Annotated in this window: 42 protein-coding genes (1 of these 42 cut by a window edge); 7 read left to right on the forward strand and 35 right to left on the reverse strand. The window is 47.5% G+C overall.

Features of this window, described 5'->3' with window-relative positions:
- The 6 genes from U9M73_RS15030 to U9M73_RS15055 all read right to left on the reverse strand — a co-directional run.
- Window positions 1-1,212, reverse strand: the 5' portion of a protein-coding gene (locus tag U9M73_RS15030; RefSeq protein WP_323077872.1) for an ABC transporter substrate-binding protein. 249 nt of this gene lie to the left of the window's left edge; the window shows 1,212 of its 1,461 coding nt (coding positions 1-1,212); the start codon lies at window positions 1,210-1,212; its stop codon lies beyond the left edge, outside the window.
- A gap of 282 nt (window positions 1,213-1,494) precedes the next feature.
- The gene (locus tag U9M73_RS15035; protein WP_323077873.1) at window positions 1,495-2,862 is read right to left on the reverse strand and encodes a radical SAM/SPASM domain-containing protein; all 1,368 of its coding nucleotides are present in this window, start codon (window positions 2,860-2,862) and stop codon (window positions 1,495-1,497) included.
- A 211-nt stretch (window positions 2,863-3,073) separates the two neighbouring features.
- The gene (gene ligA, locus U9M73_RS15040) at window positions 3,074-5,092 is read right to left on the reverse strand and encodes an NAD-dependent DNA ligase LigA (protein WP_323077874.1); all 2,019 of its coding nucleotides are present in this window, start codon (window positions 5,090-5,092) and stop codon (window positions 3,074-3,076) included.
- Between the two features lie 386 nt (window positions 5,093-5,478).
- Window positions 5,479-7,857 carry a DNA helicase PcrA gene (gene pcrA, locus U9M73_RS15045; protein WP_323077875.1) on the reverse strand — a complete coding sequence of 793 codons (2,379 nt, stop codon included), beginning with the start codon at window positions 7,855-7,857 and terminating at the stop codon, window positions 5,479-5,481.
- Between the two features lie 49 nt (window positions 7,858-7,906).
- Window positions 7,907-8,608, reverse strand: coding sequence for a heptaprenylglyceryl phosphate synthase (gene pcrB / locus U9M73_RS15050; RefSeq protein ID WP_323077876.1), 702 nt, complete (start codon window positions 8,606-8,608; stop codon window positions 7,907-7,909).
- Window positions 8,609-9,023: 415 nt separating this feature from the next.
- On the reverse strand, window positions 9,024-9,914 hold the full coding sequence (locus tag U9M73_RS15055; protein ID WP_009225429.1) for a phosphatidylinositol-specific phospholipase C/glycerophosphodiester phosphodiesterase family protein: 891 nt from the start codon (window positions 9,912-9,914) through the stop codon (window positions 9,024-9,026).
- Between the two features lie 177 nt (window positions 9,915-10,091).
- Here U9M73_RS15055 and U9M73_RS15060 point away from each other — a divergent pair, with 177 nt between their 5' ends.
- Window positions 10,092-11,234: an acyltransferase gene (locus tag U9M73_RS15060; protein ID WP_323077878.1), complete on the forward strand. Its 1,143-nt coding sequence runs from the start codon at window positions 10,092-10,094 to the stop codon at window positions 11,232-11,234.
- 66 nt (window positions 11,235-11,300) lie between these two features.
- On the opposite strand, the gene U9M73_RS15065 is transcribed toward U9M73_RS15060, so the two are convergent.
- The 19 genes from U9M73_RS15065 to U9M73_RS15155 all read right to left on the reverse strand — a co-directional run bounded on the left by U9M73_RS15065 (window position 11,301) and on the right by U9M73_RS15155 (window position 32,040).
- Window positions 11,301-12,707 carry an undecaprenyl-phosphate glucose phosphotransferase gene (locus U9M73_RS15065; protein WP_323077879.1) on the reverse strand — a complete coding sequence of 469 codons (1,407 nt, stop codon included), beginning with the start codon at window positions 12,705-12,707 and terminating at the stop codon, window positions 11,301-11,303.
- Window positions 12,704-13,633 (reverse strand): glycosyltransferase family 2 protein, encoded by a 930-nt coding sequence (locus U9M73_RS15070; RefSeq protein ID WP_323077880.1) that lies wholly within the window; start codon window positions 13,631-13,633, stop codon window positions 12,704-12,706. The genes U9M73_RS15065 and U9M73_RS15070 overlap by 4 nt, the downstream gene beginning before the upstream one ends.
- 62 nt (window positions 13,634-13,695) lie before the next feature.
- A complete protein-coding gene (locus U9M73_RS15075) occupies window positions 13,696-14,631 on the reverse strand; it encodes a glycosyltransferase family 2 protein (protein WP_323077881.1) in 936 nt (311 codons plus the stop codon).
- A gap of 98 nt (window positions 14,632-14,729) precedes the next feature.
- Window positions 14,730-15,605 carry a dTDP-4-dehydrorhamnose reductase gene (gene rfbD, locus U9M73_RS15080; RefSeq protein WP_323077882.1) on the reverse strand — a complete coding sequence of 292 codons (876 nt, stop codon included), beginning with the start codon at window positions 15,603-15,605 and terminating at the stop codon, window positions 14,730-14,732.
- Window positions 15,602-16,624, reverse strand: coding sequence for a dTDP-glucose 4,6-dehydratase (gene rfbB, locus U9M73_RS15085; RefSeq protein WP_323077883.1), 1,023 nt, complete (start codon window positions 16,622-16,624; stop codon window positions 15,602-15,604). The genes rfbD and rfbB overlap by 4 nt, the downstream gene beginning before the upstream one ends.
- Window positions 16,625-16,638: 14 nt before the next feature.
- A complete protein-coding gene (gene rfbC, locus U9M73_RS15090; protein WP_323077884.1) occupies window positions 16,639-17,187 on the reverse strand; it encodes a dTDP-4-dehydrorhamnose 3,5-epimerase in 549 nt (182 codons plus the stop codon).
- 17 nt (window positions 17,188-17,204) lie between these two features.
- Window positions 17,205-17,948 carry a sugar phosphate nucleotidyltransferase gene (locus tag U9M73_RS15095; RefSeq protein WP_323077885.1) on the reverse strand — a complete coding sequence of 248 codons (744 nt, stop codon included), beginning with the start codon at window positions 17,946-17,948 and terminating at the stop codon, window positions 17,205-17,207.
- 105 nt (window positions 17,949-18,053) lie between these two features.
- Window positions 18,054-18,944: a glycosyltransferase family 2 protein gene (locus U9M73_RS15100; protein WP_323077886.1), complete on the reverse strand. Its 891-nt coding sequence runs from the start codon at window positions 18,942-18,944 to the stop codon at window positions 18,054-18,056.
- Window positions 18,911-20,170: a glycosyltransferase family 4 protein gene (locus tag U9M73_RS15105; protein WP_323077887.1), complete on the reverse strand. Its 1,260-nt coding sequence runs from the start codon at window positions 20,168-20,170 to the stop codon at window positions 18,911-18,913. The genes U9M73_RS15100 and U9M73_RS15105 overlap by 34 nt, the downstream gene beginning before the upstream one ends.
- Complete coding sequence (locus tag U9M73_RS15110) at window positions 20,160-20,522, reverse strand: hypothetical protein (RefSeq protein ID WP_323077888.1); 363 nt, start codon at window positions 20,520-20,522, stop codon at window positions 20,160-20,162. Before U9M73_RS15110 ends, U9M73_RS15105 begins: the two co-directional genes overlap by 11 nt.
- Window positions 20,506-21,825 (reverse strand): glycosyltransferase, encoded by a 1,320-nt coding sequence (locus U9M73_RS15115; protein ID WP_323077890.1) that lies wholly within the window; start codon window positions 21,823-21,825, stop codon window positions 20,506-20,508. Before U9M73_RS15115 ends, U9M73_RS15110 begins: the two co-directional genes overlap by 17 nt.
- Window positions 21,826-21,876: 51 nt before the next feature.
- Window positions 21,877-23,961, reverse strand: a complete 2,085-nt coding sequence (locus U9M73_RS15120) for a methyltransferase domain-containing protein (protein ID WP_323077891.1) — start codon at window positions 23,959-23,961, stop codon at window positions 21,877-21,879.
- 19 nt (window positions 23,962-23,980) lie between these two features.
- Window positions 23,981-25,846: a glycosyltransferase gene (locus tag U9M73_RS15125; RefSeq protein WP_323077892.1), complete on the reverse strand. Its 1,866-nt coding sequence runs from the start codon at window positions 25,844-25,846 to the stop codon at window positions 23,981-23,983.
- Between the two features lie 23 nt (window positions 25,847-25,869).
- Window positions 25,870-26,556: a phosphocholine cytidylyltransferase family protein gene (locus U9M73_RS15130; RefSeq protein WP_323077894.1), complete on the reverse strand. Its 687-nt coding sequence runs from the start codon at window positions 26,554-26,556 to the stop codon at window positions 25,870-25,872.
- Window positions 26,553-27,917, reverse strand: coding sequence for an ABC transporter ATP-binding protein (locus tag U9M73_RS15135; RefSeq protein WP_323077895.1), 1,365 nt, complete (start codon window positions 27,915-27,917; stop codon window positions 26,553-26,555). The genes U9M73_RS15130 and U9M73_RS15135 overlap by 4 nt, the downstream gene beginning before the upstream one ends.
- A 20-nt stretch (window positions 27,918-27,937) precedes the next feature.
- Window positions 27,938-28,735, reverse strand: a complete 798-nt coding sequence (locus U9M73_RS15140) for an ABC transporter permease (RefSeq protein ID WP_323077896.1) — start codon at window positions 28,733-28,735, stop codon at window positions 27,938-27,940.
- 128 nt (window positions 28,736-28,863) lie between these two features.
- Window positions 28,864-29,829, reverse strand: a complete 966-nt coding sequence (gene gmd, locus U9M73_RS15145; protein ID WP_323077897.1) for a GDP-mannose 4,6-dehydratase — start codon at window positions 29,827-29,829, stop codon at window positions 28,864-28,866.
- 35 nt (window positions 29,830-29,864) lie between these two features.
- A complete protein-coding gene (locus U9M73_RS15150) occupies window positions 29,865-30,941 on the reverse strand; it encodes a mannose-1-phosphate guanylyltransferase (protein WP_323077898.1) in 1,077 nt (358 codons plus the stop codon).
- Between the two features lies 1 nt (window position 30,942).
- Window positions 30,943-32,040 (reverse strand): glycosyltransferase family 4 protein, encoded by a 1,098-nt coding sequence (locus U9M73_RS15155; protein WP_323077899.1) that lies wholly within the window; start codon window positions 32,038-32,040, stop codon window positions 30,943-30,945.
- Window positions 32,041-32,332: 292 nt separating this feature from the next.
- On the opposite strand from U9M73_RS15155, the gene U9M73_RS15160 reads away from it, so the two are divergent.
- Entirely contained in the window at window positions 32,333-34,789 is a 2,457-nt protein-coding gene (locus U9M73_RS15160) for an O-antigen ligase family protein (protein WP_323077900.1), read from the forward strand.
- A gap of 48 nt (window positions 34,790-34,837) precedes the next feature.
- Here the strand turns inward: U9M73_RS15160 and galU are convergent, their stop codons facing one another.
- Together galU and U9M73_RS15170 are read right to left on the reverse strand one after the other, a co-directional pair.
- Window positions 34,838-35,713, reverse strand: a complete 876-nt coding sequence (galU, locus tag U9M73_RS15165) for a UTP--glucose-1-phosphate uridylyltransferase GalU (RefSeq protein ID WP_323077901.1) — start codon at window positions 35,711-35,713, stop codon at window positions 34,838-34,840.
- Between the two features lie 145 nt (window positions 35,714-35,858).
- The gene (locus U9M73_RS15170; protein ID WP_036645370.1) at window positions 35,859-36,056 is read right to left on the reverse strand and encodes a hypothetical protein; all 198 of its coding nucleotides are present in this window, start codon (window positions 36,054-36,056) and stop codon (window positions 35,859-35,861) included.
- Between the two features lie 666 nt (window positions 36,057-36,722).
- Between U9M73_RS15170 and U9M73_RS15175 the strand changes: the two genes are divergently transcribed.
- The gene (locus tag U9M73_RS15175) at window positions 36,723-37,022 is read left to right on the forward strand and encodes a DUF6809 family protein (RefSeq protein ID WP_323077902.1); all 300 of its coding nucleotides are present in this window, start codon (window positions 36,723-36,725) and stop codon (window positions 37,020-37,022) included.
- A gap of 368 nt (window positions 37,023-37,390) precedes the next feature.
- On the opposite strand, the gene U9M73_RS15180 is transcribed toward U9M73_RS15175, so the two are convergent.
- The 3 genes from U9M73_RS15180 to U9M73_RS15190 all read right to left on the reverse strand — a co-directional run bounded on the left by U9M73_RS15180 (window position 37,391) and on the right by U9M73_RS15190 (window position 41,721).
- Window positions 37,391-39,991 carry a U32 family peptidase gene (locus tag U9M73_RS15180; protein WP_323077903.1) on the reverse strand — a complete coding sequence of 867 codons (2,601 nt, stop codon included), beginning with the start codon at window positions 39,989-39,991 and terminating at the stop codon, window positions 37,391-37,393.
- A 449-nt stretch (window positions 39,992-40,440) separates the two neighbouring features.
- Complete coding sequence (locus tag U9M73_RS15185; protein ID WP_009225404.1) at window positions 40,441-41,094, reverse strand: deoxynucleoside kinase; 654 nt, start codon at window positions 41,092-41,094, stop codon at window positions 40,441-40,443.
- 3 nt (window positions 41,095-41,097) lie between these two features.
- Window positions 41,098-41,721 (reverse strand): deoxynucleoside kinase, encoded by a 624-nt coding sequence (locus tag U9M73_RS15190; protein WP_407673933.1) that lies wholly within the window; start codon window positions 41,719-41,721, stop codon window positions 41,098-41,100.
- A gap of 209 nt (window positions 41,722-41,930) precedes the next feature.
- Between U9M73_RS15190 and U9M73_RS15195 the strand changes: the two genes are divergently transcribed.
- On the forward strand, window positions 41,931-42,482 hold the full coding sequence (locus U9M73_RS15195; protein ID WP_050769765.1) for an AbrB/MazE/SpoVT family DNA-binding domain-containing protein: 552 nt from the start codon (window positions 41,931-41,933) through the stop codon (window positions 42,480-42,482).
- A gap of 44 nt (window positions 42,483-42,526) precedes the next feature.
- Here U9M73_RS15195 and U9M73_RS15200 read toward each other — a convergent pair whose 3' ends face one another.
- The 3 genes from U9M73_RS15200 to U9M73_RS15210 form a co-directional block, all read right to left on the reverse strand.
- Window positions 42,527-45,223, reverse strand: coding sequence for a DUF5704 domain-containing protein (locus tag U9M73_RS15200; protein ID WP_323077905.1), 2,697 nt, complete (start codon window positions 45,221-45,223; stop codon window positions 42,527-42,529).
- A gap of 640 nt (window positions 45,224-45,863) precedes the next feature.
- On the reverse strand, window positions 45,864-47,075 hold the full coding sequence (locus tag U9M73_RS15205) for an S-layer homology domain-containing protein (protein ID WP_232282302.1): 1,212 nt from the start codon (window positions 47,073-47,075) through the stop codon (window positions 45,864-45,866).
- Window positions 47,076-47,376: 301 nt separating this feature from the next.
- A complete protein-coding gene (locus U9M73_RS15210; RefSeq protein WP_016314089.1) occupies window positions 47,377-47,592 on the reverse strand; it encodes a DUF2759 family protein in 216 nt (71 codons plus the stop codon).
- A 354-nt stretch (window positions 47,593-47,946) separates the two neighbouring features.
- Here U9M73_RS15210 and U9M73_RS15215 point away from each other — a divergent pair, with 354 nt between their 5' ends.
- A complete protein-coding gene (locus U9M73_RS15215) occupies window positions 47,947-49,584 on the forward strand; it encodes a nitrite/sulfite reductase (RefSeq protein ID WP_323077906.1) in 1,638 nt (545 codons plus the stop codon).
- Window positions 49,585-49,896: 312 nt separating this feature from the next.
- Here U9M73_RS15215 and uvrA read toward each other — a convergent pair whose 3' ends face one another.
- Together uvrA and uvrB are read right to left on the reverse strand one after the other, a co-directional pair.
- The gene (gene uvrA / locus U9M73_RS15220) at window positions 49,897-52,776 is read right to left on the reverse strand and encodes an excinuclease ABC subunit UvrA (protein WP_323077907.1); all 2,880 of its coding nucleotides are present in this window, start codon (window positions 52,774-52,776) and stop codon (window positions 49,897-49,899) included.
- Window positions 52,777-53,371: 595 nt separating this feature from the next.
- The gene (gene uvrB, locus U9M73_RS15225) at window positions 53,372-55,366 is read right to left on the reverse strand and encodes an excinuclease ABC subunit UvrB (protein WP_009225396.1); all 1,995 of its coding nucleotides are present in this window, start codon (window positions 55,364-55,366) and stop codon (window positions 53,372-53,374) included.
- A gap of 261 nt (window positions 55,367-55,627) precedes the next feature.
- On the opposite strand from uvrB, the gene U9M73_RS15230 reads away from it, so the two are divergent.
- Together U9M73_RS15230 and U9M73_RS15235 are read left to right on the forward strand one after the other, a co-directional pair.
- Window positions 55,628-56,464: a flagellar motor protein gene (locus U9M73_RS15230; protein ID WP_323077909.1), complete on the forward strand. Its 837-nt coding sequence runs from the start codon at window positions 55,628-55,630 to the stop codon at window positions 56,462-56,464.
- A complete protein-coding gene (locus tag U9M73_RS15235; protein ID WP_323077910.1) occupies window positions 56,461-57,342 on the forward strand; it encodes a flagellar motor protein MotB in 882 nt (293 codons plus the stop codon). The genes U9M73_RS15230 and U9M73_RS15235 overlap by 4 nt, the downstream gene beginning before the upstream one ends.
- Window positions 57,343-57,671 lie beyond the last annotated feature (329 nt).

The raw sequence follows: 57,671 nt of genomic DNA on the forward strand, positions 1-57,671 counted from the left end.
GTCGCGGCTTGAATTCGAATCGAACTTCGGTTTCAGTTTATAGAAAGCCTCCAGGTTGACCCCGTTGTATTCGGTGGAAATCCCCATCCGGGACAGCAATCCGTTATTCAACGTTCTGGATTTGACCCTGGCGAATTCTTCACCATTAATAAACTTGATAAACTCCCATGCCGCATCCGCATTTGGCGAATTGGCCCGGATCGCGAAGATATCGCTAAAGTACAAAGACCGTGTCGTCTGAGGATCGGCAGGATCCACCGGCCCGGCAGCAACACCAAGCTGGAATGGCTTGTAATCTGTAATGACATCCTGAGCCTGCTTCATGTCTTGCAATAAGTAGGGGCTTTCCACAGACATAGCCACCCGTCCCATCAAGAAAGGCCGGCTCTTATAGTACTCTTCCATCGTCCCGCCTTGGAAGCCATTTTCGTCGGGAATATAAATCGCTTTGGAGTCAATCGCATCCATCGCCAGCTTATACGTTTGTTTCCAGGAATCCGTATTGATCGTTACCTTCATCGTGTCCGGATTCAAGAACTGCAACCCCTGGGCGGATGCAATGTACGAGGCCAGATTTTCCATCGACATCCCGTATTGCACTCCAAATCCATAGACGCGGGTATCCTTATCCCCTTCCGTTGGGAAGCGACGCGCCAAGTCGAGAATTTCCTGCCAGGTCATCCCGTCATGCGGAAGTTCGATACCATATTTCGCAAACAAATCGGCGTTATAAAAAATCGCGTTGCCGCTAAAGGTCGGAGCCAGCCCGTATAACTTGCCGCCGCCTTTCTCCTTCAGCAATTCGATGAGCGCCGGATAAATGCTCTCCGTATCATATTTATCCCGCGCGATGAACGTATCCAGTTCCATGAGCTTCCCATCATTCACGAATTTCTCGTAGTTGCTGGAGTCCAATAGGATGACGTCCGGCTGTTCTTTCTCGAGGAAATCAGAGAAGGCTTTCTCATAATCGATCTGCTCACCATTCGAGCTGTTGTAGATGCTGTTCATGTTGACCACTTCAATATTTACGTTCGGGTGCCCGATCGCGAATAAATCACCGTATTGCTGAAAAAAGTACTGTTCATCCCAAAACATGATTTTAAAGCTCGACGTTTGCTCCTTCTCCTGCGCAGGGCGGCTGGTACAACCTGCAAACAGCATGCAGGCCAGTACAATCAGCAGCCCCTTCATGAACTTGTCCCTCTTCATTACGACCTCCAAATGAATGTTTTTTAATGATGACTCTATGATAATAACGTATGTAAGTAGTGATAGTTTCATATTTTGGTAAAAAAAACCGATCCTCTTTGCAGCTACCTGCCTTGAGAATCGGTCTATAGATGAGCGAGATCAGATTAGCTCAGGTTACCCGGAACGGATTTGGATACCCGGCCGGTTTTGACGTGTGCGGGCTGTGCCGCGGAACGGATGACCTTCATGCCTATCACCTCCTTGCTAGGGTGTACAGGAACTAGGCGCCCCCCAACAACGTTAAGACAAAGCTTCGGAAGTAGGAGCCGTCGCTCCCCGCTGCGCTTGCAGCCAAATCGTGCGCAAGGTCTTTTTGATTTGACGTTTCTCATAAGAGCAAGGGCGATTCCCCGTCCGCATCCGGTACAGCGGGCAGTGGTTCCCTTGGCAGGCCGGCCGGAAGAAACAAGCCTGGCATTTCTCATCCGTCTCCTCGCCGGAAGTCGTCCACAGCGCCAGCTTGTCAACATCGAGATCCATCGTGCCGTCCTCATAAATCCGGCCTAAGCGGTTATTGTCCTGCTCCAGTGCAACCGAGCACTTATACAGCATACCGTCCGATCCAACAATCAAGGAGTTGGGCTTCGCCGCATAACAAACCGCTCCCGTTGGCAGCAAAATATCCGAGATAAACGAACTGACCGTAAGCCCTTCAGCGATCGCTTGCTCGTTGAAAGCCCAAATGCTGCGATCTTTCGTTCGCTCATCGCATACCGGCAGATTGAGATCGTTCTCCCCGCCCATACACCCAACGGGGCGAAAATAAACTTTAAACCGCGGATCATCCCCAAATAAATCGCGAAGCACCGGGATGAACCGGGAAACCTCCTCCAGATTGCTGTTATCGAAGTTCACGCGCAAATTGATTTCAAACGGCCGGTCTACCTCTTTTAATGACATTAAATTATTTACGATGGTTTGGTAGGTGTCCCCGCCTCCGTTCAGGCCGCGGCGGGCGTTGTGCGTTTCGCCTTCTCCATCCAGCGTCACCATAAATCGCTCCACGCGAAGATCCAGCATCTGCTTGAATCTGTCACGCGTCAAATAATATCCGTTTGTCGACATTTCCGCGCCGTATACCGCTCCGTTTGCCTCGCAGGCGGCCATGAACGAACGGGATAATCGTTCAATGACATGCGGGACCAACAGCGGTTCTCCGCCGTGCCAGCTGATCGTCAGCTGCTTCAGCGTGCGGGCGCGCTCAGCCATATAAGCCTCCAGCCCCCGGATCACCTCCTCGCGCATCGTCGCCCGAGGAAACGATTCATAACAATACGTGCAACGGAAATTGCACGCCTCCGTCACCAGTAATACCAGATGCATCGCATCCTGCGCATGCATGGATTGATGCAGGAACAAGGCACGCCGCAATTCGTCCGTATCGCCGGGGACAAGGAATCCCTGTTCAATCAGCGATTCGTACAGCGGAGGCGCAGGTTCAGGAACGGGCGCGGCCGGGGTCAGCCACTCCAGAACCTGATTCCGTTCGGCAGGCGAACAGGCGGCAATCGCCCCGGTGTAGCTGTTGTACAGCATCAGTCCGCCGTCATCGGTTTCGCTGTGCGCATTAAAGCGCGAAGGCTTCCACTGTAACGCATCGTGATTCATGTGTTCTCCATCCTTTTTATGATGATATTTAACTATCGAACCCTCCGGTCCACCGCCCTATGATGAAGAAAACGCCGCTGGTTTGCCATGATTCTCGTCACTTTTGTGATCGCTGGCCGCAAAAAAATCCCCGAACCCACCCGCGGATGTCCGCAGATGTGCTCAGGGATAGGAAAAGGAATTGGTGTAAGCTCTCTATGCGTTCTGATTTCTATTCGCTTTCGTTTAACAGCCGGATCAACTCGTTCTCGTCTTCGATGACCGGGATGCCCAGCTCCTGGGCTTTGGCCAGCTTGCTGCCGGCCTTCTCGCCGGCGATGACCAGATCGGTCTTCTTCGATACACTGCCGGTCACCTTGGCGCCCAGCGCCTCAAGCCGTTCGGTTGCTTCGTCCCGGCTCATCTGATGCAGCGTGCCCGTCAGCACGACCGTTTTGCCGGAGAAGAAGGAGCCCGTCACCGGTGCGGCCGACTTAACCGGAGCCTTCGGCGAAACGCCAAGGTCCAGCATTTTGCGGATGCCCGCCTGATAGAACGGATCGGCAAAGAAGTTCACAATGCTGTCGGCCACAATCCCGCCGATGTCCGGCAGAGCCGTCAGCTCTTCCGTAGTGGCGGACATTACCGCTTCCAGGCTGCCGAAATGATCGGCCAGCACCTTGGTCGTCGATTTACCGGTGTTCGGAATGCCCAACGCGAACAAGAAGGAAGCCAGATCGCGCCCTTTGCTCACCTCGATCGCCTGGAGGAGTTTGTTGGCTTTCTTTTCGCCAAAGCGCTCCAGCTTGATTAGGTCATCAAACGTCAACGTATACAGATCAGCCGGCTCCCGAAGGTTCAGCTCATCGTGCAGCTGCTCGGCGGTTTTCTCACTGAACGTCTCAATATCCATGGCGTCCCGGGAGGCAAAATGCGTAATCCGCGCCACAATTTGCGGTTTGCAGCCCAAGCGATTATTGCAGAACAAATGCGCGCCCCGCTGCTCCAGCGGCGTGCCGCAGGCCGGACAAACCTCAGGGTAGATGATCTCTCCGCCTTCCGGTTCGTCAGGCACTTTGCCGAGAATTTCCGGAATGACATCGTTGGACCGACGGATGAATACGCGGGTGCCCAAAGCGTACTTCAAGTTTTTGCGTTCGATATCGCCGATGTTGTTGAGCGTACAGTTTTGGACGGTGACGCCGGCCAGCTCCACCGGTTCGACTTTGGCCAGCGGCGTGATTTTCCCGGTTCGCCCGACGTTCCAAGAGACGGACTCCAATATCGTTGTCGTCTCTTCCGCTTCAAATTTGAAAGCCACCGCCCAGCGCGGGAACTTGTCCGTATATCCCAGCACTTCGCGTGTGCGCATATCGGTGATTTTGATGACGGCCCCGTCGATGAGGTAATCGAGGGTCGGACGCTTTTCCACGATTTCATGAAGCGCTCCGATCACCTTGTCAAAGCTGGCATGGTAGGTGACATAAGGGTTCACCTTGAAACGGTTGTCCTTGAGGAAGGCCATCATTTCCCGATGATCCTGAAATTTCAGGTTGTCCGAATACCCCACATTGTAGAAAAAAGCGTTGAGCTTGCGCTCCGCCGTTGTCCGCGGGTTCAAGTTGCGCAAAGCGCCGGCAGCGGCATTCCGGGCGTTCTTCAGCGGCTCAGCCGCCGTCTCGTTATATTTGGCCAGCACAGACAAATTCATGATGCCTTCGCCTTGCACCTCGATGGTGCCATCCCGGTAAGGAATGGTCAGCGGCACGGATTTGATCGTTTTGACCTGGGGTAAGATCCCCTCACCAACGACGCCGTTCCCCCGGGTGGCAGCCTGAACGAGCTGTCCATCGGTATAGGTGAGGTTGAGCGTCAACCCGTCAAATTTCAGCTCGACCACGTAGGTCGGATCTGGCAGCGGTGTAGTTGGGTTTTTGCTGTTGTAGTCGGCGATCAGCTTGAGAACCCGGTTGTTCCAGTTCAGCAACTGCTCTTCGTTTTGCGCTTTGTCCAAGCTCCACAGCGGAGCCAGATGGCGGTGTGGCTTGAAGCCCTCCAGCAGCTCGCCGCCCACGCGCCCCGTCGGCGAATCGGGCAGGGTGATCCCCGTCTCCGCCTCAAGCGCGGTCAGTTCATCATACAACTGGTCGTATTCCTTGTCGCTGATGATCGGCTCGTCCAAGGTGTAGTAATGATAGTTGTAGCGGTTCAGCTGCTCGACGAGCTGCTCCATCCTTTGCATCGCATCCATGCAGGGACAACCCTCCTTCATGCAGGTATGTTATGTATAGCAACGGAGGAACCCGATTGGGTTCACTCCGTAGGTTAAGCGATTGGGGCAAGTGCACTATGTGCCGCCCATGATCTTAAGGGTATTTTTTACCGCTATTTATCGGGAATACGCTAGTTTGCGGGGAATAAGGGGAAAATATGACGCTATCCCTAGCCAATCCAAGCAAATCTGGGCCATAGGAGCAAAATAAGAACATAAAATGGTCTTATTTCACGAGGAAGGCCCGATTCAATGATCATAAGGACATAAATTACCCTTATTTTCTACTGATGGAGCCCACCCCACCTCTATTCTCCTCAACCTTCCCCGGATTGAGGCAAATATACTCGGTTATCCGCCATCGGTCACTCGCCGTCGGTCACCTTCGTGATCGGAGCGAACCCGGCCAGCAGACGCTTAACCCCCACCGGTGCGGGGAAAGCGATCTGCAACTCCGTGTCGTTGCCGGTGCCTTTGATGGCAACGACCGTGCCCACGCCCCACTTGGCGTGGGCGACCTTGTCCCCGGCGCTGAAATCGCCGGGGGCGGTCTTGGCGGCGGCTCCTGACGCGCCGCCGCCGGTCACGGTCACGCCGCTCCGCATCGGAGCGGCGGTGCCGCGCCCGGCCGGTCCGCTAGGCGCAGCAGCGGACCGGCCCCATGGGCCGCCGGCCGCGTCCGTGACCGGGCGGCCGAAGTTGCCGCCGCCGGCGCTGCTGAAGCCGCGGCCGCTGTAGGCGCCGCCCACGCCGGCGCCCCGGCCGTAGCGGTCGCGCGGCACGCGACCGCCGTCCTCCTTGAGTTCCTCGGGGATTTCATCGAGGAACCGGGACGGCGGATTCGCCGTCGTGCGGCCGAACAGCGTGCGCATCTGCGCGCACGAGAGGTACAGCTTCTCCTCGGCCCGGGTGATGCCCACGTACGCCAAGCGGCGCTCTTCCTCCAGTTCCTCGTTATCGAGGAACGCCCGGCTATGCGGGAAGACGCCTTCCTCCATGCCGATGATGAACACGACGGGGAACTCCAGGCCCTTCGCACTGTGCATCGTCATCAGCACAACCGCGTCGTCGTTTGGTTTCTCCGCGTCACTGTTATCGTTCATGCTGTCGATATCGGCGATCAGCGCCAGATCCGTCAGGAAGGAAACCAGTGACTTGTCTTCATTATTGTTCTCGAATTCCATCGTAACGGAGAGAAACTCGTCGATGTTCTCCAGCCGCGAGCGTGCTTCGAGCGTATTTTCATTTTGCAGCTCCAGCCGGTATTGGGTGACTTCCAGCAGCTTTTCCGTCAACTCCGTAACAGACAAATACGGGACCATCTGATGCAACCCATGAATCATGTCAAAAAACTCAACCAACGCATTCCGCGTCCGCCCGGCAATCCCCAGATCGTCCACAACCTCAAGCACGCGGTAGATCGACGTCCCTCGCTGCGCTGCAGCATCTGCCAGCTTGGCCACGGTCGTATCGCCGATGCCCCGTTTGGGCACGTTGATGATCCGCGTCAAGCTGATATCATCATCCGGGTTGGACAGCACGCGCAGGTAGGCGAGCAAGTCCTTGATCTCTTTGCGGTCATAGAACTTGATACCGCCCACGATCTGGTACGGGATATCCGATTTGATCAGAATTTCCTCGATGACCCGGGACTGCGCGTTGGTCCGGTACAAAATCGCATGATCGCGGTAGTTACGCCCGCTTTTGACGCTATTATGAATTTCCGTTGTAACAAAATACCCCTCGTCATGCTCCGTTTCCGCACGGTACACCTTGATCTTGTCCCCGCCGGCCTTGTCCGTCCACAGCTTCTTCGGCTTGCGTCCGGTGTTATGTCCAATGACTTCGTTGGCCGCGTTCAGAATCGTCGACGTGGAACGGTAGTTCTGCTCCAGCAGAATCGTCTTGGCCTCAGGATAATCCTTCTCGAAATTCAGGATATTGCTGATATCCGCCCCGCGCCAACGATAGATCGACTGGTCGCTGTCGCCAACGACGCAGATGCGGTGATGCTTGTCCGCGAGCATCCGGCACAGCATATACTGTGCACGGTTCGTATCCTGGTATTCGTCCACGTGGATGTATTGGAATTTTTTCTGATAAAAATCAAGCACATCCGGCGCTGCTTTAAACAATTCGATGGTCTTCATAATCAGGTCGTCGAAGTCCAGGGAGTTGTTTTGGCGCAGCTGCTTCTGGTATTGGGCATAAATCTTCGCCACGATGCCTTCAAAATAATCGCCGATCTTCTGCTCATACTGCTGCGGCGTGATCAATTCGTTCTTCGCTGTGCTGATAGCCGCTTGAACCGCCTTCGGCTCAAATTTCTTCGTGTCGATGTTCTGTTCTTTCATGCAGTTGCGAATGACCGACAGCTGATCCGTGGAATCCAGGATGGAGAAGTTGGAGGTGAACCCGATCCGCTCAATATCCCGCCGCAAAATGCGTACGCACATCGAGTGAAACGTAGACACCCAAATGTCCCGTCCCTCCGGACCGCCTACTAATCGAGATACCCGATCCTGCATTTCACGGGCGGCTTTGTTCGTAAACGTAATCGCAAGAATCGCCCACGGCGGAGCTTTGCGCGTTGCGATCAGGTAGGCGATGCGGTGCGTTAGCACGCGCGTCTTGCCGCTGCCTGCGCCGGCCATAATCAGAAGCGGCCCTTCGGTCGCCTCAACGGCTTGTCTTTGCTGCGGATTCAGGCGGCTTACCGCCTCTTGTATGTTCACAGGTTGCATCAAACTTGCTCCTTCCATAGAAACATCTTCTTATCGTCATTGTGCACCTTTATTTCTTAGCGGTATCCTTCACCGCCGCTACCGTTTCCAGCGCCCGCTCCAGGTTATCGTACACCGCGTTGCCTACAACCACCGTATCGCTCACAGCAGCTGCGCAGCGCGCAATTTCGGCATCCACGATCCCGCCGCCATAAAATAGACGGGCTTGATCTAAGGTTCGCCGTACGTCCGCTACCAACTCAAAATCTCCGGTCTGCCCGCTGTATTCCAAATAGACAATCGGAAGCTGAAGCAAACGATCAGCCACTTGGGCATATGACCGGGCTGACGCCGGCTCCAACAGGGCTTGCGCCTCCGTTACCTTAGCGACCGTTGCCTCCGGATTGAGCACGAGATACCCCTCCGGCACGAGCAGTTCCCAAGGGATCAGGTATCCGTACTGCTCGATCGCCTTGGCATGCTGCCCGATGATCCAATCTTGATGTCCTGCGTTCAGTACGATCGGAATCATATAGAGATCAAATCCCGGCACCACCGCCTCAAGATCGGAGATCTCCAACACGCAAGGAACCTCAAAACGGCGTACGCGAGACAGCAGGTCCACCGTATTCTCATAGGTCACCCCGCTCGATCCGCCGATCATCACGGCGTCTGTCCCTGACAGACACACCGCTTCCAGTGACCGATCGTCCAGCTGACGGTCGGGATCCAGCTTAAACACATGCCGCCAGCCAGATATCATCTGCTTCAATTTCCATTCCTCCAACGACAAATTCAGCAGAAGGACCGCGAAAAACGGGGCATTTCGCTCCGCCCCGCTCTCTCATCCATCTGATATATGACTACTGTTCATGACTAGATTTCCAGTTCTGTTTCTAGTCTATGTTACCGGGGGTACCCTGTCAATGTTCGCGTCAGATGCGAACACAAAAACGCCGCAGTTCTTGCGGCTCTATGATGTTCCTTATAACCTTTTTGGCGCCTCTTTGCGCGATTATCCCTTTCGTTCAGACGGGTGAGATCTAGCTGGCGTGATCATAGAGGAGATCTTGTAGATGAGGCTGACTGGAGAGCGGATCACTTCCTCACTCCCTGATGCAAAGGGATAATCTTGAGAAGAGAGCGGACAACCTACAACCTATGAGTCCCCCTTCAAGATGCGGTTTTTACCAGGCAAACCCGTCTAACAAGGACAGCATTCCCGTGTTTTTCGCCAAATCCGCCTCCGTCAAAAAGTCGGTGTAGAAGCCGTAAGCCCCCATCCTTTTGAACTTGGCGATGGTCTTCAGGTCGTTGATCGTATGGATGTAAGAGGGCACGCCAATCCGGTTGAGCTCCTGGATCAACTGCGCGTTCGCCCGCGTATCCGACATGGTGACGGCTGCGAGATGCTTGTCCGCTGCAAAAGCCACCACTTCATCGTCTGTATCATGTGTTTGGTATAACGTAAAAATCACCGAGTCAAACGGATAGATCGATTGGACAGGCTCCAACATCTCCCGGTTGTAAATTTGCGGCACCACGCGCTTCAGGAGCTCTGGGTCCTTCGCCTTGGCCTCATCGACAATCTGGGTGAAGATCTGCTGGATTTCGTCCGGGCTAGACTGCTTTGTGTCGGTGACGATATACACATCCGGGTACTGCTCCATCAACTCCAGCACATCGTCCCAATCCAACGGCTCGTACACACCTTGAATTTTCGCCGCCTTAAACTCGGCGTAGCTCAGAACCGCACCTTGTCGATCCGCTGCCAACTCGTCCTCCTGCCCTAATTGCCGGGTGAAGCTCTCTCCCCACTCATGACGCGCCACGAGTCTGCCTTCACTGCTGAGCAGCAAATCGACTTCAAACACGCGGAAGCCTTGATCATAGTTTACGAGAAAGGCGTCATAAGTGTTCGTATACGTCAGACCTTCGATCCCGCCCATAGCGTGCGCGACCATACGATGGGCTCGAAAGCCATCTTCCTCCGACTTTGGCGTCTCCGGCAGCCAGCTTAGCGCCAGCAGCACGATGCCCAAGATCAGCAGGAGGTTGTAGAAAAGTTTATTTTTCATGAGTATATGATCCTATTCTACTTGGAGGTGTTCGACCTAAAAAATGTCGTTTATTGTCAATGGTCATTATAGCATATCTCACAACGTCATAGAGTTCCGGTAGATTCAGGAATACGGTTGACGAATGCGCACATTTTCTTTATGGTCTTTCTATGCCAAACCCCTATGGAGGACATTATGGAGAGAAAGACAAAACTGGAAGAGATTGAAGCGCTTCGCGGGATCGCCTTCTTAGCGGTCGTGCTGCAGCACGCCATTGCCGGCTTGTTTGTTCAACCCGACATGTCGCCGTTATCCGTCAGCTTGGGGACAACCTTTCTGGGATTGATTCGGTTCGCTGTACCGCTCTTTGTGTTTATCACCGGCGTGGTGTTGTTTTATAATTACGACCGATCCTTTCAATATGGACGTTTCTTAAAAAGAAGAGGGCAGCAGGTCGTCCTTCCCTATCTGTTTTGGACGGTCTTCTACTATATATGGGTGAGTCTTCGCAGCGGAGATGCCGTTTTCAGCCATTGGAAGGACCTTCTTCATGTGCTGGAGCTGGCTCTGACGGGAAAAGCCTCGTATCACTTGTGGTTTATGGTCATGATTATCCCGTTTTATCTGCTGTTTCCCGTGTTCCGCCTGTTTCTGTCCGGTAAGCGGCCGGCTCCGATGAACCTGGCTGTAACTTTAGCGTTCCTGGCAGCCAACTTGTTCTTGCTGGAGGCGCTGGCGAAGGGCGTTTTTCAATCGGATCAACCTATCTTGAACACCCTCTATCGCTTCTTGGACCGAAACTTTCTGTTCTGGACGTTTTATTTCGTACTAGGCGGATGGGTCGGCTTGTACTATGAACGTTGGAAAAAAGCCGTACGCTCCCTCTGGGGCATCAGCCTTGCGCTTACTGTACTTTTCTTGATCTATATAGGAACCAAAATAGCCGCCATCAACCAAGGCGCGGCAGCTGGCGACTACCTGGCTAGTGCCAACGTTACAGGGCCGCTTAAGCCGCTGATGCTGTTGGCCACGCTCGCGATGCTTCCGTTTCTTTTTTATGCGGTACAGCGTCTACTTACCCGGCCCACCAAGGCGGGGCTAACGTTAAGCCTCATCGGTAACTACTCCTTTGGCGCCTATCTGGTGCATGCCTTTATTCTGCGATATACGAACCTGCTGGCCTTAAATTATCTCGGCAGCCTAGGCGTATACGCCCAAACCCTTATTTCATTTATCCTGTGCGCCAGCGTCAGCGTAGGATTGTGCATCGGTTACCGAAAAATGAGAGATCGTTGGCGGAAGGTGCAAGTTGGTGCGGATCGAGGGATGGCAGGGTGAGGAGTTGGAAATAAAAACGGCCTCTTCGAAATGAAGAGACCGTTTTTACTGCCAGGGATAGCCCCGTCAGTACGCGTTCTTATTGACGAAACCATTTACGACGGTTTTTAGTACGATTTTGATATCCAATAAGATTGACCAGTTCTCAATATAGAAAATATCGTATTTAATCCGCTCCTCGATCGATGTGTCCCCGCGAAGCCCATGGGTTTGCGCCCAACCGGTGATGCCCGGCCGGACATGGTGCTTCACCATGTATTTCGGGATTTCCTCCTTAAACTGATCCACATAATAAGGCCGTTCCGGACGCGGGCCCACCACACTCATATGCCCGGCCAGTACATTAAAAAACTGCGGCAGCTCGTCAAGGCTCGTCTTCCGAATAAACGCCCCGAACTTGGTGCGACGCGGATCGTTTTGGGTCGTCCATCCCGTGTCCTCAACCCCTTCGGGCAATACCCGCATGGAACGGAACTTGTACATTTGGAATGTCCGCCGATTCAGCCCTACCCGCTCCTGCTTAAAGATGATCGGGCCTTTGGACGTCAGTTTGACGCCAATCGCAACAATCAACATAATTGGTGAGGTGATGATGATCGCCAGCAGCGAAAAGACGATATCAAATATCCGCTTGGCGACCCGGTTCCCGGCCAAATCCAGCGGAATATCTCTAACGTTAATCATCGGCATTCCCGCAAAGTTATCAAAGTAGGGCCGGGCCGGCAAATAATCAAAGAAGTCCGGGATAATTAACGTTCTTACGCCGGCTTTTTCACATACGGCTATAATTCGAGCATATCGGTGATGCGCCTCCAGCGGGAGCGCCAGAACCACTTCGTCAATCAACTTCTGTTCCAGAATACGCTCCAACTCATCGATCCTTCCGAGGATCGGTTTATAGCGAGCTGCCTCGCCTCTCTCCCAAACTTTCTGATCATCTAGAAATCCGACGATCTCATAGCCAAGTTCAGGATATTGCCGCAAATTATCATGGAAGCGTTGGCCCAATGATCCGGCTCCAAGAATCAAGACAAACTGTTTATTGTAGCCCTTCTTCCGCAGCTGCTTTAGGGCATTTTTCAAGAAATACCGATAGAACATGATCAGGAGCAAATTGAACGTCATGTATATCGCCAAATAGTGACGGGAGATGTCCACTTGCCGGAAGAAGAACATCAAGCTCAGCAGAAGGAACAAGCTAGCAACATGAACCTGCAAGATCTTCCAGGCTTCATCGGCGAAGCGCTTTTTGCGTTTCGGGGTGTACAAAGAAATTAAGATCCCCACAATCACCGCAATCGCACCATAGACGACGCTCCAGAAAGCGTAAATTTCCACGGGAAGCGGCTGCTCGTACTGAATCCAACCGCTTTCGAACTTCACCCACCAAGCAAGCAGAAAGGAAATTTGGATGAAAACAAAATCCGTCAGAATATATAATTGAGTTAAGAACCGTTGGTTCTTACGGATCATGATCTCACCTCCACTTTGACTTCCGCCGACTCCGGCTGGTTTGCGCCCGATGGAGTTCTCGTGCCTACCGGGAGTAATTTGTTTTTTGCTAGAGATAAGAGGAACTTTAGTGAAATACCACAGTACACGGCTGCATTCGTTACCCAAGAGTAGTTGCGAAGATAATGCTTCCTATGAAAAACCCACATCGCGCGGTGAAATTCATAGATGATCTTGAAAGGCTTACGCCGGCTGCTAGCTCCCTTATAGTGAACAATGTATGTAGCAGGATGATAATGTATCCCCCAACCCGCTTGCTTGATGCGATAGCACCAATCCACATCTTCTCCGTACATAAAAAAGGTTTCGTCCAAACCGCCAACCTGACGAATCGTCTCCTGTCTCACCAGCATAAAGGCGCCAACAAGGCAGTCGACCGAATACGTCTCGTTCGGATCCATATACCCGAGCTGATACTGGTTAAACCGCGGATTGTCCGAGAAGAGCTTCGAGAATCCGAAAGCATAGTAAAAAGACGCGGAGGGCGTAGGAAAGCCCCTTCTGCACGCTTTATCCAGCGAACCGTCCGGCAGGATGACTTTGCACCCTGATGCCCCGAGCTCTGGGTGTTCATCCATATAGGAAACCATAATCTGAAACGTATCGGGCTGCACTACGGTGTCTGAATTCAAGAGGAGAACATAGCGTCCCTGCGCGATCGCCATCCCTTGATTGTTCGCTTTGGCAAATCCCGTGTTCTCCTGATTCGCGATCAGCACCACTTCCGGATACTCGGCTCGAATTGCCTCCACGGAACCATCCCTCGAAGCATTGTCCACCACAATGACTTCATACGAATAGACCGTCTCGGAGTCGTATACCGACCGCAGACAGTCCAACGTCAGCTGGCGCGTATTATAATTGACGATCAATATACTTAAATCCATGATTTGTGCGCTCCGAATCTACAAATAAAGTAATCTATCGACATTATAGCACATCATGGCGTTTATTTTGATTTTCTGCGCTGTATCTCCCGTCGTTTCTCCCTCAATTCTGGCAATTTATCAAAAAAGTCCTTCCAGGCCCCAAGGACCTTAGGTTCTCTTAATAGCATATACCCATTACTCGCCAGTTCGTAGGCAAGTAGCTTCGGCAGATGTTGAATCCAACGATATCCCGATAGATTCTTATAAATCATTTTATATCGGTTGATGTAAGAATATTGGCGAATGAACAAAGGCTGCGTATGACGGCTCCCCTTCTTCCAACCTCTCTCATGGGTCGCTACGGCCTCCGCGCAATAATAGGCTTTCCAGCCAAGCAAATTTGCCCGCCAAGCTACATCAACATCCTCTTTGTAAGCAAAAAAATCCGCATCAAAAAACTCGCCATCAATCGATAGCTCATCGATCATCGCGCGTCTGTACATGGCCGCAGCACCGGATACGCCAAATACTTCACCGGATTCTCTCCATTGACTTGCCGATCCCCCCGCCCCACGGTCAAATGCACGCCATATCCCGTTCATTACTATACCGGTACTGTCCACGACATCCGGGGACGACTTTAGGATAAGCAACCCCGTGGCACTGCCCACCTCTGGACGTTGCTCCATGATCCCCACAAGACGCTCGACATATTCGGTTCCAAGCTGTACGTCCGGATTCAACACCAACACATAATCACTTTGCGTCATGCAGATCCCCTGATTGTGGGCTGGAGCGAATCCGGTGTTTGTTGGATTTACAACCAAGTGTATGTTGCTCGCATGGGTCTGCTCTATATAGGCTCGTACCCGCTCCACCGTCCCGTCTTTGGACGCATTATCGATAACGATAATTTCCTTAATCGGATAGGATTGCTGCCGAACGCCCTCCAGGCACTCCGCGATATCATTGGCGCTATTGTAGGTGACGATCTGAATGGTGACAGATGGATTCATGGGGTGAGGTTCCTTTGCTATGGGTTTGATGTATGTATTATATCAAACCGTCTATGTATCGTGGTAATACGGAGGTTAAAACAAAAGCTAACCAGAATTTATGTATCCTGGTTAGCTTTTAGTTCAATCAAAAAAGCTCTAAGTGCATCTCTCCATGGCCGCAAATCCTGAAATCCATTTGTGCGAATGGACAAGTGATCGATCACCGAGTTTCGAGGGCGCGGAGCTGGGCGCGGAAAGTCTTTGGTTGTGCACGGCACCACTCGTACCGCAAAAGCTTGCCCAAGTACATCAGAAGCTTCTTCAAAGATAGCCTGCGCAAACTCAAACCATGTACACTCCCCTGTATTTGAAGCGTGATAGATGCCATATTTCTCGGTTTGAATCAATTCCAACAGAAATGTTGCTAAATCAATCGTGTAGGTAGGCGACCCCTTTTGATCGTTTACAACGTTAAGTATCGGCTTTTCCTGCCCCAGTTTCAGCATCGTCTTCACAAAATTTTGCCCATGTAAACCGTATACCCAGGATGTCCGAACAATAAAAAATGCGGAAGATAGGCTTTGAACCAATGTTTCTCCAGCTCGTTTTGACTTCCCATAGACACTCTGGGGATTTGTATTATCGTACTCTTGGTAAGGCGAAACAGTGGTTCCATCGAAAACATAATCCGTACTAATGTAGCAAAACTTCGCCTTCACTCGCTCAGCCGCCAACACCATGTTGCGCGTTCCTACGGCATTCACGGCATACGCCGCATCGACATCGGTTTCCGCCTGATCGACCGCTGTGTAAGCTGCACAGTGGATGATCGCATCGGGCTTAAACTGTTGCACACGTTCCAGACACATCGCATCATCTGTTATATCCAACGAGTCCCGATCGCATGGCAACACAAGATGCCCTGCATTCTCAAAAAGATGCACGACATCATGGCCCAGCTGACCTTTTGCTCCGGTTACAAGCACTCTCATGATGGATCACCCAAACGATTACCATACTGTTTGGCATAGTACTCTTGGTAGACCCCTGTTTGAATTCGGGTCCACCATTCCTTGTTGTCCAGATACCAACGAATGGTTTCCTTTATTCCGGTTTCAAACGAGTGCTTTGGCTTCCAACCCAGTTCCTTCATGATTTTGGTTGGATCGATACCATAGCGGCGATCATGTCCAGGACGATCCTGCACATGCTTGATCAACGATTCCGGCTTGCCGAGCTGCTCCAAAATCGTACGCACAATATGCAAATTGGTTCGCTCATTATTTCCGCCTATATTATAAATTTCACCGTCACGTCCGTGATGAATTACTAGATCGATCGCACTGCAGTGATCCTCAACGTAGAGCCAGTCACGAATATTTAATCCGTCGCCATAAACGGGCAGCGGCTCATCAGATAATGCTTTAGAGATCATCAATGGAATCAGCTTTTCGGGGAATTGATACGGCCCGTAGTTATTGGAACAACGTGTGATGTTCACCGGAAGCCCAAAGGTTTCATGATATGCACGTACCAATAAATCTCCACCCGCTTTGCTGGCGGAATAAGGACTATTGGGTGCCAGCGGAGTCTCCTCCGTAAACAGCCCGGTTTCCCCCAGCGAACCATAGACCTCATCGGTAGATACTTGAACATATTTCCCTACCCCATGCTTTTGGGCAGCATCCAACAACACCTGAGTCCCCAACACATTGGTCTTCACAAAAATATCCGGTTCCAATATACTGCGATCTACATGCGATTCCGCCGCAAAGTTAACAATGACATCAACGCCTTGACCAATTAAAGCATCCATGGCCTTAGCTTCCGTAATGTCCGCTTTAATAAACGTATGATTGGGATTGCCTTCCACCGACTTCAAGTTTTCCAGGTTTCCGGCGTAAGTAAGTGCATCCACATTGAGAATCTGATAGTTCGGATGCTGCTTCAGCATGTATAGCACAAAGTTGCTGCCGATGAAGCCGGCACCGCCTGTAACGAGAAGTTTCATCTGAAGGAATCCTCCTAATCGAAATTCATTTCAGCCTCCGCAAATGTTGGATGCCTCCGGTCTTTGTCCGAAAGCAACGGTTCACTGACCGGCCAATTAATCTTTAAAGCTGGATCATTCCATAGTATGCCGCGATCATGTTCCGGAGAATAATATTCGTCTACTTTATAGAAAACTTGGGTGTTCGGTTCAAGGGTGCAAAACCCATGAGCAAAGCCTTTAGGCACTAAGAGCTGACGCTTGTTTGCTTCACTTAAAGTAACCCCAATCCACTGACCAAAAGTTGGTGAGGACCTGCGGATATCTAATACCACATCATAGATGGCACCTGTCAGGACGCGGACCAGTTTGGCTTGCGCCTTCGGATTCAGTTGATAATGTAATCCCCTCAGGACACCTACTTCTGAAGACAAGGATTGATTATCTTGGACAAAATGATAGTTAATCCCCAGTTGCTTCAATACAGCTTTATTATAACTCTCCATAAAAAAACCCCGGTGATCTCCATGTACCACCGGTTCAAGCAAGAAAACCCCTTCCAATTTTAATGGGGTTAATTTCATAACCAAGCTCCCTCCCGTCAAAGCTTGAGTTGCCCAAATTCCTCACCATATACTAAATCCTTAGCCAATTCATTAGCTCTAGCCAATGACGAATGCGTCCCTGCATCCGTCCACCAGCCTTGCAACACATCAAAGGTGAGTTCCCCTCGTTTAATATATGCGTTATTGACATCCGTGATCTCCAATTCGCCCCGTGCAGACGGCTTTAGGCTGCGAATGATTTCAAAAACTTTATGATCATACATATATATTCCGGTCACTGCGTAACTGGATTTGGGTATCCGAGGCTTTTCTTCGATGGAGATGATACGATTCCCTTCAAGTTCAGGAACGCCAAACCGGCTAGGATCTGGAACCTTCTGAATCAATATTTTAGCTCCAGTCTGCTGATTTTTAAAGTGTTCAACATATGGTGTGATTTCATCAGCAAACACATTGTCACCGAGTATAACGACCATTTGATCGTTTCCTACAAACTGTTCAGCCAAGCCAAGAGCTTGCGCAATTCCCCCGGCTTCATCCTGCACTTTATAAGTAAAGGAAACCCCCATCTCACTCCCGCTGCCGAGTAAACTCACAACGTCACCCATGTGTTCCTTCCCGGTAATGAGGAGGATGTCGGTAAGTCCTGCTTGTTTGAGTTTATACACAGCGTGAAAAACCATAGGATATTTCCCTACGGGCAGCAGATGTTTGTTAGTGACTTTGGTTAAGGGATAAAGACGGGAGCCGGTGCCACCGGCTAGGATGATAGCTTTCAAATTCACTCCACCTTTAATCTTTTTCGCCTCTTAGTGCTAATACTTGTAAATAGTACCCATTCGTTTATTTAATAAATCATTTCTGTCATAATATATCGACTCAATTCATAATTGTTGCTTCGACGCGGACGCCAAATTATTACTAGAATCAATCAGCGGAAGCAATTTGTGCAAGGGAACATATCCTAAATTAAGTGACCTACACGATAATAGCTTTTTTATTAGATTATAATCAATTCCATGTCGTTCAAATCCTTTGAGAAAATAATCCCAAAAGCCACAGGTGTGAATATAATGTCTCTCAATAAGAAATAGTTCTATATATTTTTCTGGTTTTTTTTTGAAGAGTAATGGATCGTGAACAAAAAAGTGTACCCGATTTTGATTAGAATTAATTATTTCAATTGGATGAATTACCTTGACTTTATCTGAAAACATAACATTTCCCAAATCCTGCAATCTCCAACCCAGATCTGTGTCCTCACGAAAATGAGGATTATTAAATCTCTCATCAAAGCCATTTATTCTTATGAAATGATCTCGAAAAACAAAAAGGTTAGCAGTCATAAATGCTAAACCCTCTCTACCAATATTAGAAACAATCCTATAATTTTTTCGGTTATTTTTATATTTACCAGGAGATATTCTCCCTTCCAATCCAACTATATCCTTATCTTGAAAACAAATATAGGCCTCTTCCAACCATCTTCTACTAGGTATACAATCATCATCAATAAAAGCTAAAATTTTTCCAACCGCTTGCTTAGCACCATAATTTCGTGCCAAAGCAGCTCCTCGAAATGAAACATGATGGTAATTGAGATTTAGCTTATTCTTATATTCAGTTACATTAGTTGGTATTTCCGATTGATCAATTACGACAACTTCAAAATTCCTAAAACTATTTAAGCAAAGACAATCCAATAAATTCCTAAGGTGAGCAGGACGTCCGTACGTTGGTACTATAACTGAAAATGTAATTTCATGGCTTGACATACCTTCTTGGAAATCTCCTTCCAATTATAATTCAACATCACCATCTTCCGTGCGTTCTCCCCGATTCTTTGTCGACGTTCAATATCCGGTAGCAATAGTTTTAGTTTATCTTCGAATTCTTCGAGGCTCGATATTACCATAACTTCATTACCTTCGAAGATCCCCTCTACCGCTACATCAACACCCCGAGCACCTATTGGGGTAGTAATCACTGGAAGACTCGCTGCCATGTACGTGAAAATCTTGACATTGCTACCTGAACCTGACTCCATTGGATTTAGTCCTGCATCAGCCATTTGAAGAAGTTCGTCTAATTTCTTCTGACTTAATAACCCTACTAAATGCACATTATCACATTTTTCTTCGGGCAATATAGCGTTATTGATATCGCCTGTAATAATAAAATCTATTTCTTGACAATTATTAGCTATTTTATTTATAAATTGAAGAGCCTTTATATTCGGTTCAAAGTTACTTCCCGAAAAGACAACAGTATGTGGTCTTTTTAATTTCCACTTCTTTTTGAACTTTCTCTTTAAAGCAGTACTGCAATTTGAATTAGGTATTTTAACCCCATTCGGTGCGAGTATTATTTTGCTTTGATTTGCACCGTATAACATATTAAATTGTTCAAAGTCTCTTTGTGAACAAGCTAAAATTAAATCTGCATTGCTAACTAAGTCAATTTCTAATTGAATTATTTCTTGAAGTAACTCTAATCCTTTTTCCCTATATTGAATTTTCAGGAGCGTTTCTTTGCGAAGATAGGATTCAACATTTTGAGCATCATATACTACATATTGCTTATCCCTATCGATAAATCTTTTTAGTAAAGGGTAACTCCAAGGATGAGAAAAAACAATAATATCTGCCTCTTTTAAATACTCTATTGATGTAGCAGTATATTCTTTTGAAAAATGTGCGAATCTATGGAAAGCAACATCAAATAACGTTAACCCTGGAAAATACGCATTCAATAGTGATAAATGATAAAAGTGTTCTTCGCTACATGGCACTAATATTTCCGTTGCATTCTTACTCAGGAGTTTTTTGGTTTTCTTCCGATGTGTTTTATCATCAAATGTACCAACGTAGTTCATCTCAAAGCCATCTGGTATGTTCCCCCAAATACCTGCAAGTCTTAACCTTCCACCAGAGATTGCAGGTATTATCGGTTGTATATCTGATACAAATATTCTAATAGGCCGGTTAAGTTTACTTATCATTATCAGAAGCCTTCTTATCAATTTTGTTTGCTAGTTGTTGGATTAGAGTAAATTGAACAAAAATTAAATTGATGAGTACTCCATGAAATTGATTGTGGTAACGTATATAAGGATTTGCACCAATTCTCCAAATATAACGAATTGACTTGAGTATTTTTGATTTTATTGTATTTTTCTTCGGGGCTTCCCAGTCAGTAGAATAATCTCTAAGCAAATATAAACTTTCATAAAGCCGAGTATATAAATCTTGCAGATTTTCTTCAGAGTGTTGATGCTCTTTTTGATGCATAGAAATTAGTTCCTCAAGTATATCAAGTTGCTTTTTGAGGGATGTCTCACTTTGATTCTTCATGTTTCTGCCTCCAAACTTTTATAATTTCAGCTATGGAGTTCAGACTTTCATCATTTTCAAGAACTTCAACCCTCATTTTGTGAATGTATCGTCCATATCGTCTCAATATATCTTCTATACTAAACCCACAGTTAAGATCATAAAGTTCAAGTAAAGTGAAGTCAAAATCAATATGTTTCATTTGCGGAAATTGTCGAAGTGAAGATATATATATTACTTTGTTATTATTATTTATGAGTTGCTTAACCTTCTCCCATGCTAATTTACTAAATTGTAATTGATTCTTCGACAAGATTATTGTTACACTATCTACTTTTCTTATGTTGAATTCTATTTCAGCTCTTTTCTCTCTACCGAATAAATAGCCTGAAAACATATGTTCAGTAATAGGGACAACCTCAGGAGAATAAATCCCATTTCTCATTTTAGCTTGGCGCAAGTAAAAAACAGCATCTCCCATATGACTTTCACCATATCCTACACCATATGAGTAAAACTTTTTGAGACAATCCTCCCAAGTCCTTGGAATATCCCAATAAACATACGCTGCCTTATTAAAAACCCAATGGGTACTGATATTTCTATAGTAAAGATCAAAGAGAGCGTCTTCTCCAGTAAATTTTAAAAACTCTGGGAACCCCCCCATTGATAAAAAGATAGATCTTCGTACTGCCATTGTTTTTGCAGCTGGCAAGTATTCATTCCATCCCTCAAACCCATCCCAACCATATATAAAGTGTTCCGCATAGTCATCATGTAGAGCATAAAATAATGCTCCAACAAGCTCTGCATCTGGAAACTCAACCATTGCGCCCACCATATTTTTACAGTAGTTTTTATCAAGCACATTCCCTGCATCAGCCATGACAATAATTTCGTTTTTGGCTTCATTAATTGCTATATTACGCTGTTGTGAGATACTTGTACTTTGTATTTTAATTACTCGAATTTTCGCTTTACTTGTTTTAGCAAATTCACGTATTATGGAAGGTGTACCATCAATAGACCCTCCATCTACAATTATTACTTCGGATGGTAACAATGTTTGATTTTCAATACTGTTTAGAAATAAAAGAATGTCCTGGGCTTCATTTTTTACTGGAGTAATCAAAGTAAATGGTTGGGACGGAGCTATCGCGTAATCTTTATCAATAACTGTTACTTTGATGTCTTTTAAATATTGTAAACCATCATAAGGATTGTAGTAATTATCCTCAATTGCTACCTTAATTGGGGTCTCCTCTTTAATAAAACGATATAGCATCCGCTTAACTATGCTTTTCATTTTACTTCTAGTAAACATTCAAGTCATCCTTTATTGTTTTTTATATGTCCATGGATGATATCAATACTATCATTCATTAATCTGTTCCTGTTCCTCTTCCTGTTCGTTATTTTTTTCAGCTAAAGCTAATTTGTTTTTTAAATAAATAACATTTTCGCTGAGTTCCTGAATCCGAGCATCCTTTTCTATCTGAAGACTCTGTAATGAAACTATAGTTTCACTGAGTTCTCTTATACGATTATCTTTTTCTGTTTGGGACTCAAGAACTGAGTTGAGCTTTTTACTCAACTCCATAATCCGCGTATCTTTATTAAGGTTTTGGCCATCTAATTTGACTACTTGTTCGCTAAGTTCTCCAACGCGTACCTTATATTCATTTAATAACGACAAAATTTCTTGTTTTTGCAACTCATAAGTTTCTTCTAGATTTTCTAACAATTTTGTCTTAAGAACGACTGTCTTATCTAGTTGATGTAGATACGACTGCTTTTTGCGGTTTATTATTAAAGCAGTTTTATCAACATTATCATTTAATAAATTAAGAATAAAAGAACAGTAGTTTTCCAATGCATCCTTCTCTTTTATTGGAAAAATTTCTTTTTTAAGTTGTAACACTTTTTCGTAATACTCATTATAATTTGCACGGATTGATTCAATTTTGTCTAAATTTTCGTCTTGATAAATAGCAGTTACTTTCCCTTCGGAAACTAATAATTCTTCTAATGATATTTGTTCCTCTTGGTATACCTGCTGATTCTTTTTTATTATTGCTACAGGAACCCCGTACTGCACAGAATCAAAAATCGCCCCAGATGTATCCGAAATTACCAAATCTGTTGATTCATATAGAGTACTTAATAAATGTTCATGAGTAAAGATATCCTCATCCTTGAAGATCTCCTTTATCTTAGTAACTCGCTCTGGTTCGTAATATAAAGTCATATGATGTAGTTTTATACGTACGTAATATTTTTGCGATAATGTCTTAATAAAATCAAACCAATCATCTATAGAACTCAATTCTCCATATGTAGGCATATAGAGTATCGAAAATTTCTCCGATTGTGATTTTCTATCCACTTCTTTAATAAATTTAGGGTTTCCTAGCAACTTTGCCTGAGTATAATTACGCAGAGCCTTATAATCGTACGGAGATTGACATAAAATATAATCAAAATTCATACTCCATACATCAAAATTATACGAAGCTTTTCCAATACCATATTGATAACGGACAACATAATCGCAATCTACCGAAAAGAAAAAAGGTAAAAATGGATAAAAAGCAATTTTATAATGGGTGTTTAAATTATCAACACCTAATCTGACATTAGGAAATTCCCTTTTTATAATTCTTGCAGTGTCTTCAAACATCCGTTGTGCGTTATTATCATTATTTGATGTTGGTACTATAATATCAAACTCTATCTCTCTCTTACTTAATTCAATAAGAACGTTCCTTAACGATTCATATGTCACTAAGTTATGAAATACAAATACGAGTTGTTTTTGTGTAATCAATTGGGGAGGATCTACTAGTTGTTCTCCAACTTTCGGAGTAAACACATGAACTAAATCTTTACCTGTTGCTAAATCGGATGTCTTCTCAAGTTCAAAACGTAATTCTGGAAGTTCAGCTGCAGCTCCCCATGCAAACCAGCTTCCTTTAAGTGATTGTTTTACTTTAAACCCACATTGAACAAATAACTTTTCCCACATGGTCTTACTAAGTACTGAATAATGATCAGGATAACTATCTGCCCACTCATTATTTTCTGGGACAGCAATGACAACCTGCCCTCCCAAACTGAGTACCCTATTTAGTTCCTTTATTGCTATATACGGAGCAATACAGTGTTCCAATACATGTCTAGCGTAGACCACGTCAAAAAAATTATCTTCAAAAGGAAGATGATGTGCATCACCAAAAACTATTTTTAATTGGTCATCACTGTTAGTTTCCGCTTCTTCCTTATTGGCTGTAAGACCATATACTTTTGCATTTGGTAACAACTCTTGAAGCATTCGCGAAGTCTGACCGTCACCACAACCTAAGTCCAACACCTTAGTAGCAAGAGGACTTATCATGTTCATTAACTGCATCTGAGCGACCTTATTAAACGAATTTGCAGCATACCTCTGTTGACTCTCCATATTTACCCCTCCCTTTTACTTACAAAGTTACTCGTTTATAAGCTCTTCGCTTCATAAACAAGGCATGTTCTAAACTATGATTATTTTTAATATACTCTAGTGCGTTCATTCCTAGTGTTTCTACTAAACTATTATCTTCAGCAAGTTTATTCAGATAATTAGCAAACTCTATACGGTCATCCGTAATAAGGATATCTTTTCCATGCTCAACACTTAACCCCTTTGCTCCTCTAGAAGTCGAGACAACAGCAAGACCTTGGCTCATCGATTCTAGGATTTTAATTCTAACACCACTACCTGACAATATTGGAGATATAAGCACACTAGACATTTGTAAGTATGGTGCGATGTCATCCACACGACCTAATACCTCAAATTTCTCAGGTTCATGAAGGCTCAATAACTCTGCGAATGGGGCAGCCCCTATAATATGAAATACTAAATTGTCATTATCTTTTACTAAAGGATAAACCTCCGAAATAAACCAGCGCATTCCCTCTTCATTTGGATACCAACCAAACCCTCCTAACCATAAAACATGAGTTTTTGCATCCATTCGTTTCTTTTTATGATATTGAGTGGTATCAAATGCAATGGGGATCAATTCACAATATGTCTCTATATTATTAACTCTATTCATGTCATCCCTTGACAAGAAAATTTTTGTTTCAATTTTATATTTATTTTCAATTTCAATTTGATAAGTATTTCTCCTGCTAATATTTGCTATTTTTCTCCAAAACACACGTTTAATTCTAGAATTAGTATCCGGTTCCCAGAATGGAAACAAGTCACCTTCTATATTTTGATTCACAAGTATCATTGGAACTTTGGGAATAAAATTCTTTAAATAAGCACAATGAAGATTATGTGCCTCAATTAAATCTAGTCCATTAGTATGAGATAATCTTTTTACAGCTTTAACCATTTCGGAGCTATAAAAACTTATATCCATTAAAGGTAGACCATATAAAATATGTTTCAGGAGAAACTTAATTTTCTCTGTTTTTTTTAATTCATGGAGCATTTTGGGTTTATTAATTAAAGTAACAGATTTGAATATTTTGTCATATTCCTCCTTATTATTCTCATACGTTTTATCTCCCTCTTCTATAAACGTAAACAAATGATAGTCATACTCATTAGCTAAGGGGATAATTGTATTCGCAATTGCAAGTTTTCCACCAGAATCTGCTGGAATAAAAGGAGATAACGTAATTAAGGCTATGCTTTTCTTTTTCTGAGTGTGCAACTTATTCATACTCCTATAGTAATTACTATCATCTGCAATATCAGTATCGAGTAATGGTTTAAATGTATTAGTATAAGTCAATTGTTTGTTTCTATCGGAGATATATTTAGCTGGAACTCCACCTACTACCGTATATGGGGGAACATCGCGGGTTACGACAGCGCCTGCTGCTACTACTGCACCTTCACCAATCGTAACACCTGGTAAAACAATCGCTTTAGCCCCTATCCAGACATAATCCTGTATGTTAACCGCACCTGCTGAACAGCAAAATTCAGGATCGTTATAATCATGTTGTAAAGTTATAATACTAACTCCAAATGAGATATTTACGTTGTTCCCAACAGTTAAACCTGCTCGTCCATCAAGATAGCAATTCCGATTTATTATTGTGTTATTTCCAATCCTTAAAGAAACACCGGTATGATACCCTGTTACCTCTTGTCCCTTTCCTAGATAGGCGCTCCTACTTATCTTGGCCCTGAGAAAGAATTTTAAATAATGAACACGCACCCAATGATTAGGAAAATAGGTCAGGAAATTATTGAAGAACCAATATAAAAATGCTACTAACCAATAATATATCGTGTGTTTTTGTAGTACTCTTCTCATCTTTCTTAACAAGTCCTTCACTAACTCACCTCAATGAAAATAATTCATTTATTTTCTTTTAAATAATCCCTTACAACTTGTAAATCTTCAAGAAAATCAATTTCTCTTACAAATTCACCATTAACATATACTGGGGATATTTCTAATTTTGATTTCAAGACTAAATTTTCAAAAGCTTTTTCGAAATAATCCATATTTTGAACAGTTTCAAGTTCTCTCTTTACAATTTCAACGTCTGAAGCACTAATAAAATTCACTCCTACTGATTCACCCATAGGTGCTTTCACTTCTTTTGAAAGCTCGCAAATTTTCCCATACTCATTCAATCTATATTTAATTTCTTCATCTGCAGTAGGCTCAGTATTGACCAAAAATGTGGTTTCTTTACACTGGCTAATTTTATAAGCTATTTGTTTTGTGAAAAAAATATCTCCATTGATAAAGATAACATCCTCATCTTTGATTTGATTTAGAGCAATAAGCAAGCTTTTAGAGGTATTAGTTATTGAATAATCTGGATTGTATAAATACTGTAATTGTGGATAGCGTTCCATGATGGTTTCTTTTTTGTATCCGACAACAATAATAATATCTTTTGGATCTATAACCCCAAAAAAATTATCTAGCTGAAAATCTAATATAGTCTTGGCCGGTTCAATTTCAACCATCGCTTTTGGCAAATTAAAACCCAATCGACTCCCAACACCAGCAGCTAATATTACAAGTTTCATTTATCACCACCAACTAACTCTAAATCAAAACTTTGCTCTACATATATTAGCCCGGGTACCCAATTCTGATCAGGTAAAGTTGGTACATCAAAAATAATTGCCGAATAGATACTATCCATGAATGTAGAGTGATGAAGCTTTGATTTAAGGCCCAATCCAACAACATAACCCTCGCCTGGTGCAAGTACATTGCGGAAGGTAACATTAGCAGCCATTATTTGACCAGCTTTCATTTTTGGAAGCAATTCTATTTTATTATAAGAATTAAAGCCAAAAACATCTACGCCATTTCTATTTCGAATGGTATATCCCACAGTTCCACCTTCATTAATATCTTCAATGCATTGAAAATAAATTTTTAACGATACCACGGATCCAAAAGGTACTGTATTACTCAATTTTCCATCCACATACAAATCAGCTCGAATAAATCTAACTTCTCCAGTTCCAGCACGAAAATCTTTTACTCTTTGATCGAATTCCCTATCAAATAACTCCAAATGGTTATCAGTAACTTGACTAGTAGCATCTATATCTGCTTTTTTGTTAACTAACGAATCCAAGGACATAGATTTATTTAAGACAGCGAGACGTTTATTATTATCGGTCTCATATTGCTGGGTAACAGTCCTAACATCGCCATCCATATATACACTGCCATCTTTAATGTAAATTGCACGTTTACAGAAACTACGAATAACATCCATTGTGTGAGAAACGAAAATAACGGTTTTATCCTTCATTAGTTCCTTCATTTTTGCAATCGACTTTGCTTGAAAGTACGCATCTCCTACTGAAAGTGCTTCGTCAACTATTAAAATGTCGGGATCAACGCTAACTGCTGTTGCAAACGCAAGACGAGCTATCATGCCACTTGAATACATTTTTACTGGCTGATAAATATATTCCCCAATATCGGCGAAATCGCATATCGAGTCTATGCGCGATCGAATTTCTCTCTCACTCAAACCCATTAACATACAATTATATCTGATATTTTCAAGTCCACTTCGTTCAGGATTAAATCCAGCTCCGAGTTCCAGGATTGCAGAAACACGACCAGAAATTGAAATACTGCCTTCAGTTGGTTTAATAATTCCTGTTAAAAGTTTTAACAAGGTAGATTTTCCTGCCCCATTAGAACCAATAATACCAACAGCTTCTCTTCTTCTAATATCAATTGAAATGTTATTTAATGCTTTTTTTAGATTGTGATATTTCTTATAAGTAAAAAGTTCCTTAAAACGATCATTTGGTTTTGCATACAATTTATATTCTTTACTAACATTTTTTAAAGAAATAAGTACTTCTTTATCTTCAAAGTTATTAAGTTGAACTTTTTCGAGATTATCATTTAACATTCCCATCTCTCCTTAAAATTTTACAGAACATCTGCGTATGATCCTTCGAATCGATCATAGATCTTTATTGATAGAACTAGAAGAAGAGACATACAAACAAACATAACCCAAAACATTATATTGTTATTCAGAAAATTCTGTTGATAAACAAAAGCAGATCTATAACCCTCAACGATATAATAGAGAGGGTTAATCAAAAATATCCATTTTAGCTTTGTTGGTACTATAGCCATATCCCATATTATCGGGGTTAGCCAAAACAAAAATTGAAGTGCAATTGATATAATCTGCGGAAAGTCTCTAAAAAACGGAATTACCGCCGCATTAAAATAAGAAATCGCCATTACCGTTATATAACAATAGGGTATTATAACTAGAAGCTGAATCCAATGTGCAGTTGGCCAATAACCATATGAAAATACAAGTATCATATTCAAAATAACAAACAGCACATGTACAATTGAGCTGGAAATAATCTTAATTAGTGGAATCAATTTAAGATTAAAAACAATTTTTTTAACTATATAGCTATATTCCATCAGAGAATTACTTGCTCCGGATATAACTTCAGAAAAGAACAACCACGGAACCATCCCTGACACCATCCATAATACAAATGGTACTTTATCTGGGCGTTCTCCCGCCTTTAGCCCAAATTCAAAAACAAACCAATAAATCAAAATAGTTATTAAAGGAGTAATGAATCCCCATATAACCCCAAGTACAGAACCAAGGTATTTTGACTTAAAATCACTTTTAGACATACTCCAAAGAATTCTTCTTTGGTAATAGATATCCTTAATAAATTTAATCAGCATCCCAAAACTTCTCCTCATAACTATAGTAATCGCCATAAAAATCAGAAAATTATTAATAAAAAAAGACCTCACAAACAAATGAAGCCTTTTTTTACAACCAATGGACCTCTTATATGTGTAACTACTCTTTACATTTTAGAATTTTTTTCCAGATCACTTTCCACCATCATCTTTACCAACTCTTCAAAGCCAACTTCAAGTTTCCAACCTAATTTTTCCTTGGCTTTAGAACAATCCCCCAAGAGTAGATCTACTTCTGCAGGACGGACAAATTTAGGATCAATAACAACATAATCTCTCCAATTCAACCCTACATGACTAAAGGCGATTTCAACCAATTCCTGTACCGTATGCGTCTCGCCAGTAGCAATTACAAAATCTTCAGGCTTGTCCTGCTGCAGCATCAGCCACATCGCCTTAACATAGTCACCAGCAAATCCCCAATCGCGTTTCGCGTCAAGATTGCCCATACGAAGTTCGTTTTGCAAGCCCAATTTTATTCTCGCTACAGCCGTCGTGACCTTGCGAGTAACGAACTCAATTCCGCGTCGTGGCGACTCATGATTGAACAGGATTCCTGAGCAAGCATACAAATCGTAGCTTTCCCTGTAATTCACCGTAATCCAGTGACCGTATACTTTCGCTACACCATAAGGACTACGCGGATAAAATGGTGTTGTTTCCTTCTGAGGAGTTTCTACCACTTTACCAAACATTTCGCTGCTGGACGCTTGATAAAATCTGGCTTCCGGCTTCTTGGAACGAACTGCTTCCAGCAAATTCGTAACTCCGATCCCCGTGATTTGACCAGTTAAAGATGGTTGATCCCAAGAAGTCCCTACAAACGACTGGGCAGCCAAATTGTAAACCTCATCAGGGTTGGAAATCTGAATTGCATTGACAAGCGAGCCCTGATCCAGCAGATCCCCTTCAATGAATTCAATCTCATTTTTAATATGTTCAATGTTATCCATCATCGGTGTGCTGGTTCTTCGGCGAAGGCCGTATACTTTATAGCCTTTCTCTAGAAGCAGCTCAGCCAAGTAAGAACCGTCTTGTCCTGTAATTCCCGTAATTAGCGCGTTTTTAGCCATGTTATTACCTCTCCATTCATCATCATTTATTCTGATTATAAGTACTGCTCTAATTTCTGCATACGAAGTTCCTTAAGCAGCAATTTAACTTCCTGTGCTTTATCCTTACTGCATATCAAAGTTACATCCTCTGTATCGACAATTATCAGGTCCTCAATCCCTAGTGTAGCGATTAATTTTCCGTTACTTTCAATAATGCAGCGTTTAGTGTCTAGATTCAATATATTCCCTTTAATCACATTCCCATTTTCGTCCAATTCGTTGATTCGCTCCAATGCTGTCCAACTGCCAACATCGTCCCACCCAAAGATGCATGGTATTACATAGATGTCTTTAACCTTCTCCATGATGCCGTAATCTATCGATTGGTCCGGCATCTTGGCAAATTCGGATTCGATGACTTCCGACTGTTCAGAAGTACCAAACGCAACACGCATCGTTTCTAGTATATCATGCATATCTGGCATGAGTTCTTGGATATATTTTCGTATAACCTCGGTTCTCCAAACAAAAATGCCGCTATTCCAGTAATAGTTCCCGGATCGCAAGTAGGACTCTGCCGTTGGCAGATCTGGCTTTTCAACAAACTTATTTACTTTAAGTACATCTAACTCATTGATGACTTGCTTATCATTAGTACTTTCTATATACCCATATCCCGTTTCAGGATAAGTTGGTTGAATTCCCAGTGTCACCAGGCTCTTGTTGTCCTGTGCTACCTCTACAGCTGTTTTCAATATCTTTACAAAGCCCTCTTCGTTCTCAATAATATGATCCGAGGGCAGCACAATCATGGTGCTGTCTGGAAACTTTTCTTCAATAAGAATAGACGCCAACCCGATGCAAGGAGCCGTATTTCTCCCCACCGGTTCAATAATGATATTGTCATGGGGTAAATGTGGGATTTGAGCCTTTATCAGTTCAGCATACAAGCCATTTGTTACAATAAACACCTGACTGATATCAACCAACTTTTCCAATCGAGCTATAGATTGTTGAATCATAGATTTATTCCCGGAGATGTTCAAAAACTGTTTAGGAAGATTGGTTCTGCTTTTTGGCCAAAACCGTTCTCCCTTCCCCCCGGCCATGATTACGCAAGTAATAGTCATGTTAACCTCCAAATTTCCATAAGTGGATATAATCAAGCCTTTGCTGAATCAGTTTGCCGATCGCTTCAGGAGAGTAATACTCTTTAATATATTTCTCACCTTTAACTGCAATCGTCTGATAATAGCTCTTATCATTTACTAGCTTCTTCATGTAACCAGCGGCATGTTCAACATCCGGTTCAGCCCAATTTTGATAGGCCTTATAAGGACCTTGGTCTTTTCCCACCTGGATCAATTCATAATCAACTAAACAGGAATTTTGGTGATTCATAAAATCAGTATTCGATGACCAATTCGTTCCAATCACCGGTTTTCCTAAATACATCGCCTCGGCTAATCCAAGACCAAAACCTTCGCTGCGATGTAATGACACAAAGCAATCTGTTAAGGAGAGAAGAGCGTTCACATCGTTACGACTGATGGTTTCTTTTATTAAGTATATATTTTCATAGTTTGCTATAAGTACATCTAAGGCCTCCAAGTCGTTTAAAGTGCTATTATAGCAATTCACTTTAATGACCAGCCCAACATTCATGTCGTCCGGCTGAAATGCAACTTTAAATGCTTTAATCGCAGCTTCTGGATTCTTACGATCTTGATAACTCTTCACATCATACATCGACAAAAACAAAAAGGTGTTTTCAGGCAAGCCAAAATACTCCCGGTTACGCGACTCCACAACTTTAACTTCAATAGAATGTGGAATCTTCACTACGGGAACCGGGCTTTTCATGGCTATGGAGTCTGCGACAAAGGTGGAAGGAACCCATACTTCATCTACAAGGTTAAAACTTTCAAGCCATTCATCAGGGAAGTCAGGAAGTTCCCAATGCCAGTACCCGATGTTATACCTCCCATTAAAAAGGGAGTTACCGTAATAAGCGTAGATCTCCATCATCTGTTCCGCGTTAATATGAAATAAATTGACATTGTACTCAGGTTGCAAAACTTCCTTATGAGACCAAGTGAGATCTGACATTCTCGCATTATTCGTTCCCGTAAAGTTGATAATCCCATAAGGAATATCTACAGCATTCAAATTCCTCGCTGCAATTCTACATGACTCTCCGATCCCCATCTCCGCTCTCGCATATCCCACCAAATTAACCCCTTTGGGATAATTGGAATAAATTTGCCGTGAAGATTGGTTATCAATCGGGAAAGCCTTCTTTAATAGCAATCTCTTAACCTGTTGCCTCGCACCTGGCGGTAGAAGAAATATAATTATTGGCTTAAAGAATACTGCGATTTTATACAACATCCGAAAAAACGTATTTTTGATTTTAAACACCACCAAATTGTTAACATTTAGCATAAAGATGGAAATCTAGCTCCCCATCTCGCAATATGCTAAAATAAATGTCGTATCTATTCGCAAAGGAGATAAACACGTGTCGAAACCAGTATACGGGAAAATGGCCGCAGCGTCGAGAAATCGGGAGAAGTTACCTGCGGCGCTGTTGGTGTTGATGATTGGGTTGATTTTGTTCCTGGTTTGGGCGCCGTTTCAAGCCGGGTTGTTTAACGGGCTTGTCCTAGACTTCGAGAGACCCATCTATTGGGCGGTGCTTGTGGGAAGTCTACTAATGCTAGGTTGGGTTGCCACCTATTTCAAAAGCCTCAAGCTAGAAGACCAGCGGGATTGGACGGTTTTGTTCGTTCTGCTTATTCCCATAACTTACATTATCGCACTGATTTCGGCAGCAAGCCAGTACTTTGCTTCCAATATGGTGCTGATTCAGTCGCTTTATGCCTTTATGTTTGTCATTTCATTGTATTTGCTGCAAAACCGCAAGTCGAACCTTGTCATTGAAACGACGGTAATCACCGTTGGATATATCATTGTGCTTTTTGGCCTGTTCAACTGGCTGGGACAAGGGAAAACTGTGTCGGCCATCGTTGGCTGGTTTACAGGTACGGTAGTTAACGGGCAATACACCCAAGCGATCTGGGTGGACGCGAACGGTCCACGTCTCGCTTCGGTGTTCCAATATCCGAATACGTATGCGGCGTTTTTGATGGCATTTTTCTTTGTAGCCGTCTTCGCCATTACACGTTCAAAAAGATGGTACAGCCAAGCAATCCATGCATTTATGCTTGTACCGATCGCCCTTTCGATTCTATTAACGTTATCCCGGGGCGGTTTGGTGTTTTTGCCGATCGTATTTATCATCTTACTGTTGTTCCTAAAGCCGGCCAAACAAATCCTCTGGATCGTATACTGCTTGATCGCCGGAATCGGTACGCTGGTCATTGCCAAGCCTGTCACAGAGCTGGGACAGCAATTCCATCTGGGACAGATCGGTGACCCGGCCAAGGGCTGGTTCTACGTCCTGGCAGCTTCCATCGTGCTGGCTGTCATTGCTTGCCTGATTCAACGTTTTGTTGCTCCTCGATTGGAGAACGGAACTCGCAAATGGGCAAGCAAGAAACTTGCCAGCTTGTGGCTGCCTCTCGTTTCGGTACTTGCGGTTGCTGTTTTAGCTGCGTTATTCCTCGGGACGAACCTGAAGCATATATTGCCGGGGAATATCGGGGAACGCCTGGAGAACCTTAACCTGCAGCAGCACAGCTTCCTGGAACGGATGACTTTCTATAAGGATGCAGCGAAGGTTGTCAAAGACTATCCGATTATTGGGGCCGGCGGCGGTGCCTGGGCGTCGATCTATGAAAAATACCAGAACAACCCATACACCAGCCGTCAGGCGCACAGCTTTGTGATGCAGTATCTGGTGGAGGTAGGCCTCTTAGGCTTCCTTGTGTTGATCGCATTTTTGGCTTTTATTTTCTATAAGTATATTCGTGGATATATCCAAGCAGATGAACAGAAGCAGGAGTCCTATTTCGTCTACTTCATCATCGTCCTCTCGATCCTGATGCACAGCTTGATGGACTTTAACATGAGCTATGTGTTCCTGGGTATCTTAGTATTCCTGGGGCTTGCAGGGATGGCAGCAGCGATGGACAACCAACCGGTCAAAAAGTTCACCGTTAAACCAGGAACGATGCGCGGGTTGTACAGCACGATCATGGTGGTCGCTTCCTTGATCTTGATCTTTGTATCGATCCGGAATATTCAAGCCGTCGATGCTGCGGCCAAAGGCAAAGAATTGATCGCGACCAGCACAGATTTCCAGGAGATCAAGGCTCCTTTGGATAAAGCGCTCAAGAAACGCAGCGGCCAACCCGATGCGGTGCTGTACTTAAGCTCTCTGTTGCAAGCCGGGTTTGATCAAACGAAAGACGAAGCATTCTACAATCAGGAGCAGGCGCTCCTTACGAATGCGCTGAAAAAAGAACCTTTCAATAAGGACATGTATAAACAATTGATTAAGCTATACCAGTCCAAAGGCGAATACGACAAGGCTTATGAGGTTTACCGCGATAACGCGAATCGTTATGCATATGATATGAGTTGGTACGAAACCCTGATCGTTCAATCCTATGAGCTTGGATATCAAAAGCTTGGTGAGCAGGATATCGCTCAGAAGGAGCAATATTTCCAAACCGGGTTAGCTGCCTATCAGCATGTTGTCGATGGTGTAGAGCACCTGAAGACGTTGCCTAAGGGGCAAATGCAGGGGAATCCGTTTGAGATTACGCAGCCAATGGTCTTAAATGCCGGTAAAATGCAATTTATGATGAATGAACCGGCCAAGGCGGCGGAAATCTTCAAAGTTGGAATTAAGGATGATTTGTCCGATAGTACAAACCGCGAAATTGCCCGTTGGTACCTAGCTGCTTTGCAGAAGACAGGAGCTACCGACCAAGCGGTGTACGACCGATTGCTGAAGGTTGATCCATCCGAAAAGGCATCGATTGAGCAGTTAGCTAACTTAACATTTTAATGCAGTAGACGAAAAACCGGTCCCTCCTTAAGGAGAGGCCGGCTTTATTTAGTTTAAGCTATCCAAGATAATCTCTGACATATATTTAATTAACTCATCGCGAAGCTCCGGATTTTCGAGGGCGTAGTGGATCGAAGTCTTGATGAAGCCCAACTTCTCGCCGACATCGTGGCGGGTGCCTTCGAAGTGGTAGGCCAATACTCGTTCAGTTTCGCCGAGCCGCGAAATGGCGTCGGTTAATTGGATTTCACCGTTAACTCCAATGCGCTGGTTGTCCAGGATGTCAAAAATCGCGGGTGTTAAAATATAACGTCCCATAATCGCCAGATTGGATGGGGCTTGGCCAACCTCTGGCTTTTCCACCAGTTGCTTCGCCTCGTAGACGCGATCCCGAACCGCCACCGGATCAACGATCCCGTAACGAGATACCTCATCCCAGCTCACCGGTTGAACCCCTACGATGGAAGCCTGATGTTCACTATATACATCGATCATCTGCTTCAGGCAAGGGACTTCCGACTCCACAATATCATCGCCAAGCAATACCGCGAAGGGCTCGTCACCGACGAACTTGCGCGCACACCAAATGGCATGTCCAAGACCTTTTGGTTCCTTCTGACGAATGTAATGAATATCCGCCATTTCCGATGATTTGCGGACCTCTTCAAGCAATTGGTACTTGCCCTTCTCGTTAAGGTTATACTCTAGTTCAAATGAAGCGTCAAAGTGGTCCTCAATCGCCCGTTTCCCTTTACCGGTTACAATAATAATATCCTCGATCCCCGAAGCCACGGCTTCCTCTACAATATATTGAATCGTCGGCTTATCGACGATGGGCAGCATTTCTTTGGGCATGGCTTTCGTGGCAGGCAGGAAACGCGTTCCCAGCCCGGCCGCGGGAATGATGGCTTTGCGGATTTTCATGAAATTGTGACTCCCTCGTTCTTAAATGATCTATCTAGTATCATTATATCATACTCCAAGTTGACGGTTAGCAAAAAAGACCCGGGGATTCCCCCGAGCCCGACTTAAGGCACAAGATATTTTATTTCTTAGAAACAGAACGAAATTAATGAGTCCAAAATCTCCGCCATGTGAAGCGCTGAGGAAGCTCTTCCTCGTTTCGGATCCGATTCCCCGGTTCCGGCGTGTGCAGGAAACGTTCCGTGCCGAACTCGATTTTGCGGTATTCTTGTTCGCCGTCAATTTCCAATTGTCCGTGTACACGAGTCACGACTGACTGCATCTCGAGGAAACCTTCAAACATCACCTTCACCCTCCTAAAGGTTTGTGAAAACTACGGCACAAGCGAGATTTAGACGGGGTTCAACTTACAATCGTCTAGTTTTTCAACGCGATCTGAACATCGCTAAAACCCGCTCTACAACTCGCTTGTTTACGCTTTCATTATAGCATATCGACAAGATTTTTATAAGCGATAAAGAAGGGTTATCGCCTCTTTGAACAGCGAATTCACAAACGTTCCACAAGTTGTATTTGATAGGAAAACAGATGTCTTTGCAGGGTGTTTTTCTTCAAGATTCTGGAATTTTTAGGATTGACTTTTTGTGTCACAAAATATTATATTTATTGTGTGGCACAGAAAGTGAGGTGGGTAAACTGAGCCCACGAACAGGGCGGCCAAAAGCGGAAAGTCCCAAGAAATACATTATCAAGGCACGTTTTGATGAAGAAACTTATAACGCCTTAATCGCTTACTGTGACAAGCATCAACTTACCGTCACCGAGGCGATACGGCTGGGGATCAAGAAGCTTTTGTCCGAACAAAAGTAAAGGGAAGCGGCGCAATCTCGCAAAAGAACCCGCCACTTCCCCCCAGAGGCAACCCTCCAAAGGAAGGCCGCATAAATATGCTACCATGTGCTGCCCTCCCTTTCAAGGCGCTGCCTCTCTATCAATAAGGAGGATGCGTATGAGTAGTCTGATTGAAGAGCTTTATACCGGGCATATTTTGCCGGACGAAATGATTGTCTCCCGAGATCCGAAGTATCGTCCTCTATGCCGGCAAATCTCGGAGCTTACGGAATCATGGCGTAAGAAGCTGACCGAAGAAGAATTTAGCGAACTGGAATACCTGATGGATCTGCAGGCACAAGCTAACGACATGCATTCGATGGCAGTGTTTAAATACGGTTTCAGGCTTGGCGCCTCCCTCCTCACGGAAGTACTCACCGGTACAGATGAGCTTGTCCGACATCCTCTCACCCCTTAGATCTCGCAAACCTTGGATGGCAGGAGCGAGTCGGGGTGATTTGCGTTGAGGCGGTTGGTTCGTGTCGGCTTGCTTGGTTCCGTTTGGCGTCTAGTGGAAAATGTCCTGAATACGAGCAATGTTAGGCTTCTCTGCGAAAAATGTTCGCAAACGTGTATATTTTATTTTGATTGTGATACAATGAAAGTAACGATTAAGGAGCCGTGCTTGGGGCACGGCCCCGGGCAACAGCCGCTTTTAAGGGCGGTAGGCTGTGTAAGAATGGGCACAAATAGACCGATTCCTTTGCCGAGGGCGGTCTATTTGTGTTTATGGAAGGGAGCCCCCTACGGTATAGCTACCGCGAACCATGGGGCTCCCTTCGTTTTTTATTTTACCAACTGTCCGCGCGTGACGCCGAGTTGGTTGGTCGCTTTGAGGGTTTTCCATACCTGGGTGCCGCTGATTTCTCCGCGTAACGCTTTGTTGTAGAGGTCGATGACCTCATGCACCTGCTCCGGCGTTTCTTCGAGGAACTCAACACGGTATTTGGACACGCCCAGCTCGAGAAAATGGTTCAGATACTCTGCGCCCGACTGTTCGATGGCGTTGTACACCGTGTTGCGGCAGCCTTCGTCCACGCGGACGGGGTGGGACATGCCGATCCGGTCCTGCAGGGAAGCGCGGTGTTTTTCACACGGGCGGCCGCAGTTGGTGTAGTCCGTTCCTTCACTGAGGAAGGTGCAGTACACGCAATGCTCGGTATGGAACATCGGCAGATGCTGATGGATCACGATCTCCATGTCGGCCGTGGGGCTGACCCGGAGCAGATCGACCATCTGCTGGATGTTCAAGTCGTAGGACGGCGTCACCACGTCGCAGCCGACCTCCAGGAACAGCTCGGCCGTCAGGTGGTTGGCGATGTTCAGCGAAAAATCGCCGATCAACCGCGGATGCACGGCCGACGGGTTCTCTTGCCGGTGGCGCAGGTAGTAATACAGCGCCCCGGTGTTGCGCACCAGCACTGCGTCGGGCTGGAGGCGCAGGATGTTGTTGTGGTAGCCGTTTTCGCCCGGCATGTGGATGCGCGGCGTCGCCAGCGCGATTCTAGCTCCGGCTGCGCGAACGGCTTCAACTGCTGCCGGGAATTGCTTGATAAACTCGAAGTCGGCGTAGACGAACGATACGCCGGCTTCCAAGGCAGCCTGCACCTGCGGCAGGCTGCGGCACAGCGCGGCGAGCTGCGCTTCGCCGTGCTTCACCGGCGCCGCGGGCCCGCGGCCCTGCGCCTGCTGCGGTTGCCCCGCAACCGCAGCGGCTGCCGCCGCCGGCGCCAGCGGCGCCATCGACGCCCCGCCCACGGCTGGGGCGTCCAACACCCCCGCCGCCCGTGTGCGCGTCCACACGGGCGGCTTCGGCCGCTCGGCGGCGAGCAGCTCCACCGCCCGCCGGCGGATGCTGTTCAGCTCTCGAATCGGCAGGATGACGTCGCCATACAGCTCCGCATCCAGCTTCTCGAGCTGAAACACCGTGCCGCCGAGACGCCCGAACTGCTCTTCGAGCAGAGCGGCGTCCATCGGCCGTTTTTGCGCGACCTCGAGCTCCAGCTCCGAGTCGACTTGCACCGTCGTTCCCTTCTGTACATCCGTCCAGAAGGTATTCAGCAGCCCGCCGGCGTGGCCCACCGCCCGCACATGCACCGGGAAGACGCGGTACGGCTTCTCGGTCTCGTACGTCTGGCGCAGCCGCTTGTCGAGCGCCGGGTCGTTCGTCTTCCAGATGCGATCCCCGACGTGCACGCGGCGCAAATCCACGTCATTACGTCCCGGCACGATATCGACGATCCAACCCTCTCCGGCTTCGCCTTCCTGCTTTACGCCTTGACGGCGCAGGTCGTAGACGCGGCCGCCTTCTTCTTTTTGCGTCGGATCCCCGGCATCAAACACAATCCCGTCCCCGCGCTTCAGCGGCGCCTCCAGCTTGCAGACGACGCCGTCGCGCAGCACCTTCTCTACGCGGCCCAGGTACACGCCCCGGCTTTTCGGGAACGTCCCGTCGACCAGCTTCTTATTGTTCGTCCCCTCCAGGAAGCCATGCGTAAAGCCGCGCGAAAAGCTCTGCTGCAGCTCACGGATCTCCTCCTTTGACGGACGCGTATCGTCCCCGTCAAAATAACGGTCAATCGCCTTCCGATATTTGCTCACCACGTTGGCAACGTACTCCGGACTTTTCAGCCGTCCTTCGATCTTAAAGGAGGTCACGCCCGCCTCAATCAGCTCCGGCATGATGTCGATCGCCGCCAAATCCTTTGGCGACAACAGGTAGGCGACATCGCCCATCGGCTTCTGCTCCCCATCGACGATCAGGTCGTACGGCAACCGGCACGCCTGCGCGCATTCGCCGCGGTTGGCCGAGCGCCCGCCCCACATTTCTGACGTCAGACATTGGCCAGAGTAAGACACGCATAGTGCCCCGTGCACGAACACCTCCATCGGCAGCTTCGCCTGTTCCCCGATGACTTTGATTTGCTTGAGGTTATTTTCCCGGCCGAGCACGACGCGCTCCAAATTCCACGGCTTCACGAACTCCACCGCTTCCGGCGAAGTGATCGTCATCTGCGTCGAGCCATGAATCGGAAAATCCGGCGACAACTCGCGGATCAGCTTCACCAACCCGAGGTCCTGCACAATAACCGCATCCACCCCCGCGTTGATGCACGCCTCAACCAACTCTTGCGCATCCCGCAGCTCGTCCTCGAACACAAGAATATTGAAGGTCAGGAACCCCTTCACCCCATAGCTATGCAAAAAAGCCATAATCTCCGGCAGCTCGTCCATCCGGAAATTGTTCGCCCGCGCCCGGGCATTAAACTTCTCTACGCCAAAAAAGATCGCGTCCGCTCCGTTCGCCACCGCCGCCCGCATGCAATCCCAATCGCCGGCCGGCGCCAGCAGCTCCACATCCTGCCGCGTTAACGTCGTCTTGCTCATGTATGTCCTCCCAATCCGGCCGCAGCCGGCGTCTATTCTACTTGATTGCAAAAATTCAAATTTAAGCGAATTATCAACTTATATATTCTAGCAGACATTGCCCGTGCACTCTAGCTTTTCCATCCATTCGCAAGGAAAAACATGGGGCCAGCCCTCAGAGCCCTTATTGCCCTTCTCACGCCTTTTTTACACCATTATCCCTTTCGTTCAGAAAGGGGGATCAAGAGAGGGGGCGAAATGAGGTAGCCTTGTCCGCGCAACCTATTCTTTTTTTCAAGTATTCTCTGTCCCCAAGCTCTGACGCAACGGGATAATCATCAAAGAGAGCCCCAAACACACCTATCCTATCCGAGCCAAGCCCACCCTCCACCACGAAATCCCCTGTCAACATAAAAAAAGAAGCCAACAGAAGCACCAGCTCCCATTGACCTCTTGTATACTTAACCGTTTCACTTCGCCCGCGACGCATGAATGATTTCTGCCGCCTGGCGGATAATTTCATCCAATGACGCTTCATCTGTGGCATCGTACTCATCAATGTTCAGCCGCAGCACCGGGCAGGCATCAAACTCCTCGATCCATTTTGCGTACCGTTCATGCATATGCTCCCAATAGGAGACGTCCGTCTGGATCTCCATTTCCCGACCCCGCAGCCGGATCCGATTCAGGATGGACGATAGATTCCCTTCCAGGTAAATAAGCACGTCCGGATGTGGAAAATACGGCGTCATCACCATCGCCTCAAACAAGCTGGTGTACGTCTCGTAATCTGTCTTGGACATCGTGCCTTGATCGGCATGCATTTTGGCGAAAATCCCGGTGTCCTCGTAAATCGAACGGTCCTGAACAAACCCGCCGCCCGCTTCAACGATTGCCTTCTGCTCTTTAAACCGCTCCGCCAGAAAATAAATCTGCAGATGAAAGCTCCAGCGCTCGAAATCCTGATAGAACTTCTCCAGATACGGATTGTTATCGACCTTCTCCATCGAAGTGCGAAAGCCAAGCCGGGCAGCCAGCGCAGTGGTCAACGTGGATTTACCAACGCCGACGGTACCTGCTACCGTGATTAAGGCGTCTTTAGGGATGTGCAATTCATGACTCATCTTTTATAAGTGCTCCTTTATCTTCGCAACGATCTGCTCAAAATGCTCCGGATGCTCCACAAAATCCAGCATATTGCCATCAATCGTAATCACGACCGTCTCCGGTTCACGCGTTTGAATCTGCGTAATCGCCGTTTCATAATCCTCGATCAACCGCTCCAGATAGCCGGGATCGATGTCCTGCTCAAAGCTGCGGCCGCGTTTTTCGATTCTTTTTAACAAGGTCGCCAATTCCGCCCGGATATACACAATCACATTGGGTTTAGGCAGATCGTCGGTCAGCAGATGATAAATCTGCCGATACTTCTCCCGTTTGTCCCCTTGCAGCGTCCGCTGGGCAAAAATCCAGTTTTTATAAATATGATAGTCCGACACGACCGGCAACCCCCGGGACACATAGTTTTTCACCGTATCCTCCAATTGCTTATACCGGTTGCACAAAAAGAACATTTCCAGCTGAAACGCCCATTCCTCGATATTTTGATAAAACTTGTCCAGGAACGGATTCTCCTCCACGATCTCCTTCAACAGCGGAAAATCAAACCGCTCAGCGAGCATCGTGGCCAGCGTGGTTTTTCCGGCTCCGATGGCGCCTTCCACGGCGATAAACGGGCATGGCTTCTTCACTTGAGGGTCCTCCCACATCTCACTTGCCTGAAAAATAGACTAGAATATTGTATCACAGAATTCAGGCAAACGGCTTTTTCATTTTAAGTAGGCTAGTAGAAGAGAGGTGATAAATGATTTGGAGAAAAAGGTACTTATGGTTTGAGCTTACAGGAAATTTTGAAGTTATGTCGAATTACTGTATGGATGAACCTATAGGAGGTAAGCCGATGAGAAGAAGAGGAATCGTTCGAGCACTGGATGAACTCGGGCGTATCGTATTGCCGATTGAATGGAGAAGGGTATTAGACATCGAGGAAAAGGATCCGATGGAGTTTTTCATTGACCCCGATTCTCGATGGATCATGATTCGTAAATATCAATCTCAAGCCTGCATGTTCTGCCAGACCCTGGATAACCTGCTCTATTATCATGAAAAATTTATTTGTCCCTCTTGCATCCAGGAGCTTCGTCTTCAGGCTACCCTGGAACTCAGTTCACCACCTGCCTCGCCGGGAACAGAGGAGGTTGCGGTAACCGCATCCGCAGAAAATAGGGGGCCGGGTCGTCCCACCAAGGATATCGCTGCAAGTAAACGAGGTCGAAAACGCGGTAAAGCCTACGAACGGCTATTGGAAGCCATGCGCACCCACCCCAACTCCACACAGAGCGAATGGGCCAGAAGGATAGGCATTTCCCAGAGTCGGGTGAGTCAACTACTCCAGGAATTAAGACAATCCGATCCAGCTATGAAAACGATGAAAAAGGATGGCCAAACCTAAAAAGCTCCTCCCTCTAGGGAAAGGAGCCATTAGTCCGAATACAATTAATGCGTCACGAGCGGCCTGAAATCATCCCGACTCGACAGATCCGCATGGTAAAACGCCACATCCCCATCCTTCAGCGTGAAGCGCCGACCGTAAGGGTCTACAACGCTCCGTGCAAATCCTTCCATGCCAGTCCACTGGTTCATCAGCGGCGCGCGGATATATTGAAGATATGGCTTCTCCGTCTCCCCGTTTCGCACCGTCTCGATGTTGAAGTTCACCACGATATACCCTTTTTTCAAAAAGATCTCCGACCGATCCGTCAACCCGCCATGCGTCCGTCCATACTCCGCTACGTTCGTCCCCGCCGGGACGGCGTAAAGCTCAGCTGGTAGGCTATATTCGCCATACCATCGTTGCACTGCGGCATTAACCCGAGCTGGATCAACGCCCGCAGGAATTCCCGTCTTCGGACCGATCAGCGTGCGGACGCCCTCCGGTAACCGCAGCAGGCTAAAGCTGCCGACGGGTGTTTTTTGCATCGACTGCTTCTGGATAAACCGCTGCACGAACTGGCTGCGACCAATCCCGGCTATCTGGTCAAACGTGTAGTCGTGATCGTATTTGTAAAGCGCTGTATCCGTCAACTCTTCCATCGGCACATTCCGCAGACGATCATTCAGAATCACGTAGCGCTGCACCTGATCCAGGGCTGACCCAATCCGAACGTAACTCCTGTTCCCGGTATGGTAATACAGATCGACGGGCTGACGCTTCCCGCTTACGGCGTCGATGAAATCAAACGAGGGGGTAATCACGATTTGATCTAAAGGCCCGAACATATTCCCTTTCGTTTTCAGATCAAACTTGAAGTGGTATCCCGTTTTGATGACCGCGTTTTTGTACAGCGGATGGCTTCCGGGGCGGATCGGCAGCGTATACTGCGGCGTATTACCTCTTGGCGCCCCATCAATTCCGTTGAGCCCAACCCAGTAAACGGCCCCTGTGGGCACCGGACTTCCCGGAGCCGTCCGAAACACACTTTCCCAGTTGTAATCGGCGATATCCGTCACGTTAAGATCGAACACCCGCCCAATCACGTCAACCGGCACCGTGCCATAAGCGATATGATGGGTGAGGTTCAAGTTGGCGTTCGTCTGCTCCGTCGCTCCGGCCGGCGCATTATGCGCGATGGTGCGGAACTCCACGGTATAGAACCCTTCATCCACCCAAACGGGCAGGTAGAAGTCAAACTGCTCCCGAGCCTTGTCGACTTCAATCCAGGTATTTTTGGGATAAAATCTCGCTTTCGCCCCCTCATAGACATCAAACGGGAAGCGAACCTGCTTGCTGCCGATATACTTCAAATAGTCCCGGTTGCCATACCCCAGGTAATTGGCATGCTGGCCGCTGTTTGGCATCGTGACGGTAAACGGCCGGTCCAAAATCACCGCCGAACGCCCCGCCGCCGGCGTCGTCTTCTGATTGTGCGCTTTGTCGTCGGAGACGCCGGGGTACATCACTACAGGTGTATGTACGGTCACACTGTTGATCCCGTAAATAGGATAGCTTTTGTCGGAGCCGCCATTAATGTTGCCGCTCATCAGCCCGTAATAGATCGTGCCAGCGCTAGGTTGGTCCGCCTTATTCGTCTTGCTGGTGGGGATCACATGACCTGGACTGTACAGCACGTTTTCGTTGATCTGCGGCGCTGCTGGGATCTGACCCGGCCGTGCTCCCGATCGGCTCGTTTCAGCACCATTCATAATGGTGTTTCCGTTGAATATCAGGGTGTCATTCTTCACTTTCACATCTTCTACGGCACTCTCAGCAAAAGAACTCAAATCCTCCCCGCTTGGATCAGGTCTCTCCTCCCCTCCTGACATACTGCCCGGCGGTGCTTCTACCGGATTTTCCGGATCCGGTGGCGTAAACCCATGTGAAAGGTCCGTTGAATATGTCGGTGGCGTGTACCCTGAAGGCTGTATCCGAATGCCATTGCCTTCAAAAGCGTAATTTAGCAAAGCGGCCTCGTTAATTTGATACACTTCCAGGTTATCGATCACCCAAAAAGAGTATGGACGTTCAATCGTGTACGATTTCGTCACGGTTTCCGTGTCCGTTTGCGGATCCGGCTCCTTATAGGTTGTGCCATCCGGCCCTTCCACCTCTTTGCCTGGATCCCACGTTAACGTATACTCACGATTAACCGTAATCTCAAAGGTACATTTCCCGGCCATCTCAACGAATTTATTTTTCGATAAGTAGCTTTTGGCAAAGACATTCCCATAAAGACTTTCGGAAGTCGGAATCCCATCCAACACATTAAATCGCTCAGCCCCCCGACTATCTGCTTTAATAACTGCGCTTACTGCAGGATCATTTAAGGGAACATCAATGACATTGCCGCTTGGGGCTGGCTGCGTGCATTGGCCGCCAGGGGGAGGGTCTGTAGGATTCGGCGTGCCTCCCCCACCGGTTCCTACGGTTATTGTGGCTGATCCGTATAACCAGTAAGGTCCTTTTTTCCATTGGGCTGTGATTTTCGCCGTACCGGCAGATTTTGCTGTTACTTTCCCTCTTGAATCAACTGTTGCTACAGCCTGATTATCGGAAGACCAAGTTGTCTCAGAAGCCAATGTCACATCGTACCAGTTATCGATCCAATTCGTCATATTATACTCCTGTGTGGATACCTCGGCCTTCATGTCCTTCGTCTGCCCCACCTGCAATGTGGCATTTTCCAATACCCGCATCCTTTTCTTCTCCAGTACATATCCCTTGTAATTTACAAACATAGGAATATAGTACTCCGCCATAAACTTATCTGCCCCATCCGCTCGGGTTGCGTATTTATATTTATCAGAATAATCTAATGGGTATCCTGTAGAAACTTTAATTGTAGCGGTCGTACTTCCAGCGTGAAATACAGGTTTAGAGCCGATGGGCTCATAACTATTTGATTCTCTCCATTCCATATCTTCAATTTCCAAATCCTTTATGTACGTTTTCGAAAATGTATTTTTTAAGCTATCCTCCATTAAATCAGGAGCGTATGCTCCCATGTTCAACTCGAAATCCGTACGTTTCTTTAAAGGTACCGCAGATTGACCACTACTATGAGTTCCAGTCTCAACTCGTGTTCCATTATCAAAAGTAGCAGTCCAAATGTCAGTATCAGTTTGTACCCAAACAATTTTGGGTCTAGCCACGTCACTTCCCTTCACTAACACTTTTATCTGCTGCATTTGTGCAGGTCCATTGGGAGTTATTTCAATGTTATCCGAAGGATAACCATTTAAGAATGCTGCTTTTGATCGATTAGGAAATGTGGAGAGTATAAGTAAAAATATAAGTAAAATGGCTAAGCACCTCTTCAATATTCAGCCACTCCTATTATTTATTACTCAGAGACGCATACGAACCATCATCTGTTTTTATACTATCTCTTAATTCACGAGATGAATCTAAAAAAACCTCAACCCATAATGTAATCCCATTAGGGTTGTTATGCTCTTTAAAAAATTTTTTTGACTCGATATGAGGTAAAGTTTGATACCCGTATTTATCCATAATACTTTGATTAAGAATTCTACTCCCAGCGACAATGCCGTCTCGAACACCGTTCATGTAGTGTCCTACGCTAAAATCCTGAGCTTTCGGGTAAATTGTAATATGAATGAATGCTCGATATACCCCAGGTTCGTCAAGCCTACTATTATAATCCGATTCATCTACAAACAAAGGAGCATAAATGCTGTCGATATTCTTGAAGTCTTCCGTATCAACAACGATATAATGATGCAGCTTCAGACTACCTGCATTATTCCGAAACGTGAGCGTTTTTTCCACAACATCATTTAACGAAGTATTGCCTGTTGTGAAGGGGCTGATCGTCTCCAGATTCGTACGTTCCGTGCCCACTTGTCTCAGTTCCTTCAGTCCTAGAAAACTCCCCGCTTCTCTATTACTTACCTGCTCGTAATTTTGCAGAATGATGGCTGTCTCCGCGCGAGTCGCTTTCTTATCCAACCCAAAGGAGCCGTCCGGATACCCGCTCATCAGCTTTGTCCCTAACGCGACGGCAACGTACGAAGATTTCGACTGTGGAATCCCCGGTTTAAAATATTCTCTCACCGGGATTACCGTTGTCTTGGTGTCCTCCAACGCTTGCTTAAAGTCATCATTGTTGGCTGCCAGTCCCGACGTCATCCACTTGGCCATTTCAAAGCGGGTGATCGGCGTATTCGGCTGAAACCCGTTCGGATAGTCGCTCGGCTGAATAAAACCAAGGGATACCGCACGTTCGACCTCCGCTTCACTCCAGTGTCCCGATAAATCCGAAAACGAATGCCCCGTCACCTCTGACTCCTCAGCTTTAGCTACCCGCGCCAATAAGGCCGCAAATTCAGCTCGAGTTACTGTTCCATTCGGCTTGAAGTTTCCATCTGCATAGCCTTTGAAATATCCCTTGGCCACGGCTGAATCAATCGCCACTTTAGCCCAGTGCCCCTGCTTAACGTCTGGGAACCCGCCAGCAGCATGAAGGTGAGGCTCACCCGGTATCAAGCTGATCACCAACAATCCAACCAGCCACACCATCAGCATCTTTTTCACTTTCATCACTCCCACGCCTAATTTTTTAGATTTCATGCAAAGGAAAAATATGTATCTTCACTTATTCGCTACCATTCGCTGTATACCTCCTTTGTTCTTGCTTTTCTGATAAAATCATCCATTTGTTGCAAATAAAAAAACACACCTCGCCATCCAAAAGATGTCAAGGTGTGCTTCACCTGGCCTTATTATAATCCAGATCCTGTAAAATGAAAAGACACCTTACTCCTTTATCAAGAATAAAGTGCCTTGGCTTATTTCACATAATGAAATATGTATCGCTCGCCTTGGCTTAGCTAAACCAGGTCTTAATCATGATCGCATCCGATGCCAAAAAGACCAGCAAGCTGATAATCCCGAAAGCGATCGCGAACAGGTTCTTCTTCGGACGCTCTCTCAACAGGCGGATCACGCCAATAAAAATCACAATCGTAAACAAAATCATAAAAATATCGAACCCGTTAAAATTCGTTGTTTTTGCTGTTTCTTCCGCTGCCTGGAGCAACATCGCGAAACCTCCTCTTGAAATCCACGAAATCACAACTCTTCTTCTATGTTATCTTCCCTCTGGTTCGGATGCAAGAGGAAAGACAAGATTTTGTCAAAGTTTTCGCTGAATTTACGTGTTTGTTGCCGGATTCAAGCTTTATTTTATGCAGGATATCATTGACAAATACATTATCACCAGATCTTTAGTTGTTCATAAGGAAGTTTTATGCCCGAAAGCCCCCTTACTTTATTTACGCTCTCAGGCTTCTATGGTACCATGAAAAATAACCTTATTCATAGTTTTATTGTCGGAATTAATGAACGGGATCCATTGAGGATTCTTTACCCAAACGTAACATAGGGAGGTTATCGCATGGCTTATGAACCGATATGGACCAAAGAGCCGGAGAAATTAAACAAATTCGAGTTCGTCAAATTGGAAAAAGACGGGCTGGACGTCATCCGCACGATTATTGAGGAGTACGCGGTGAAAGGCTACAACTCGATTCCAGCTGACGATATGGATCGTTTCAAATGGGCCGGCGTATATCAGCAAAAACCAAAGGATGGTCACTTCATGATGCGCGTGCGCATCAATACCGGTATTATGACCACGAAGCAAGCACGTGCGCTGGCGGAAATTTCTCGCTTGTACGGCCGCAACCTGGTGGACGTGACGACACGTCAAGCCATTCAATTCCACTGGCTGCGGGTGGAGAACTTGCCGGATATTTTCGAGCGTCTAGATAAGGTTGGTCTGTATTCGTTTGAAGCCTGCGGTGACTGCCCGCGTACCATCGTAGGGAATCCGCTCGCCGGGATCGACAAGGATGAATTAATCGATACGACGGAGATCGTGGAGGAAGTGAACCGATTCTTTCTGCTAAACCGTGACTTCTCCAACCTGCCGAGAAAATATAAAATGTCGATCTCCGCAAACATCTACAATAATGCGCAAGCGGAAATCAACGATTTAGCCTTTACACCAGCGGTCAAGGTGATCGACGGAAAAGAGACCATCGGGTTCCATGTCATGGTAGGCGGCGGTTTATCCGCGAAGCCGCATTTAGCGAAACCGCTGGATATTTTCGTCAGACCGGAGGAAGTGCTGAAGGTTGCGATTGGAGTCACCACGATTTTCCGCGATTACGGCTACCGGGAGAAACGCCACCACGCTCGCCTGAAATTCCTCGTCGCCGACTGGGGACCGGAGAAATTTAAAGAGAAGCTGATCGAGCTGGTTGGTGAGCTGGAGTCGCGCGGGGAAGATAAAACCGTCGGCTGGCAAGCTGCCTATTTCGACGGGGTGCACCCGCAGAAACAGGAAGGCCTCAATTATATCGGCCTTAATGTACCGGTTGGCCGGTTAAACGCCGATGAACTGGAGCAACTGGCCGATGTAGCTGACCAATACGGCGAAGGCAAAATCCGCACCACAATGTCGCAAAATATTTTGATCAGCGGCATTCCGGACGACAAGGTGGAAGAAGCGCTCAAAGCGCCAGTTCTTCAGCGGTTAACTCCGTTTCCGAAGCATTTTATGAGCCGGACCGTTTCCTGCACAGGCAATGAATTTTGCAACTTGGCCATCGTTGAAACGAAACGCCGTGCCGCTGAAGTTGCAGAATACCTGGACCAGCATGTCGAACTGGACGAGAAGGTTCGCATCCACTTTATCGGTTGCCCGAATGCCTGCGGCCATAAGCATATTGCCGATATCGGCTTGCAGGGCTCTCTGATCAAGACGCCGGAAGGTATGGTGGATGCATTTGATATTGCCGTAGGCGGTACATTAGGCGGTGGAGCAAACGGGCCGCATGCCCAGTTTAACCAAGCGCTTAAAGGCCGCGTCAAAGGCGACCAAGTGGCATATGTTCTCGAGCAGTTGCTATTATTCTATAAAACGAATCGCAATGCCTCCGAATCCTTCCATGATTTCGTTCGGCGCGTCGGAGTTCCGGCATTCCAAGAACAGCTGAACCAAATTTTAGCTGCGGGAATCGCCTCTTAAGTAGAGATGCTTGAGCATCTTCACTCGACATCTATTGAACTAGACTGGTACCCTATGGGGGCCGGTCTAGTTCTTTCTTTTGGCCCTTTTTGCACGATTATCCCTTTCGTTCAGAGTGTGGATCAAGCGAGACTGGGAGTGCCGTGTGAAAAGGGCATGCCTTACTTTCTGTATCTCATTTCCACGATCTGATGCAACGGGATAATCCTCAAAAAGAGGGGGCCAAGAGGGGATCGGACAGCTATATTGTCCTCGTTTATCGATCAAGCCAAAAAAGGAGCAACCTCTAAATAGAGACTGCCCCGATTTCTTCTAAACGACTTCCCGATCTTTCTCTTCGACTTGGTTTAGTTCCGCGGTGCGTTTCGTATCCCGCTTGAGAATCGGCGCCAGGTATCGTCCGGTATAGGATTTGTCTACCTTCACGATGTCCTCCGGCGTGCCGGTAGCGATCACCGTTCCTCCCCCGCTGCCGCCTTCCGGCCCTAGATCGATCAAGTAGTCGGCCGTCTTGATCACGTCCAGATTGTGCTCAATCACAAGCACCGTCTCGCCGGAGTCAACTAGGCGATGAAGCACCTTGAGCAATCGGTCGATATCGTCGACATGCAAGCCGGTTGTAGGCTCATCGAGAATATAAATCGTTTTGCCGGTGCTGCGGCGATACAATTCCGAAGCCAGCTTCACACGTTGGGCTTCCCCGCCAGACAACGTCGTTGCCGGCTGCCCTAAGGTCACATAACCTAAACCAACGTCCATCAGCGTTTGCAGCTTGCGGTGAATTTTCGGGATGTTCTGGAAGAACTCCGTAGCATTCTCGATCGTCATCTCCAGCACATCGGCAATGCTCTTGTTTTTATATTTGACTTCCAGCGTCTCGCGATTGTACCGTTTGCCTTTGCAGACTTCGCAAGGAACGTATACGTCCGGCAGGAAGTGCATTTCAATTTTGATGATCCCGTCGCCTTTGCAGGCTTCGCAGCGACCGCCCTTGATGTTGAAGCTGAAGCGGCCTTTCTTATAGCCGCGTACCTTCGCCTCGTTCGTCTGCGAGAATAGGTCGCGAATATCATCAAACACTCCGGTGTACGTTGCCGGATTGGATCGCGGCGTACGCCCAATCGGAGATTGGTCAATATCAACGACTTTCTCCACGTGCTCGAGGCCTTTGATTTCCTTGTATTGGCCTGGACGCACTCTCGCCCGGTTCAAGTCGCGAGCCAACGTTTTATACAAAATCTCGTTGACCAGGGTCGACTTACCGGAGCCGGATACCCCGGTCACCGCCGTAAACACACCGATTGGGAATTTCACGTTGATGTTCTTCAGGTTGTTTTCCTTCGCCCCTTTGATCTCCAACCAACGGCCATCCGGCTTCCGCCGAGACAAAGGTACCGGGATAAACTTCTTGCCGCTCAAATATTGACCCGTTAAGGAACGCGGATCGTTCATGATTTCCTGAGGTGTCCCTTGCGAGATCACTTGCCCCCCGTGAATCCCTGCCCCCGGCCCGATATCGATGATATGGTCCGCGGCTAGCATCGTATCCTCGTCATGCTCAACGACGATCAATGTATTGCCGAGATCGCGCATGTGGGTTAACGCCGAGATCAGCTTATCGTTATCCCGTTGATGCAGCCCGATACTAGGCTCGTCCAGGATGTACAGGACGCCCATCAGGCTAGAGCCGATTTGCGTCGCCAGCCGGATGCGTTGCGCTTCGCCGCCGGACAAGGTTCCAGCTGCACGACTAAGCGTCAAATAGTCCAAGCCGACGTTCACCAAGAACCCAAGCCGGTTATTGATCTCTTTCAGGATCAGGTGGGCAATGGATTTTTCCTTATCCGTCAGCTCCAGATTCCCAAAGAACTCCCTTGCTTCGCCGATCGACAAAGACGTCACATGGGCGATGTTCTGACCGTTCACCGTTACGGCCAGAACCTCTTTCTTCAAACGGTGGCCATGACAGGTACCACAGGGCTTGGAGCCCATAAACTCTTCGATGAACTCACGAATGCCCTCCGAAGCCGTTTCCCGGTAGCGCCGCTCCAGGTTAGGGATAATCCCTTCAAACGTCACATAGGCTTCTCGACTCATGCCAAAATCGTTCTCATAGCGGAACCGAACCTTAACATCACCTGTGCCATACAGCAACTTGTCCATCTGGTCCGCTGTCAGCTCGGAAACCGGTACATTTTGCGGGATATTAAAGTGCTCACAAACCGATCTCAAAAACTGCGGATAGTAGTTGGAGGTGCCGCCAGCCCAAGCCTCAAATGCACCCTCCTCAATCGATTTGGAAGGATCCGAGATGAGCAGGTCCTTATCGATGATCATTTTCACACCAAGTCCGTCGCACTCTGGGCAAGCCCCGTACGGACTGTTAAACGAGAACATCCGCGGCGACAGCTCTTCGATACTGAACCCACAGATCGGGCAAGCATAGTTCGAGCTAAAGCGAAGCTCCTCTTGGCCAATAATATCAACGAGAATTTGCCCGCCGGACATTTTGAGCGCCGTTTCGATAGAATCAGCCAGCCGGCTGCGCGCATCTTCCTTCACCACGATCCGGTCGACGATGACCTCGATGGTGTGCTTCTTGTTCTTCTCCAGTTCAATATTCTCCGACAAATCGCGTTGCTCTCCATCCACCCGAACCCGGACGAAGCCTTGCTTGGCGATTTCGCTGAGCAGGCTTTTGTGCTCGCCCTTTTTGCCGGAAATGACAGGAGCTAAGATCTGCAATCTCGTTCGCTCCGGATATTGCATGATGCGGTCAACCATCTGCTCAACGGTCTGCGACGTAATTTCAATGCCATGCTCCGGGCAGTGCGGATGACCGATCCGGGCGTACAACAGACGAAGATAGTCATAGATTTCCGTAACGGTCCCTACCGTCGAACGCGGGTTGCGGCTCGTCGTCTTCTGGTCGATGGAGATGGCTGGGGACAATCCTTCGATCGAGTCCACATCCGGCTTATCCATTTGCCCCAAAAACTGCCGAGCATACGCAGACAACGACTCGACATAACGGCGTTGCCCTTCGGCATAAATCGTATCGAAGGCAAGCGATGATTTGCCGGAGCCGCTCAACCCCGTAAGCACGACAAACTTGTCGCGCGGTATCGTGACATCTATGTTTTTCAGATTGTGCGCTCTGGCGCCTTTGATGACTATATTCTCGCGACCCAACAACTTCATCTCCCTTTTTTATATGATGTTTAAAAATCGGCTTCTCATCACGATGCTATTCACAGGAGTATCTTCGACGTCGAATCTTAAATTCAGTCAGTCGCTCCGTTGCTCACGTAGCCCTAACTACGCTCCGCTACTCACTCCCTCCTTCGTCCAACCTTCTCGGTGCTGAAAACCCGATTCTTAAACTTGATTTAACTTTCACTTCTCTAAAACCGGCTTCCCATCACGATGCTATTCACATAGGGTTGGTTTGCCGACGCTCCACTCCCAGGGCGCCCGGATTCTAACGGAACGTAGCGACGTTATTCGTTGATTTCCTGGATATTTCCCGTCCTAACGGAACCCAGAGACCTTATTCACCAGCTATAACGACGTTTAGTGCATTATCAAGCCAAATAGCGTCTCCTCGTTCCGTTAGAACGAGAAACCTTGCTCTCTAGAGCAAATAAGGTCTCTCCGTTCCGTTACAGCAACTTACAACCTAAGAGCCCCGTATCAGCCGCCCCAAGCCAAGGGCCATAGGTCAGCGCTCTTGTTTGGCCACCCTATGGCTGGCTCATATTGCTAAACGGCGCCAGCTCGCCTACGCTTATGCCTCTGCCCGCAGCTCCAGGATCGCGTCGCGCAGCTCGGCAGCGCGTTCGAATTGCAGGTTCTTGGCCGCTTCTTTCATCTCGGCCTCGAGACGAGCGATCATCGCTTCGCGATCGCGCTTGGACATCTTGCCCTTGGCATCGGCCAGGTAATCCGCTTTGCTCTCCGCGACCTTGGTCGCCTCGATCACGTCGCGGACCTTCTTGCGGATCGTCTGCGGCGTGATGCCGTGCTTCTCGTTGTACGCGATCTGGATTTTGCGCCGCCGCTCGGTTTCCTTGATGGCTTTATCCATCGACTCGGTGATCGTATCGGCGTACATCAGCACGCGGCCGTCCGCGTTCCGCGCAGCCCGCCCAATCGTCTGAATCAGCGATCGCTCCGAGCGGAGGAACCCTTCTTTGTCGGCATCCAAAATCGCCACCAGCGAAACTTCCGGCAAATCCAGCCCTTCCCGCAGCAGGTTGATCCCGATCAGGACATGGAACGTCCCCAATCGCAGGTCGCGCAAAATACTCATCCGCTCCAGCGTTTTGATATCGGAGTGAAGATACCTTACCTTGATTCCGACTTCCTTGAGGTAATCGGTCAAGTCCTCGGCCATCTTCTTGGTTAACGTCGTCACCAGTACGCGTTCGTCTTTGGCAATGCGATCGCGGATTTCTCCGATCAGATCGTCGATCTGCCCCTTCGTTGGCCGCACCTCGATGACCGGATCCAGCAGACCTGTCGGACGGATAATCTGTTCGACCATCGTGTCGCAGTGCTCCAATTCGTAAGGCCCCGGCGTCGCCGAGACGTAAATCAGCTGCGTCGCCTTCTCCTCGAACTCCTCGAACCGCAGCGGACGGTTATCCAGCGCCGACGGCAGGCGGAAGCCGTGTTCTACCAGCACATTCTTACGCGCCTGGTCTCCATTGTACATCGCCCGGATCTGCGGCAGTGTGACGTGAGACTCGTCGATGACGATCAGCATATCGTCCGGAAAATAATCCAGCAACGTATACGGCGTCGCCCCCCGCTCACGGAAGGTTAACGGTCCGGAGTAGTTCTCGATGCCGGAGCAGAAGCCGACCTCCCTCATCATTTCGATGTCGTACCGTGTCCGCTGCTCCAGGCGCTGCGCCTCCAGCAGCTTGCCTTGCGCGCGGAATTCCGCCAGCCGCTCTTCCAGCTCACGTTCAATGTTCTGGAGGGCGATCTTCATCGTTTCTTCCTGGGTCACAAAGTGAGACGCCGGGAAAATCGCTACATGCTCCCGTTCGCCAACCAACTCGCCGGTCAGCACGTCAATCTCTGTAATCCGCTCGATCTCATCGCCAAAAAACTCCACGCGAATCGCCTTCTCCCCATGCGAAGCCGGGAAGATCTCGAGCACATCGCCGCGCACCCGAAACGTACCGCGTACAAAATTGATATCGTTCCGTTGGTATTGGATATCCACCAGCCGGCTTAAAATCTGATTGCGCGGCTTCTCCATCCCTACCCGCAGAGACAGCACCAAATTCCGGTACTCCATCGGCGAACCGAGACCGTAAATACACGACACACTCGCCACAATGATGACATCCCGCCGCTCGAACAGCGCGCTAGTCGCCGAGTGCCGCAGTTTATCGATTTCTTCATTAATGCTGGAATCTTTCTCGATGTAGGTGTCGGAGGAAGGAATGTAGGCTTCCGGCTGGTAGTAGTCGTAGTAACTGACGAAGTAATCAACAGAGTTTTTGGGGAAAAATTCACGAAATTCGCTGGCCAGCTGCGCCGCCAACGTCTTGTTGTGCGCAATGACGAGGGTGGGGCGTCCGAGCTTCGCTATCGTATTCGCGATCGTAAACGTTTTACCCGTCCCCGTGGCCCCGAGCAGAGTTTGGTGCTTTTTCCCGGCCAGCACGCCTTCCACCAATTGACGCACCGCCTCCGGCTGGTCGCCTTGCAGCGTATATTCGGAGATCAGCTCGAATTTATTGTCGCTAACCACGATTTCACTCATTGTCCAACATCACCCTATCGTCTAAAATGAAATACTAGAGGCATCATTTGACATTATTTTTATCTATGACATGAGTTGGTTACTCAAGAAGTTTGTTTCTACATATAAACTAGGATCGTCATCCTTCCGATGAATAAACCAAGCTTAACGCCTGAGCCTTTCCTAAATTTATCAAAATAGGAATAGGTGTTCCCATGTATTATACCTTTTTCATCCTGTAGATGCAAACGGTAAGTCGAAGATAGGAGTTGTTCATATTTCATGGATATTGCAACGTTGATAGGCATCATTGTTGGTCTCGCCGCCCTTGTTGGCGGATTTACGCTCGAAGGCGGTCAATTAGGCGGTCTGTTGCAGGTTACAGCCGCTTTAATTGTGTTCGGCGGCACCTTTGCAGCCGTGTTGATCAGCTTCCCGGTCGCCAAGCTGCGAACGGTTCCGAAGGCGCTGGCACTCGCGTTTATGACCAAATCCCCGGCGCAGGACGGCGTGATCGAGGATATCGTGGAGATGTCTTCCACTTCCCGGCGCGAAGGCGTCTTGGCTTTGGAGAAGAAGGCGGCGGAGCATCGGGATCCTTTTTTGCGCGAGGGTATTCAACTGGTGGTGGACGGAACGGATCGGGCGATGGTGCGGCAAATCATGGAGCTGGAAATCGATGCGGTATCGAAAAAATATGACGGCTACGCCAAAATCTTCGAATCGGCCGGCGGATACGCCCCAACGATGGGGATCATCGGTACGGTGATGGGGCTCATCCACGTCCTTGGCAGCTTGTCCGAACCAACGGCATTGGGGCCTTCGATTGCGCTTGCTTTTACGGCGACGTTGTACGGGGTGGCCAGCGCCAACCTGATTTTTCTTCCGATCGCCTCCAAAATCAAAGCGCGCGGCGAAGACGAAATCGACCGAATGGAGATGATGCTGGAGGGGATTTTGTCGATCCAAAACGGCGACCATCCTCTGCTTGTGCGGCGGAAGCTGGAGTCTTTTACCGCGGAAACCGCGCGTCTTCTGCCGGATGACGGTCCGGCGGAAAAACCCGCCAGCTTCGGAAGCGGCGCTCGCATTCAAGCCTCCGAGGAGAATGAACTATGAGACCGTCCAGCAAATCGGGGAAAATAAACGAGCCGGACGTTTCGACGCGTGAATCCCGCAGGCGTGCACGCCGCTCGGAACGAAACGATGCGAAGGACCGCTGGATGATCACCTATGCGGATTTGATTACGCTGTTGTTGATTTTTTTCGTGATGATGTATGCCATGAGCCGGTTAGACGTGGAAAAATATGAAGTTGTGACCTCCTCCCTCCAGCAAACGTTTAAAGGCGGCGATTCCATTCTGGAGTTAGGCAGCGGGATTACAGGCACCGCAGACCGGTACAGTCACAAAAATCCGCCGGCCTCGGCAGATAGCGGCAGCAAGCAAGGCGAAGGACAAGGCACGACAGGACAAGCGGACAGCAGCGGACAGGCTCCGTTGACCGAACGGGAGCTTGCTTTTCGCAAGCAGGAGGAAGAGCTCGCCAACTTGATGAAGCTCATTGAGAGTTACATCAAGGACAATTCGCTGGAGGATCAAATCCACGTGGCTGACTTGCCTCAGGGCATTTCGATCACGTTAAGCGACCGGTTTCTGTTCGACACCGGCAAGGCCGACCTCAAAAGCGGCTCCGCCAAAACGCTCGCCAAGCTAGCCAGCTTGTTCCGGCAGCTCGACACCGTGATCAGTATCGAGGGCCATACCGACAACCTGCCGATTGTGTACGCGTCGGAGTTCAAAGACAACTGGGAGCTGTCGGGGGCAAGGGCACTTTCGGTGTTGCGGTTTTTCGTCGACAAGGAGAAGCTGGATCCGCAGCAATTCCAATACGCCGGCTACGCCGACACCCGCCCCGCCGCCGACAACGACACCCCCGAAGGCCGCCAGAAGAACCGCCGGGTGGAAATCACGGTGTTGCGGCAGTTGCAGCAGTAGGGGGGATGTGGAATGGGACTACGTTTGTTTGAGCGTCCGCAATGATGCTGGTGCTCTTTTCCCTTATCCCGCGCTCTAACGGACCACAATGACGTTATTTGCTATTTCCCGGACGATTTCCCCGGCTAACGGACCGGAATGACCTTATTACTTGTTTTTTCGTTATTTATGTCTGATATCACGCCAAATAACGTCACTGGAGTCCGTTGCTATGAACGTTTTTGTCAAGCCCTCGGTTTTAAATCTGCCTGAGCACGTGGCGCGAGAGCAAAAATGCGAGCGACGGTCGGCACGCTGCTATCCGTGGGTTGGTTACCACATGTTATGCC

Origin of the sequence: Paenibacillus phoenicis, from assembly GCF_034718895.1 — a bacterium.
GTDB lineage: Bacteria > Bacillota > Bacilli > Paenibacillales > Paenibacillaceae > Fontibacillus > Fontibacillus phoenicis.

Bases quoted from the DNA above. Each gene is read 5' to 3' on its own strand.
- rfbB (WP_323077883.1), bottom strand. From the start codon at position 16,624: ATGAAACTTCTCGTTACAGGCGGTGCCGGCTTCATCGGCAGCAACTTT.
- U9M73_RS15065 (WP_323077879.1), bottom strand. From the start codon at position 12,707: ATGATCCGTAAGAACCAACGGTTCTTAACTCAATTATATATTCTGACG.
- U9M73_RS15215 (WP_323077906.1), top strand. From the start codon at position 47,947: ATGGCTTATGAACCGATATGGACCAAAGAGCCGGAGAAATTAAACAAA.
- U9M73_RS15175 (WP_323077902.1), top strand. From the start codon at position 36,723: ATGAGTAGTCTGATTGAAGAGCTTTATACCGGGCATATTTTGCCGGAC.
- U9M73_RS15230 (WP_323077909.1), top strand. From the start codon at position 55,628: ATGGATATTGCAACGTTGATAGGCATCATTGTTGGTCTCGCCGCCCTT.
- U9M73_RS15205 (WP_232282302.1), bottom strand. From the start codon at position 47,075: ATGCTGATGGTGTGGCTGGTTGGATTGTTGGTGATCAGCTTGATACCG.
- galU (WP_323077901.1), bottom strand. From the start codon at position 35,713: ATGAAAATCCGCAAAGCCATCATTCCCGCGGCCGGGCTGGGAACGCGT.
- U9M73_RS15180 (WP_323077903.1), bottom strand. From the start codon at position 39,991: ATGAGCAAGACGACGTTAACGCGGCAGGATGTGGAGCTGCTGGCGCCG.
- U9M73_RS15185 (WP_009225404.1), bottom strand. From the start codon at position 41,094: ATGAGTCATGAATTGCACATCCCTAAAGACGCCTTAATCACGGTAGCA.
- gmd (WP_323077897.1), bottom strand. From the start codon at position 29,829: ATGGCTAAAAACGCGCTAATTACGGGAATTACAGGACAAGACGGTTCT.
- U9M73_RS15200 (WP_323077905.1), bottom strand. From the start codon at position 45,223: ATGCGGGTATTGGAAAATGCCACATTGCAGGTGGGGCAGACGAAGGAC.
- rfbD (WP_323077882.1), bottom strand. From the start codon at position 15,605: ATGAGAGTGCTTGTAACCGGAGCAAAAGGTCAGCTGGGCCATGATGTC.
- U9M73_RS15135 (WP_323077895.1), bottom strand. From the start codon at position 27,917: ATGTTAAATGATAATCTCGAAAAAGTTCAACTTAATAACTTTGAAGAT.
- U9M73_RS15035 (WP_323077873.1), bottom strand. From the start codon at position 2,862: ATGAATCACGATGCGTTACAGTGGAAGCCTTCGCGCTTTAATGCGCAC.
- U9M73_RS15140 (WP_323077896.1), bottom strand. From the start codon at position 28,735: ATGCTGATTAAATTTATTAAGGATATCTATTACCAAAGAAGAATTCTT.
- U9M73_RS15170 (WP_036645370.1), bottom strand. From the start codon at position 36,056: ATGTTTGAAGGTTTCCTCGAGATGCAGTCAGTCGTGACTCGTGTACAC.
- uvrB (WP_009225396.1), bottom strand. From the start codon at position 55,366: ATGAGTGAAATCGTGGTTAGCGACAATAAATTCGAGCTGATCTCCGAA.
- U9M73_RS15130 (WP_323077894.1), bottom strand. From the start codon at position 26,556: ATGAAACTTGTAATATTAGCTGCTGGTGTTGGGAGTCGATTGGGTTTT.
- U9M73_RS15235 (WP_323077910.1), top strand. From the start codon at position 56,461: ATGAGACCGTCCAGCAAATCGGGGAAAATAAACGAGCCGGACGTTTCG.
- ligA (WP_323077874.1), bottom strand. From the start codon at position 5,092: ATGGATGCGATGCAAAGGATGGAGCAGCTCGTCGAGCAGCTGAACCGC.
- rfbC (WP_323077884.1), bottom strand. From the start codon at position 17,187: ATGAAATTAACCCCATTAAAATTGGAAGGGGTTTTCTTGCTTGAACCG.
- U9M73_RS15115 (WP_323077890.1), bottom strand. From the start codon at position 21,825: ATGTTTACTAGAAGTAAAATGAAAAGCATAGTTAAGCGGATGCTATAT.
- U9M73_RS15195 (WP_050769765.1), top strand. From the start codon at position 41,931: ATGAGAAGAAGAGGAATCGTTCGAGCACTGGATGAACTCGGGCGTATC.
- U9M73_RS15105 (WP_323077887.1), bottom strand. From the start codon at position 20,170: ATGATAAGTAAACTTAACCGGCCTATTAGAATATTTGTATCAGATATA.
- U9M73_RS15120 (WP_323077891.1), bottom strand. From the start codon at position 23,961: ATGGAGAGTCAACAGAGGTATGCTGCAAATTCGTTTAATAAGGTCGCT.
- U9M73_RS15210 (WP_016314089.1), bottom strand. From the start codon at position 47,592: ATGTTGCTCCAGGCAGCGGAAGAAACAGCAAAAACAACGAATTTTAAC.
- pcrA (WP_323077875.1), bottom strand. From the start codon at position 7,857: ATGCAACCTGTGAACATACAAGAGGCGGTAAGCCGCCTGAATCCGCAG.
- U9M73_RS15150 (WP_323077898.1), bottom strand. From the start codon at position 30,941: ATGACTATTACTTGCGTAATCATGGCCGGGGGGAAGGGAGAACGGTTT.
- U9M73_RS15100 (WP_323077886.1), bottom strand. From the start codon at position 18,944: ATGTCAAGCCATGAAATTACATTTTCAGTTATAGTACCAACGTACGGA.
- U9M73_RS15075 (WP_323077881.1), bottom strand. From the start codon at position 14,631: ATGAATCCATCTGTCACCATTCAGATCGTCACCTACAATAGCGCCAAT.
- U9M73_RS15055 (WP_009225429.1), bottom strand. From the start codon at position 9,914: ATGAAAAATAAACTTTTCTACAACCTCCTGCTGATCTTGGGCATCGTG.
- U9M73_RS15070 (WP_323077880.1), bottom strand. From the start codon at position 13,633: ATGGATTTAAGTATATTGATCGTCAATTATAATACGCGCCAGCTGACG.
- U9M73_RS15060 (WP_323077878.1), top strand. From the start codon at position 10,092: ATGGAGAGAAAGACAAAACTGGAAGAGATTGAAGCGCTTCGCGGGATC.
- U9M73_RS15110 (WP_323077888.1), bottom strand. From the start codon at position 20,522: ATGAAGAATCAAAGTGAGACATCCCTCAAAAAGCAACTTGATATACTT.